Here is a 57,671-nt window from a genome sequence, read left to right on the forward strand (position 1 = left end):
ACAACCTTAAATCTGTTAAAATCCAGATCCTCGTCTTCAAGGTCAAGATCAAATTCCTTCTCCAATGCAATAATAGCTTTTATGAACTCAACAGAATTTATGCCCAGGTTAATCAGTTCATCTTCTATTTCGATTTCTTTGCCTGCCAGTTCACTCAACTGTTTATTCAATATTGCAATTATCCTGCTTTCTACTTCGTTAGACATAAATTGCTTCCTCCTAATATTTAACTTTTCATATACCCATCATAGCACATAATTTGTTATAGTACTCGTATTCAAGCTTAATTGCACGATCCAGCTTTTCAGTACATGTTAAGAATGTTTCCCTCTTATAACGCGATGTATATAAAAGTCTTGCGATCCTTGCCCTTATGAAACTCAGAAGATCTATGCACTCCAGAATAATTCCCTCGATTTCGGAGTAGTTTGTAACCAGTCTGGAATTTCTGTAGTTCATTGCCTGTTTTGCATTTATCAAGTTGTTAAGCAGTTCCAGCACCAGTGCAGCACTTTCTTTGATTGCTCCTTCATCCGCTGCAGCTGCTTCAAACTGCTTATAAAACTCTTCATAATACTTGAAACTGTTGAATACTTCATTTTTCACTTCAATAAAGTTGGCTTTGAAGCTGTGCAAATCATCCTCGTCTTCAATATCAGCCAAACCTTCAATTGAGCTGAATTCATAATAACTTGGGAACTCAGTTTTGTCATGAACCTTCATGGATGCAAACTCGATTTCAGAAATATCGATGTTTCTGAAATTCTCCAGGAAGCCATTATATGCATTAACCAAATCCGAATAGCCTATAGTACGTTTTTCATAAACAAGGCTTCCTGAATGGCGATGCTCCAGTATATCAAAGGTTTTTTCCCTCTCATTAAACCCATAAATCAAAAGGCAATGAGGCCAGTGTGTTTTTTGGTATGTGTCCTTCCTTATGGATTCATAAAAACAGTCTACACAAACGATAACAAGCTTGTCTGCAGAAATCGCCCTGACTATATCCTGGGTCAGAGTGCTGGTGTACGGCTTTGATTCTACATGTATCCCAAGCCTTTCCGATACTTCAAAAATTGGGGTTTTCATTAAGTACCCTACATTTACTCCTTCTACCCCCATATATTCCCTGTTTCCGTATATACCGATTTCATTTGCCATGTAGGAAAGCACAGATTTGTTAAAATGCCTCACTACCGGAAAAAGTGCACTATAAAAGCATCCCCTATAAATTATTTCATTAAATGGCTCGACACTATCCAATACCTTCAATTCATCTGAAGAACCGGTTTGTTTGACACTGCTTGCAGTCACCTTATCTTCTGACGCCTTCTCTTCAAAGGCTTTAATGTTGTCATCATCACTGCTTTCTGTTTTCTGTACAATATCACTTGCATTTTCCCCTTTATCCAGGTATTCAGCCAATTCATATATTGTAGGATGGCTGTTAATATCCGAATATTCTATTATCAGGTTGCTTTTCTCCATTTCAGTTTCCATTCGTACTGCAAGTAATGAATTTCCTCCCATAGCAAAGAAATCATCATTAATGTCTATTTCCTCCATCCCAAGGAGAGTACCCCAAATCTGCCCTATTATCCTTTCTGTACCGGTATAGTTGCCGTCTCCTCTTCCTTTAAGCTTTACGTCAGCAAGCTGTGTATTGGATTTTGCTATATTGTTATTCCCTGCTCTGTCTTTTAGTCTTTTTACCGCAGCTGATATTTCCGTTGAGATTTTAAAAGGCAGCTCGGTTTCATTTTGGAAAACTTCATGCCCATAATCCGGTTCAGCTATAACTATTCTTCCTACATTCCTGCCAAGTACTTCTTCAAAAGCACTTAATGCGTCAGCAGTTGAAATCGTCTTGAATATGTCATCCTTATCAGCCCCAAATTCAACAGCCATTCCGGTTTCCTTCCATGCAGGCCAATTGATTGTTATTGTCCTTTTTCCTTGCTTGTTCCTGTAGAAACTGAATGAATCCAGGTATGAATTTGCAGCTGTATAGTCCCCCTGCCCGGCCCCGCCCAATATGGATGCAATGGATGAGAATGATATAAAGAAATCCATCTCTTCACTCCGGGTCAGGTTGTCCAATATCCATGCTCCGTCCATCTTAGGATTAATAACGCTTTTGAACGTATCTTCACTCCTATTTATAATAAAACCATTACCTGCTACTCCGGCAGCGTGTATGATGCCGCTTACCCTGCCATATTTCCCTCTCAGCTCATCTATCAGGACTTTCATAGCATCAAAGTTTGTTACATCAGCACTGCAGCATACAATACTTGCTCCGGAAGCCTCCATCGCCTTTATAGCTTCAATCTGCTTACAAACCTTCCTGTTTTCATTCTTTGAAAGTATACCGTCCCAGTCCTCCCTCTCCGGGAATTGTGAACGGCTAACAAGGCATAAGTTAACTTTTCCTTTCGACGATAGATATTTACCGATTTCCAGACCTAATCCGCCCATACCTCCCGTTATCAGATAGATACCTTCAGCTTTTATTTCGCAGCTGACCGCTGCTTTCTCTTCAATATCCATCCTCCGGAACATTTCTATATATCTCTTTCCATTCCTATAGGCAGCCATATACTTTTTACTATCAGATTTAATTTCATTAAGAAGATCATCCGCACAAGTATTTTTATCTATGTCCAGACACCTTAAGCTCAATTTGTCATTTTCAGCACCGACAACCTTCCCAATGCCCATGAAAGCGGCATTATAAGGGTTTATAGCTTCTTCCTCCCCATTAACTTCACTTGCATAATCAGAAATCAATAGCATCTGCAAATTATTTTTAAGTTTTTTGCTTGATACCGTCTTAGCTATATAGTACATGCTGAATAATCCATTTTTCTTTTTGCTTTGCAGACTCTCAAAAGTTTCCTTCTCAACAGTTCCGTAAATATTAAGCATATGTACGATTTTTGAGTATTCATGGATGTTTATGTCTTCGATTAACTTATTGTAGTCTTCTTGTATTCCTTGGATAACAAACCTGTTTTCACCGGTTTTCTGATACTTGTCTCCAAGTTCTACTTCCGTTACACTGGCACCTGAATCTTTCAATGATTTTACCAGCTCATCTGCAGTCTGAACTTTACTTTTTAATACAAGTATTTTCAATCCAGAAATATCTTGCTCTCCGGCTTTCAGATCCTCCTGTACCCAACTCATTTCATAATAAGGACTGCCTTTTCCTGATAATTTTCTGAATGTACTGGCCGCTTCATTCACTCTTTTAACTGTATAATCTTCAACTTCTGCAAAAACCAAACCGTCTTCCGTCATCAGAGTGACATCGAAAGTCAAACTTTCCGGATTTTCCTGTTTAGGAGACCGTCTCCTCAGATGGCTGTAGAGTTTTCCCGGAGTTGATCCATATGTTTTTAGAACTTTGTAGGTCAGAGGAAGATAGAGTCCTTCACCAATACTTGTATTAGCCATGTTAATGGCATTATCCATCAGGGAAGGATGCAGCCTGTACTCGTCCAGATCTTTAATAAATTCTGCCGGAAGCTCAAAGTAACCAAGTGTTTCATTATCACCGATATATGCTTTTCTTCCGCTATTCCACCTTGGTCCGAATCCAAAAGGCCCATTATCATCATTACTGTCGCTGATAATTTCCGTGGAACATCTGGCTTTGATTTCGCTGATGTCTACTCTTTTTGCTCCTTCCTGTGTGCCTACCGAAACACTGCCTTCTGCGTGTTTAGCCCAGTTTCCATCCAAATCCTTGCTTGCGACAATAAAATCAAGATGTCCATCATAAGGCTTGACAATAGTCTGTACTTCCTTCTGCTCCCCTTCGTTTACTACCAGAGGTGTAATAAAAATAACATTTTTCAGCACTAAGTTTTTGTCCTGGTAGAATTCACTGCTCGCTTCTATAGCCATTTCCAGGTATGTAGTCCCCGGAACCACGTAATTACCTATTACTCTGTGGTCACTGAGAACCCAATGACGCTTGACCTCAAAATAAGTGGTGAAAATATGACTATCAAATGATTCCAAATGTTCATCGTACAGAGGATATTTACTTTTGGCATGATCTTTTTGTGTACCGAAAATCATATCACCAAATTCCCTGGGGTTAGCCCACAGCCTTACTCGCTCAAAAGGGTATGCAGGCAGCGATACACGTTTGAGTTTTTTGCCTTTGTAAAGGTTATCCCAATCAATTTCAGCTCCCTCTACATAAAGCCTGCTTAATTCATACAGATCATTTTCAGTGTATGATTCACTTCCGGAAATCCTCTGAATGAGGTTTGATGCCGAAAGGGTTATTCTCCCCATTTGTTCTTCTGTGATCCCGGCAGCATCAGATGATTTTTTACCACTTTGCGTAATTTTGTGCTGTCCGAAGAAAACACCGTTTTCATTTGATTTATTGAATCCGTGTTGAGCTATGTGAGAAATTTTCTCTTTCAGTTCATCAAAGCTGCCGGCTACTATAGCAATCCTATAAGAAAAGTGTCCTCTCCCGGTATTTGCAGTGAAGCATACATTTTTCAAGTTGTTATTAGCATTTTTACTGAAGAAATCTGTATATTTTTTTACGTAATCTTCAAGTACATTTTCACTTCTAGCTGATATAGTGAATATTTGAGGTTTGCCGTCTATGACCGCCTCTGCACTTTTTTCAACTTCGGGGGCCTCTTCAAGAATAATGTGGCAGTTTGTTCCGCTGAAACCGAAGGAGCTCACTCCTGCTCTCCTCGGAACATCACTTTTTTTCCATTCCCTGGTACTGTCGTTTACAAATATAGGGCTGTTACAAAAATCTATATACGGGTTCGGTTCATCAAAGTTAATTACAGCAGGAATTTTCTCTTTCTTCATTGCAAGTACTACTTTCATTAAAGATGCCGGACCTGAAGCTGCTACCAAGTGGCCTATATTCGGTTTTGCCGATCCTATACCGCAAAATTGCTTTTTATCCGTAAACCTTGCTAGCGCATTGGAAAGTCCTTTTATTTCAATCGGATCTCCGAGTACAGTACCCGTAGCATGGGCTTCCACGTATGAAATAGTTTCCGGGTTTACTTTAGCATTTTTCCAGGCCTGTATGATCACTTCTTCCTGTGCCTCAGCGTTTGGAGCCGTTATCCCGTTTGAAGTGCCGTCGTTGTTTATCGCACTTCCTTTTATTACAGCATGAATATTATCTCCATCTTCGACAGCTTTGGACAAAGGTTTAAGGAACAGTACTCCGACACCCTCACCCCATACGGTACCGTTTGCATTTTTATCGAATGTCCTGACTTTTGAATCCTTTGATTCCACCATGGACATATTGGTGTTCTCCCCATTAATATTGGGACGCGATGCTATCTGAATACCACCTGCAAGTGCATAATCACACTCCTTGTTTTTTAGCGCCTTGCATGCTTCATGTATCGCGGTAGCACCTGATGAACAAGCTGTATCTATAACCATTCCCGGCCCTTTAAAATCAAATGCATACGAAATTCTGGTAGCAAGTATGCCTGCCCATGAACCTGTCAGATGCATCTGATCCTGTTCAGTTATAATACTGTAGATTGAAGAGTTTGTATTATCTCTCCCTACATATACCCCGGTATTTGTACCTTGTACCTTTTTTCCGCCGTAGCCTGCATCTTCAATAGCTTCCCATGCAGCTTCCATAAAAACCCTCTGCATCGGATCAATAAACTTTGCTTCTCTCGGGGGGATGTGGAAAAATCCTGCATCAAATTTATCTACTTCATCAAGATATCCTGATTCTATAAATTTAATCCTTTTATTACTTATATCTTCATCCTTAATATCTGCATTGATCATGGTTTTTCTTATAACCGTATTGGACAGTACTGTATAAAAATCTTCTTTCCTTTTTTCCGGCAAATCTCTGATTGAAACAACCCCATTTATCAGGTTGTTCCAGAATTCTTCAGGGTTATCGGCTTGTGGAAATCTGCAGGCCATACCAATAATCGCAATATCATCGTCTGCTCTTGAAGGCTTTGTTTTTAACTCCAGCAACATACTTTTAGCTTCTTCCTGGGATAGTTTATTAGAAGCTACCTGCTTAATAATATAGTTTTTTGTTTTTTCCATTGTTATACATCCCCCTACTCCAAAAGTTTTTCAGCTTCTTCTACAGATATATCTCCGTCAGCAAGTCGTTTCAGCATAGCATCCAATTCCGCATCTATATCGCTGTCATCCTCCTCTATCCTTTCAAATTCCTTTTTCTTGTTCATTTTGCTGTCAAGATATGCAGCCATATCACCTATTGTCGAGTAAGTAAATACATCTGAAATATCAACCAATCCGCCATACTCCTTCTGCATCTCTCTTAGGAGACGTGTCGAAAGAATCGAATCCCCGCCCAAATCGCTGAAGTTATCATATACATCAACTTCATTTATACCCAGAACCAATGCCCATAGCTTTGCAAGGCTGTGCTCTGTGTCCGTATAATCCTGGTTTATTTTCCCTTTGAGCACAATACTTATACTGCCTAAATCCTTACTGCTATGATCAGCTTTGTTGATACCGCTACCTTTTGTTTTCCCAAAATTACGCCTGATCTCGTCCGACAAAGCTATAGGCATGGTATCTTTAACAAGTTCTATTACCTTATAATTGAGTTTAGCGGGGATGGCCCTGACTACAGCTGAATTTACCAGTTTTTCAAAAGCATTTATGCCTTCTCCGGTAGACACAGGTTTAAACAATGAATCCTCACTGACTGCATTATAGTCCACTGCCATACCTGTTTCACTCCATGCGGGCCAGTTTATTGCCAAAGCATTCTTCCCTTGTCTTGCCATGTACTGTGCATAAGAATCCATAAATGCATTTGCAGCAGTATAATCTCCTTGACCTGGAGCTCCCGTAAGACTGGTAATAGATGAAAACATGATAAAAAAGTCCAGCTTGAAGTCTTCGGTCATTTTATCAAGAATACACGTTCCTGTCGTTTTTGGTACTAATACATTCCTAAATACACCGGTTTCTTTTTTAATAATAAAACCGTCTCCGGCCACACCGGCAGCATGAATTACTCCATTTACCGTCCCATACCGGCTTTTTATCTCAGAAATGGCACTTAGTACTGAATCCGGATTGGAGACATCAGCCGGATAGTGCAAAACTATAGAGCCTGTTTTTTCCATATCTAGGATGTCTGTTATCTTTTTACACAACTTGTAGTCATTATTAGCCTCAAGTATTTCTTCCCACCGTTCCCGCTCAGGCAGCGCTGACCTTGTTATCATGCACAAGTTTACTTTTCCTTTTTCAGAAAGGTATCTCGCTACTTCAAGGCCTATACCTCCGGTGCCGCCTGTGATTATGTATACCCCCCCATTTTTAATTTCAATTTGTCTGGGAGCGAGATCTTTTTTATCTATAGCTCTGAATTCTTCCACATACCTTTTACCGTCCCTATAAGCCACAAGCTGCGGATTATCCTGCGCTGCAAGCTCGCTTATGATGTTTTCGGCTTTGGTACTCTCATCTATATCTATGCATACACAGCTTATGTCCGGGTACTCCTGTTGTATTACTCTACCGAGACCAATAAATGCTGCGTTATGTGGACTAATCTGCTTTTCTGTTTTAGAAACCTCATAAGCATAGTCGCTTATCAGCGCTAGCCGTATATTGCCTGCTTTTAGATTCACTAACGCTTTTGTCAGATAAAACAGGCTATATACCCCTTTTTCCATCTTCACTTCGTTTTCTTCTAGACCTCCGCTTTCATCCCTTGATTCAAGTGAAAACATGTGAATGACATGAGATACTTTCTCCGGCAGTTCTGATACCAGGCGAATATAGTCTTCTTCTGTAAAACCGATTGAATATCTGCATTCATCTATCTTCTCAAAGCAGCTTCCAATCTCAGCACAGTATACCTTTAGGCCTTGGTTTTTCAATTGTTCCGCCACTTCCGTGCCTCTTTTACCCTTTTCTGTAAACACAAGAACTGCATTGCCGCTTATTTTGCCGGCTATATCTTCAAGAAGCTTTTCATTCCACCCTATTTCAAAATAATCCAATACTTTTGACTTATTAGCATTACCGAACTCTGTACTATGTACCTTCTTCACCGTATAGTCTTCTGCTACAGCTATAACATTACCTTCAGTATCCAGTATTGATATATCGAAGCATCCGGTTTCACTGTTTTCCTTAAATTCGTTTTTCCTCGATATGTAACTGTATATACAAGCAGGCAGCCTGTCATATATTTTTAATTTTTTATATGAAAGCGGCAGGTAAAGTCCTTGTCCGATAGTACCGTTACACATGTTTACGGCACTATCCAGCAAAGCCGGATGCATGTAGTACTCTTCAAGATCTTTAATATACTCCCTGGGTAATTCCATGTAAGCCAGTATTTCGTCTTCCGCCAGGTGTGCATATTTGAAGTTTTTAAACCTTGGCCCTGTCTCTACACCATCGGGTTCTTCTTCTATATCACTTAACTCTTCTATTTTAGAAAACTTTTTCTTTAGCTCCTCAATATCAATTTTATCCGGCCGTTTTCCTTCAGTTACGAAAAACCGCCCCTCAGAATGTTTTCTCCAGCCTTCTTCTGCCTCTGATTTGCTTATTACCGAAAATTCATAGTATCCATTATCCTTTTTCACGACAGTCTGGGCCTCCACTTCCATGCCCTCCTGTGCGGCCAATGGAGCTAAAAACACTACTTCGTTCATTTCAATAACATCACTGCTGCCAGATCTGTATCCTCTTGCTATCTGGCTTGCTATCTCAATGTGAGTGGTACCCGGAACTACATATGTCCCCGCTACCTTGTGCTCACTCAATACCCAATGCTTTTCCACACTGAAATTTGTAGCATAAATATCTATTTCCATAGAATTCGCCAAGCATGTATCCAAAACCGGGTGTCCAATGTTCCCGTAACTGTGTTTGACTGCCTTCTCATGCGCTTTCCCAGGATCAACCCAATGCTTTTCTTTTAGGAACGGATAAACCGGCAGGCTTACCTTTTTATATTTTGAAGAGTGGTAAATCTTTTTCCAATCAATCTCCCCACCTTTAATATAGAGTCTGGCAAGCTCCTCCAGGTTAATTCTGTATTCTTCGGTATTTGCACACCTTCCAGCCTGTCCGGCTAAGTTATCCGCCTTCAAATTCAAATCTTTCAATTCATCAGAAGTGATTTCGCCATCTAATTTGTTTTGCTTGGAAGCAGATACTATTTTATGCTCTCCCAGCAGTATTCCTTTCTCATTTATATTTACAAGACCGGTATTTTTTATTAATCCGATTTTACTTTTCAGGTCCTCCATGTTTTCTGCAATCACTGCAAGCCGCAAGTTATAGTGCCCTCTGCCTGTATTTGCCGTATAGCAAATATTTCTGATTTCGCTTTCTTCCTTATCCAGGTATCCGCTGTACAAATCAACCAGCTTGCTTAAAGACTCTCTATTTCTTGCTGATAAAGACAGTATTTGAGGTTTTTCCCCTTCAACAGATTCTTTCAGTTCATTTTTATTTTTATATTCTTCAAGTATAAGATGACAGTTTGTACCGCTTAATCCAAAAGAACTTATTCCGCATCTTCTGGGAAAACCTTCTGTTTGCCACTTGCTCAACCTGTCATTTACATATACAGGAGAATCCTCGAAAGCTATTTTACGATTCGGCTTTTGAAAATGCAAACACGCTGGTATTTCTCCGTTTTTCAAAGCCATAACCGACTTTATTAATGCAGCTATGCCGGCGGCATGATCCAGATGTCCGATATTAGTCTTTACAGATGCTACTGCGCAGAATTGTTTTTTTTGCGTGTAATTCTCAAAAGCTCTCTTAATGCCTGTTATTTCTATAGGATCGCCAAGCTTTGTTCCCGTACCGTGTGCTTCGATGTATGTAATTGTTTCAGGATCAATGCCCGCGTCCTTCCATGCCCTGAGTATTACTTCTTCCTGTGCCGCCATATTTGGTGCAGTTATGCCCACAGAACTCCCATCCTGATTTGCAGCACTCCCCTTTATTACGGCATAAATGTGGTCACCATCTTCGACAGCTTTATTTAGCGGTTTTAGCAATACTGCTCCTACACCTTCCCCAACACCGGTGCCGTCTGAACTGTCATCAAATGTCTTTGCCCTTCCGGTAGAAGAACCAATTCCAATATTTCCTTGCCCGCTTTTTTCACGTACAGGGACAACTAAAACTTTTACAGATCCTGCAATAGCATAATCACATTCTCCGTTTCTTATTGCCTGACATGCCGTATGTACAGCTACAAGTGCTGATGAACAAGCAGTGTCTATCATAACACTTGGCCCTTTCAAATCCAGCAGGTAAGATATTCTGCTACCGATAATAGATCTTATGTTTCCGGTTACAGCAGCTTCGTCGTTGGTGTCAGTTACCATCCTGCTGTATCTTTTATATTCCTCTCCAAAGTCGGAGCTGTAGCCTACATACACTCCTGTCCTTGTTCCTGAAAGTGTTTTTCCGCCATAACCTGCATCTTCTATTGCTTCCCATACAACTTCAAGAAGCAAACGTTGGTTGGGATCCATTAAGTCAGCCTCTTTAGGGGAAATATTGAACATAGAACAATCAAAGTTGTCTATCCTTTTCATATATGCAGCATCAATAAATTCAAACTCTTCCTTTGGAACTCCGAGCCTCTCCAAAGATTTTATATATGCTTCCCCTACTTTTTTCCTTTCATTTGAAACCCCGGAGATAAAATCGCTTCCTTCTTTTATACCCTCCCAAAAATCCTGTGCATTTTCTGCCCAACCAAACCTGCCTGACAAACCTACTATAGCTATGTCACGCTTTGATATATTCTCTATCTGAAATCGCGGCTTGGCAGCATCGCCGCTACTTCTTATACCTTTTACACTTAACAGTTTTTCCACCTTTACCCCTCCAGTCAAACAATCCTGTTTCTATGCGGAAAAGTCCTTATCACTAAATAAGTGTTTCAGACCTGTTTCCTTAAATAACTGATCAAACCTACTGTTTTGTTCCTCCAACGGAGTTTTTTTAGTAGCAAAAACAGATTTCAGCATGTTTAGTGCTTCCTGCATCTGCTCAATCGTTGGTTCATTTCCAGCGATCTCCATATCCTCCTGCATTTGCTTCACCTTCTTATATGGCTTGATTACACCATTTTGATACTCATCGTTGTCCCAATTGTTGTTTTTGGTGCATACTGCAATTGCAAGACATCTTGTAATCAGCTTCATGCGCATTTCTATACAGTCTTGTACTTTAACCGGAATTATTGAAAGTGCTTCTCCCAAATTCTTTATATCCTCTTCCTGGTCATATGAAAATGTATTAATTGAAGAAGTGTTGTTCTTCATAAGATTCCTCAATACTGTCTGTGGACCAAGCTCAATTGCCAGATTAACCCCTTGCGCTTCGAGATACTTCATGGATTCAATCCAGCGTACGGGCTTTATTATTTGCTGGTACAGGCAGTCCACTATGTATTCGTAACCATCATAGGGCAAAGCAGTAACATTTGAAACCACGTCCCACTTCAAATGGCTGTATGCGTACTTCTGGAGTTCTTCTCTCAGTTTGTCTGCAGCAGGCTGCATCAGAGGACTGTGAAATGGTGCACTTACTTTTAAAGGTATTACTCTTGCACCTGACTTTTTCAGTTCATCACCTGCACCGTTAACAGCGGTTGTATGGCCTGAAATAACAATCTGTCCGGGTGAGTTGTAATTTGAGATTACAACCATACGGTCATTATCTGAAAACTTTTTGCATACAGCTTCTATTTCTTCTTTATTTATTCCGCTGACAGCCGCCATCGCGCCTATACCCTGAGGAACAGCTTCCTGCATAAACCTGCCCCTGCTGCGGACAATGCTTACAGCGTCCTGGAATTTTATTGCTCCTGCACATACCAGAGCAGAAAACTCTCCCAGACTGTGTCCTGCAAGATATGCTGGCTCTTCCCCAAATTCACTCATATATGCTTTAAAAGCAGCTACACTGACAGTTAGTATTGCAGGCTGTGTATTTTCAGTTTTTGTCAATTCCGCTATATCACCTTCAAAACAGAGTTTTTTCAAATCAAATCCCAACACTTCACTTGCTTCACCAAACAGTTCCCTGGCCTCAGGATAATTTTCATAAAGATTTTTACCCATACCTACATACTGAGAACCCTGACCCGGAAACAATAATGCAATCTTTTTCATTTATATCATCCTTTCTATAATTGAATCTATAACCTCTACATAGTAGTAAGCCAGCTCATCAATCTTTTCTTTTCTTATACGGTTTGCATCGTACTCAAATGTCAGGTTTAATATGTCATTTTCAATCCTTGCCTTCAGGATAATATCAAAGTAGTTTGTATGATCTGAATCTATAGTGCCGCTGTTGTGGGAAAAAAGCAAAAACACCGAATCTATCTGCTTGTCACTTCTGATATTCCTTAAGTATTTAAGTGGTAGCGAATCATTTTTACTAATTTTCTCCCTTTTTTCTGCTACAGTTTTGATTAATTCCCTTATGTCCTTTAAGCCTCCCAGTTCAAATTCCATAGGCATTACCCGTTCTGTACCCTCTAATACAAGGCTTATAGGTATTTCTTCTTTTCCGGACAATTCATAAAACAAATACACATATGCTCCAAGTAATACATCACTTAAAGCAGTACTATGTTTTTCCGCCGCTTTCACCAGAGCAATACTTGTTTCAGAGTCCAGCTTAAGATTAATGATTGTGTTTTCGTTCTCTTCTTCATTATCTGTAAAGTACTCCGGCACAATCTTAAGGGATTGGAATTTCACATCACTTATAGTAATTTCTTCTCCTCCCTCTATCATTTCTGCCAGTTTTGATATTGAAGGATGTGCAAAAATATCTGCAACGTTTACCTTTCCAGGATAATGCTTTTCCAGCTCGGCATGCATCATTACCAGAAGTAGTGAGTTTCCGCCAAGCTCAAAAAAGTTATCATCAACACCGATCAGATCCCGCTTCAAAACTTTTCCCCAAATATCAGCAAGTACTTTTTCCGCTTCTGTCTCTGCGCCTTTATATTCCGATGATAGCTTCGGCCTGTTGAAATCCGGTTCCGGCAGAGCCTTTCTGTCAATTTTTCCATTTGGAGTAGAAGGAAGCTTGTCCATATGTACATAAATATCCGGAACCATATATTCAGGTAAACTTTTTGACAGGTGATTCCTCAAATCCGACAGGGAAATTTCTGCAGGTGACGAATAATACGCCACAAGGAACTTGATTCCTGTTTGATCTTCCTTTGCAACTACTGCACATTCTCTGATTCCCTCAAATCTGCTCAGATGCTTTTCTATTTCCCCTGGCTCAATCCTGTATCCCCTGATCTTCACCTGCTGATCCACTCTTCCCAAGCACTCCAGCCTGCCATCATGTAAAAGCCTTGCCATATCTCCGGTGCAGTACATTTTTTCACTCTCATGGAAAGGGTCATCAATAAATTTTTCAGCTGTCAGCTCCGGCCTGTTCAAATAACCTCTTGCCAACCCGTCACCGGCAATGCATAGTTCCCCGGCAACCCCCACAGGTACAGCTTTTTTCGCTTTATTAAGAACATATACTCTTGTATTTGCAATCGGCTTGCCGACATCTATGTTTTCAGCACCTGAAAGCTCACTTATTGTAGACCATACTGTGGTTTCAGTCGGTCCGTACATATTATATATCCTTGAATCTGTCAATCCTTTTAGCTCCAATAAAAGATTTTGTGGGAAAGCTTCTCCACCTATCATAATTATCTTAAGCTTTTTTAGACAGGAAAGACTGCTGGCACCCTTCAACAGAAGCTGCATCCTTGAAGGTGTAATTTGAAGCATTTCAACATTATTTATGTCAATTACCTCATTTAAAAGTTTTGAATCCCGCTGCTGCATTTCATCAGCAATGACAATTCTCAAACCCTTTGTCAAAGGCAGAAGTATTTCAAGTACATGAATATCAAAAGATATTGTCGTCAATGCTAGGATACTTTTTCCCTTACTGAAATCTATTCTGTCCGTAACTCCTTTGATAAAATTTGAAACAGCTTTATGCTCAATCATTACACCTTTAGGTTTACCGGTTGAGCCTGAAGTATATATAACATAGGCAAGGTCCTCAGAAGTATTTACAATTTCAGGATCGCCGGTTTCTGAACAATAAGCCTTTTCATCTTCCAAGTTTACTAAATCAATACCCGATAGTCCGGCTCCAGCTTCCGAACTGCCCGAAAACCCCAATCTGTCTAATAACGAAGATTGAGTTAACAATATTTGAGCCCCGCTGTCCTCCAACATATAAGTCACTCTATCCATAGGATAATCGGGGTCTATAGGTAAATAAGCCCCACCGGCTTTTAATACAGCCATAATAGCTACTACCATATCAACGGACCGTCCTGTCATTATGCCTACTATGCTGTCAGGCTTGACACCTTTTTTCCTCAGAGTCCACGCTATCTGGTTTACTCTTTTGTTCAGATCTGCATATGTCAGCGCATTACCATGGAAAACTGCAGCCGGACTCTCAGGTGTATTTTTTACCTGCTCCTCAAATTGCTCATGTATTGTTTTGGATTTTGGATACTCAGTATCCGTATTGTTGATACGGTAGACAGCATTTTCCTTTTCTTCAGGAGTCAGCATATCAATTTCGCAGAGCTTGGCTTCAGGATTATTGATCGCATTTTCCAATATGTTTATAAAATGCCTTCCAAGCCTCTCTATTGTTTGCCTTTTGAATATCCCGGCATAATAATTTATTTCCAGCTCTATTTCGTTCTTGCTTTCAGTAGCAATGAAACTCAAATCATATTGAGCCATTTTGAATTTGTAATCATATCTGCTGATATCCAAGCCTTCTGCTTTTATTTCATCAATCCGCATGTTCTGCAAAATGAACATCGCATCAAATATAGGGTTTCTGCTCAAATCCCTTTTTACCTTAAGTTCATCTACCAGCTGCTCAAAGGGATAATCCTGGTTATCAAACACTTTTAGAACATTACTTCCTACTTCCTTCAAAAATTCTTCAAAGGATTTATCGGGCTCAGGAAAATTTCTGAATACCAGTGTATTCACAAACACTCCCAATACACTATATGTGTCCGCATGCCTTCTTCCTGCCGTAGGTGAACCTACGATAATATCATTTTGTCCGGAGTAGTTTGCCAAAAGAAGGTTGTATACCGCCAGCAGCAGGGTAAACAATGTAATTCTTTTCTCCCTGGCAAACTTATTCAGTTTTTCCTTAAGCTCATATTCAATCTTAATCTTTAATGTATCACCTTGAAAACTAAACACCTGCGGCCTCATATAATCGGCAGGAATATCCAAGGCAGGGATTTCACCTTTCAGCTGTTCATGCCAGAAAGTTTTTTGTGCCTGAATAAGATTACTCTTTAAAAGCCGCCTATGCCAGTACACATAGTCTTTATACTGTATCCTTAATTCAGGCAGGCCCTTTCCTGCATACAGGTCATTGATTTCTTTTACAAGGATTGATTCAGAGATACCATCAGAGATTAAATGATGCATATCCTGTATCAATATATGGATAGGAATACTACCTGAACTCTTTAGCTTCACCAGTTTGAATCTGAACAGAGGCAGCTTGGAAAGATCAAAAGGCCGTATAAAATCCTTTATAACCGCTTCTAAGTTTTCTTCACCATCTTCCAGCTCCTGGTATTCTATACTTAATTCTACCTTACTATGAACCCTCTGTATCGGTTCGCCATCCCTAAGTTCAAAACTGGTTCTTAAGGGTTCATGCCTTTGTGCCAGTTTTTCTATAACTTTAGAAAACTTTGTCCTGTCAAAATCTCCATGGATTTTTAAAACCTGTGTAAGGTTATACGCTGTACTGTCTTTGTCCGACAGGGTCATAATATACATTCTCTGCTGTGCGGCAGATAAAGAGTAATTCTCACTTTCTTCGATTTTTACAATTGGCTGGTAAAAAATATTATCTTCATCTTGTGTTTCAAAAAATGCGATAATCTCAGCTTTCTTTTCTATGATAAACTTTTGTATCCCGTCTGTAATAGACCCCTTCGGAGCCTTGTAACGTAATGCACCGTTATCAACCCATAGCTTTATTTTCTTTTTTCCGATTTCTGTAACGAAGTCACTAACCGACATTTCGAAATAATCTTCACGGTTATTTTCTTCAAACATGAAACAACCTCCATAAAAATAGTCACTAACCCTTTACTAAATAATCTTATGAGAATTCATATGTCTTAAAACCCATCAAGATTATTTATTGAATTTTTTAGTTGAATGAATATCTCCTCCTCGTAATCCGCGAGAGCCTTAACCCTGAGAGAAATTTTGGTGTTTACCGGGTCCGGCTCATCCAACAAAGCCCCCTTCATAACAAGTGTGTGCACTGTATGCCACTTTGAGGATGCTGTCTCCAGTCCGGCAATAATTGTAGATATATCAGGCACATCATGATATACGCTCAGGGCTTTTAAGAATTTTGCAAACTGCCGTCTTCCCCGGACAATCTCATCAATCTTTAAAGATATAAGCCAGTTATAGAAATTGTTATACTCTTGAGCTTCTTTAACATAATCAATGTTTTTTTCAAAGTAGCCTGCAAATTCCCTCATGGCATTAAACGCTCCGGGAGTTTGCTTTTTGCCTTCGATTTTCAGCATATTATCCTTTAGAAGGTCAAGCCAGGGCAGCTGACTGTTTACATTTTCATCAAACCTGATTTTAGTTATTATTGGGCCAATACCTTCTTTAAGTTCATCAACCGAAATATACAATTGTTTTTCCGGTGAAGTGTATGGGTCTATATATATAAGGCTATTATTGAGGGAATCTATTCCAACCGCCATAAACGAGTGATAATAAAAATGACTCTTCTTATAATTAGGTGCACAAGGATTCCAATAAGAGTCTATCCAAATGATTAAAGGCCTTCCTTCTTCCAGTTCACTCTTAGCAGTATCCAGAACTTGTTCTAACGACTTTACCTCGCAGTTGAAAAGCTTAATGCCAAGGAAATCTTCTGCCAGCCGCTGGGAATCATTGATACCTGAATCAATCATATTACCAATGATTCCTTGCCTGTCAGCGTCCGGTGTAAATTCGAATCCCCATGAATCGGCAAAAACCACTTCATATTCCAGACCTCTCCAGACTGCCAGACTGGCTATCAAGTCCTGAGTACAGTCACAAGTAACATCATGAACGGAATCAACATTCAGTAAAATATAGTTTTTACGTAGACTTCTTACTATTTCTTCTTTTTTTTCCCCTATTGTTTTTAGCATCTCCTGTGTAAGTACCCCTTTTGGAGCCTTATAACGCAATATGTTTCCATCTACCCACAATTTTACCTTCCTATTGTTAAGTTCTTCCAAAAGGTTGTTAATTGTCTGGCTGCCGTCCTCAATGTTACCTATGTTCACAAGCATTTTGCCCCTCCAGATAGTTCGTCGATTATGCTGTATAGTCTTTAAACAAATCCTTTGTCCCTGTTGTTTCCAGTATTTTATTTAGCCTTTCCATCTGCTCGCTGGCAGGAACCTTCTTGGTGTTCAGCACATTTTTCAGCATATCCAAAGCCTCCCTGACCTCTTCGATTGTAGGCTGTCTGCCTTCCTTTTCCAGCTCATCACGCAAATTTGTCATTTTTCTATATGGCTCAACAACACCTTTTTGGTATTCCTGTTCATCCCAGTTACTGTTTTTTGTAGAGACAGCAGTCGCAATGCATTTAGTAATAACGGACATTCCTTGCTTTATGTCTTCCACTCCACTGCCATCCGATGATAATAGCTTCTTTGCAGCTTGTACGTCAGAGTCTACATCATAAGAAAATGTCTTTATGCCCGGAGCATTTTTCTTCATAAGATTTCTCAACACTGTCTGTGGCCCCAGCTCTATAGCCAGCTCAACTCCCTGCTTTTGTACAAACTCCATGGAAGGCTGCCATCTTACAGGCTGTACGATCTGCTTGGATAAATATTCAATTATGCTTACACTTCCCGGATATGGCATGGCAGTCACATTTGAAACGACAGGAAACTTCAGTTCATTGTATGAGTATTTCCCCATTTCTTCCATTAATTTTTCTGCAGCCGGCTTCATCAGGGGACTGTGGAAAGGAGCGCTTACTTTTAGAGGAATTATCCTTGCTCCAAGGGATGTAAGCTTTTCACCCGCTTCTTTTACAGCTTCTGAATGCCCTGATATGACAATCTGATCAGGAGAATTGTAGTTTGATACAACTACAGTTTTTCCATTAATTGAAGCCCTGACACAAACGTCTTCTATAACACTCTTATCTACTCCACTGACAGCCGCCATACCACCTAACCCCACAGGTACGGCTTCCTGCATGAATTTCCCTCTCTGCCTCACTATCCTTACAGCATCAGAAAAGTTTATCCCTCCGGCACAACATAAAGCAGAAAATTCACCCAGACTGTGTCCTGCTGCAAATTCAGGCTCTATACCTATTTCCTTCATATATACCCTGAATGCCGCTACACTGGCAGTTAATAATGCCGGCTGTGTATTCTCGGTTTTCGTCAATTCTTCCATACTGCCTTCAAAACAGAGCTTTTTCAAGTCGAAACCCAAAGTCTCGTTTGCTTCCTGAAAGATTTCTCTTGCCTCCGTATACAAGTCGCAAAGATTCTTTGCCATTCCAACGTATTGTGAACCCTGTCCCGGAAATAATAAAGCAATTTTTTTCATGTGATTTCCTCCAATCATAACTCTTTGTTTTGTATATTTAATTAAGTTTAAAATTCCCCTTCTTCAAAACCCTCTTCGCTGTCCTCTTCTTCTGCTTTGGCAGACTCTTCCGAATCCCCGTCAAACAATTCTGCCAGCTGCGCTACTGTAGCCCTCTCAAAAAGGCTTTGCAGCGTTATGTTCTTTTTAAACTCTTTTGCAAGCTCTGAAATCAGTGATGTAGCTAATAATGAATGTCCACCCAGATCAAAAAAGTCATCATTGATCCCTACAGGATAAACCCCTAGAAGATTCTGCCACATCTCTGCTATAACCTCTTCAGTTCCATTTCTCGGAGCTTCATAAGGAGTTTGAAGTTCAGGCCTGTTACTGCCTTTCTCCTTGTCTTGATTGACTACAGCTTTTCCCGCAGCAGTAGCCTTCAAATAATTCCTGATGTTTTCTAGCATGCCTGTGAAGTCTCCGGATGAAACTATTACCTGAGCAGATGCCTTTGATGATACAATTCTGTCAAGAAGATTCAAACCTTCCTTCACTGTAATTTTATTCTTTACCCTATCTCTTGACTTGCTCTCCGCAGCCATTCCTACCTCATCCCATTCATCCCAGTTTATTGCTACTGTGGATGTATCTGAGCAACTGTTTTTATAGTGGGCAAAAGCATCCAGGAAATTATTTGCGGCACAGTAATCGATAAAACCTGCATTACCCAGAATAGCGCTGCTTGAAGAGAACAACACAAGAATATCAAGTCTTCTATCCTTGAATAATTCATCTAATACCAGTGTCCCTTCAACTTTTGGGGTTAAGACTTTAGCAGCTGTCTCATCACTTTTTTCCTGAATCAACCCATTATCCGCAATACCAGCAGCATGTAAAACACCGTCTATATTTCCGAACTTCTCATCTGCTTTAGCGATAACCTTCCTCATCTGTTCGAGATTCGAAGAATCAGCATTTACGACCATTATTTGGGATCCCAGAGCTTCAATAGCTTTCAACTGTTTTATTTTTATGCTTGTTTTATCATCAGCACCATGTGAAGACAGCCATTCCTCCCAATTTTCTTTTTCCGGGAAAAATGAACGCCTGGTCAGCACCAGATTTACTTTTGCCTTTTCTGCCATATACCCGGCAAGTGCAAGCCCGATACCCCCCATTCCGCCTGTTATCAGGTATGTTTTTCCTTCACGCACAAAGCTTCTATCGTTGTCGGCTTCCAAAGTTATGCTTTCATGTGTCTGAAGCCATCTGTGCGTGCCCCTCAAGGCAATAATGAACTCAGGGTCTTTTGATGTTAACTCTGCCAGGATCAAACCTATGAGCTTTTCTTCCGCATCTGCTGTTTTAGGCAACACTATATCAATGCTCTGACATGAAATTTTCGTATACTCTCTCGGTATAACCTTACATGGACCCAATACTACCGCTTTTTCAGGATGAACTGTTTGCTCGCTGGAAATCACATGCATATTATTTGTTACAGCAGCCAGCCTTACATTTTCATCAAGTTCCAGTTCACCCAAAGCTTGTGCTATATACATCAAACTGTAGAATCCATCAATCTGGCACCTTTTTGAAGCTTCAATCCTGGAATACACATTGCTGTCCCCTGTTACATTCCAAAGATGAACTATATTCCTCAAAGGTTTATCCGAATCTGACACCTCATGGAACAGTGCCCTATAGTCAGCTTTCTTTTCAGGATTCAAGACAAATGTTGTATCATTTATCTTTCTGAATCCTTCTGCCTTACCAACCGTAATCACATATATGTTTTCTTCTCTGAGGGTTTTTGCGATTCTTGCCCCCATACCTGTCTCATCCTCAAAAACAATCCAGCATCCTTTTTTGTTCACATTTTTACTGTCAAATGATAATGAGGCTGCCCTTTTCCAGGATGGTAAATAAAGCCAATTGTTAAAATCCGTGTTGATTGTGCTGACCTGATTCTTTTTATTGACAAACTCCGTCATATTATACTGCTCTACCCAATATTTCTTCCTCTCAAAAGGATAAGTCGGGAGTGGAATTCTAAGCCTCTGTTCTCCTTCATGGAACTCTTCCCAATCTATGGCTGAGCCTTCTACCCACAGCTTTGCTAAAGCTGTCAGCATAACTTCTTCGTTTGCATTTTTCTCGCCAATAATTTTACTGGTCTCGGAGTATTCACTATCTACATTCTCAGAAATCCCGGAAAAAATGTACTGCCCCTCTTTTAGTTCAAGAAGACGTACAGCATCCTCCTTATTTTTACAGACAATGGCTCGCCTGTGCTCAAATTCCTTTCTGCCTATATGCAGTGTGTAAACAGCATCAGCAAAATTGACATTTGGATTGTCTTTGAAAAAACTCGCCAGGTTATCACACATTTTATCCAGTGCCGCAGGGGTTCTTGCCGATAAGGTTATCAACTGCCACTGTCTGGATGGAGCTGAAGATTTCGAGTCAGGAGCTTCCTCCAAGACAGCGTGGACATTTGTCCCTCCGAAGCCAAAGGAACTGACACCAGCTATCCTTGGCTTTCCGGTACTTTTCCAGTCTGTAAGCTTAGTATTTACATAAAAGGCGCTGTTTTCAAAATCTATTTTAGGATTTGGCAGATCAAAATTTATACTTGGCGGAATCTCTTTATGTTCCAAAGCCAGCGCAGTCTTTATCATTCCAGCTACGCCCGCACCTGATATGGCATGTCCGATATTACTCTTAACCGAACCTATTGCACAAAAACCTTTCTTTTGTGTGCTCTGATTAAACACCTGTGTAAGAGCCGATATTTCAATAGGATCCCCGAGTGAAGTGCCTGTACCGTGAGCTTCTATGTAACTTATATCTTCAGGGTTTACACCTGCAAGATTCTGTGCTGCTGCTATTACTTCAGCCTGACCTTCCCTGCTGGGTGCTGTAAATCCAACCTTTGTTGAACCATCATTATTAACAGACATTCCTCTGATAACTGCATATATGTGGTCACCATCTCTTATGGCGTCTTCCACACGTTTCATCAGAATCACTCCGACAGCGCTGGTAAAAATAGTTCCGTATGCATTGCTGTCAAAAGGCCTGGTATGCCCGTCGGGTGACCCGATCATTCCTGTCTGGTATAAGTAACCTGATTTCTGTGGAAGCTTTATCCCTGACCCTCCGGCCAAAGCCATATCACAGTGATAATTCAACAAACCTTCATATGCCATTGCAATAGCAGTCATTGAAGTCGAGCAGGCAGACTGTACATTTATGCTTGGCCCCTTAAAGTTAAACTCATATGAGGTTCTTGTAGCCAGATAATCTTTGTCGTTTCCTATTGCAATAGCCAGATCATCCTTTACTCCCAGTTTATTAAGCAAATGATAAAGGAAATAGTAGCTCATGTTGCTACCAGCATAAACTCCTACAGGATAATCATAGTCATTTCTTGAATAGCCTGCATCTTCCAAGGCCTCATAGGAACATTCAAGAAAGAGTCTGTGCTGAGGATCCATGTTTTCTGCTTCCCTAGGATTAAAGCCGAAGAAACCCGCATCAAACATATCAATGTCATCAAGTATTCCTCCCGCAAAGACATAATCAGGGTTATTCAAGCTTTCCTCATCAATCCCGCAAGCCCTTGCATCGTCTTTTGAGAAATACGAAATGGATTCTACTCCATTTTTAAGGTTATTCCAAAACTCCCTTATATTCCTTGCTCCAGGAAACCGTCCTGACATTCCTATAATAGCTACTCCCTCAAGTGCATTTTGTGTAGGCAAATTATCCATATTCTATCCTCTCCTGTGCAGTTGTTTTCTCATAAGTTTTGCTTCTTTTTGTCTCTGAAGCCTGTCCTCATTTTTGAGGAACGCAGGTTCCGCATTCTCACCGGATATGTACTTGGCCAGTGCGCATATTGTCGAATGAGTGAACAGGTCTATTAAAGAAAACTCCCTTTGAAATTGCTTGTTTAAGCGGTTATGTACCCTGGTCAAAAGAAGTGAATGCCCCCCAATTTCAAAGAAATTGTCGTTTATCCCCACATTTTCTAGTCCGAGCTCTTCTTTCCATATATTTGCCAATATGCTTTCAAGCTCATTCTTTGGCGCAACATACTCAGTCTTCTTTTCCAACTCAGGCAGCGGAAGCGCTTTACGGTCAGCTTTACCGTTTTGTGATAAAGGCATGGCATCCAAGAATACGAATAATTTAGGAACCATGTATTCAGGAAGAGCCTTTCCTAAAAAGGCCTTGATTTCATCTATTTCCGTTTTTGTATCCTTCTCACATACAATATATCCTACCAGGTGCATGTTCCCCGGCTGCTTTTCCCATGCAGTTACTATACAGTCCTTTACTGAGGGATGCTCTATCAATACTCTTTCAATCTCACCCAGTTCTATTCTTAACCCTCTTATTTTTACCTGGAAATCTATCCTTCCAAGATATTCTATATTACCGTCTTCCCTCCATTTTGCCAGGTCGCCGGTACGATATAGTTTCTTCCCGGGTTCCAGCGGATTGTCGGCAAATTTTTCAGAAGTAAGCTCAGGCCGGTTCAAATATCCCCTTGCCAGGCCAACCCCTGCTATGCACAGTTCTCCCGGTACGCCGACAGGCTGCAGCTGCAGCTTGCTGTCCATTACATACAGTCTGATATTATCTATAGGCTTCCCAATGGGAATACTATCCAGTTCATTGTCAGTAATGCAGTCAAAATAGGATACGTCTATGGTAGCCTCAGTAGGTCCATACAGGTTTGCAAGCTTTGTACCGTTTTTTGCAAGAAGGTTTTTAAAAAGGCTTACCTGTGCAGCAGTTAGAGCCTCACCACTGGCAAATACCTGTTTTAAGGATGCTACCCTGCCTGTTTCCCCCGTATCCTTCAAGTATTCCAGGAATGAATTAAGCATAGAAGGTACAAAATGCATAACCGTTATCATGTTTTCTTCAATCGCTTTTACGATTTTCCCCGGGTCCTTTTCAGCTCCAGGCTCAAGGAAACACACCTTCGCTCCCTGCATAGCCCACCAGAACATCTCCCATACTGATACATCAAATGTATAAGGGGTTTTTTGAAGTATAGTATCGCTTTTTATTAACGGATACATTTTCTGCATCCAATTCAGCCTGTTTACTAAAGAGTGATGTTCTATCAATGTACCTTTCGGCTTTCCTGTAGAGCCGGACGTATAGATCACGTATGCAAGACCGTGAGGGTCGGCCTTTCCGGCAAGATTTGATTTGTCACCGGTGTATAAAGCTTCATCCTCCAAATAGATTTTTTCAATCTTCTCACCTACATGAATATCGCTAAATTTTTTGTGAGAAAGTAATAATGAAACATTGCTGTCTTCCAAGATATAGTTTATCCTGTCTTGCGGATTGTGCGGATCTATAGGCAAATAAGCTCCTCCCGCCTTAACAACGGCCATTATCCCTATTATCATTTCGAGCGAACGTTCAAGCAAAATACCTATTATGCTTTCCTGTCCCATGCCTTTTTCACACAGTATCCTGGCTATCTGATTGGCTTTTTCATTCAGTTCTTTGTAGGTTAACTGCTTATCTCCAAACGAAGCAGCAATATCATCAGGATTTTTCAAAGCATGTTCTTCAAAAAACTCATATATTACTTTTTCTTCAGGGTACTCAGCATCAGTGTTGTTAAATTCCTCAAGTATCTGCCTTTCTTCTTTCTCTGTCAACAGCTTGATTTTAGAAATTCTCACTTCTGGGTTGGCAGCGATGCTTTCAAGGATATTCAGCAGATGATATCCGATTCTTTCAACTGTTGAAGGGCTAAACAAAGAAGTATTGTAATCAAATCCACCCTTCAAGCCCTGATCCGTCTCTGTCAACTGCAGCCTCAGGTCAAAGGGAGACATGCCGCTCTCTACAGCTAACTGCTCCATTTTGAGTCCTGGAAGATCCAGTTCAACTTTTTGAGTAGTATGTAAAATGAACATCACCTGGAACAACGGCGTCCTGCTTACATCACGTTCAGGTTTCAATTCTTCAAGCAGCTTGTCAAAAGGCAGCTCCTGATATGTATACGCATCAATGGTCATTTGCTTCACCTTATTCAACACTTCTGTAAAACAAGGATCATTTTCAAAATTTGTACGCATTACAAGAGTATTCATGAAATACCCGACCAGGCTTTCTACTTCTTTCCTGTTGCGGTTTGCAACAACCGTCCCTGTGAAAATGTCCGTCTGTCCGGAATACCTGCATAGTAATGCCTGAAAAGCTGTCAGAATCAACATGAACATGGTTACGCCTTCTTTGTTGCATATGCTCTTCAACTTTTCACTCAGTTCTCTTGAAACCCTGAATGTTTCAAAACCTCCCTCATAAGATTGACTTTTCGGCCTTGGATAGTCAGTAGGAAGCTGTAGTGTCAAAGGGTTTGCCAGCTGCTTTCTCCAATAGCTTAACAGTTCTTCCAGAGTTTCTCCCTGAAGTCTGTTTCTTTCCCATGAAGAATAGTCTGCATACTCTATTTCAGGCAAGGGAAGTTCAAGGTTTTTCTCTTTCAGGAATGCCTCATAAAGCTTGAAAAACTCTCCAACCAGGATTGCGTTTGACCAGGCGTCCGATATTATGTGATGTATTGTCATGGAAAAAACGTATTCTTCCTCACCTGTTTTAAAAAGGCAAAATCTGAATAACGGACCTTTCTCCAAATCGAAAATACGCCTTGCTTCATCCTTTAACACCAATTTGATTTTATTTTCAATCTCTTTTTTATGTACATGGCTCAGATCTACTTCAGCCAGATCTACATCAGCCTTCTTATTAATTACCTGTACAGGACTGCCATTTACATTTTTAAAAGTAGTCCTTAGTGATTCATGGCGCTCTACCAATTTTTCCAATGACTTTCTTATGGCTTCCTTGTTTGGTATTCCACTCATTTTTACTGCATTGGAAATATTAAACACAGGATTCCCCTTAGTAAACTGGTCAAAAAACCACATAGACTGTTGGGAGAAAGATAGCGGTAGATCTTCCCCTTCATCTCTGGATATCCTTTTAATCGGCTCTTTGACCGCTTGAGCCTCCATTTTTACTTGCTTAAGAAATGAAATAACCTCATTCTTTCTATTTGAAAGTTCACCGAGCAACTCCTTTGAAACTACCCCTTTGGGAGCCTGATAACGGAGAGCACCTTCTTCCAGCCAAAGTTTTACGCCCAGTTCCCTCAGATGAGTTAGAAATTCCAGTATCGACATATCTTCCTCCTAAGCTCAATATCTTTGTCATATCCGGCAAAACCTATAATGTACCTCCCTCAAGCTCTTCATCATCAGCAGCCGCTGCACTTTCAGCAGCCCATCTGTAAGTCTCTATCAACTCGGCTATCCCTGCAATGGTAGTGGTTTCAAAAAGTTTTCTCATAGGTATCTGGACATCAAACCTCTTACCAAGTTCTGTAGCTACTGCCGCTGCAATCAAAGAGTGTCCACCCAGTTCAAAAAAGTCGTCATATACACCTATAGTGTCGTATCCCAAAACATCCTGCCACTTATCAGCTATTGCCTTTTCAACTTCATTCCTCGGTGCTGTATAAGAGGTTTCTAATTCAGGACGAGGTCTTTTCTTCAGTTTTTCATTACTGTTTAAACCATACACATCCGATTTGCTGTTATTTTTCAGACCTACCGAAGATACTTCGACCTTTGGCGAAATATTGCCGAATTCCTTGCTCAGTTCCTCCAGACGTTTCTTTAACTCTAATATCTCTTCAAGCTGTTTTTTACGCAGCTCATTATCTTTTAAGCCTTCATCATCATCATCAAGATTTACAGTCAAAGTGATTTTCCCTTCTGTATATCCCGAATCGATCAATTCATCTGTTATTTCTTCCTTCTTTGAAATGAATACATCAGGCTGTTGGGCATCGACACTACGCTTTCCGGGTTCTATCCAGTAGCGTTGTCTTTCAAAAGGATATGTCGGCAATATAATACGGTGCCTCTTTTCATTTGAATAGAATTTATTCCAATCAACCCTTCCACCTGCCAACCAGAACAAACCAACACATTTTAGTAGTGCTTCCGAATCCGACTTGCCTTCATTTTTAGCTTGCATGGATGAAAGTATGGCTTGGTCTGCATCCTTTTTTCTAAATTTCTCAACTTCATCACATATTCTCTTTCCGGGACCTATTTCGATAAGTATCTGATCCGAATCCTTCAGTACCTCCTGCAAGCCTTCACTAAAGCGTAGTGCCCTGCGCTGGCGTATCCAGTAGTCCTTGCTTGCAGCATCCGAATCCGAAATCCAACTACCTGTAACACATGAGATAAACGGAATTTTAACTGTATTAAAATTGATAGTTGACATACTTTCCGGCAAGATTTCATCCCTGGAAGCAGCCATCTTCAATGCATCTTCCAGCGTCATGACCTCAGCTATACATGCCGCCACATATTCTCCTACACCTTCGCCAATCATATATTGAGGCTCTATCCCCCACTTAATCATCAGCTTAGCCAGTGAATACTCAATAGTAAACATCGCAGCCCTGCCAACACTGTACTCATCCATCTTTCTTGCAGCTTCTTCAATTGAAGTATCGGGATAAAGTAACTTACGTATGTCTATGTTTAATAAGCTTTCCAGTATCTTTCCGCATGAATCCACTGTCTTTCTGAAGAAGCTTTCCGTATTATACAGTTCTAAGCCCATATTCACATACTGGCCTTCTCCGGGAAACATAAATACTACAGGCTGCTCCTTTGGTTTTTGGAAATGAGAAAAGACACGGTCAGCTGGCATTGATTCTAAACTTGCTGCCAAATCTGCATTGTCACGGCACAGCACTACCCTGCGGTGATTGAAATTCCTTCTGCCCACATGTAATGTGAATGCTGTGTCAGCCAGGTTTATATCAGGATTTTTTCTCATATATTCCGCAAGGTTACTTGTCATCTTTTCCAGTGCAGTACCAGTCTTTGCCGATAATGATATCAACTGCCATGGTCTGCTTGATTTCTTAGAAGGTTCCAGTTCCGGTGCTTCTTCCAATATTACATGCGTGTTTGTACCACCTATTCCAAAGGAGCTTACTCCTGCCCTTCTCGGGAATCCATTTGTCTCCCACTTTGAAAGTTTGGTATTTACATAAAAAGGACTGTTTACAAAATCAATCTTGTGGTTAGGTTCTTCAAAATTCAGGCTTGGCGGTATTACCTTGTGCTCCATTGCCAGAACGGCCTTAGCCAGACTTGCAAGCCCTCCCGCATTTACAAGATGCCCTATGTTCGTCTTAACAGAACCGATAGCACAGAACTGTTTCTTTTTTGTATGAGATCGGAAAGCTTTAGTTAATGCTGCTATTTCTATAGGATCGCCCAGATCCGTACCCGTCCCGTGACCGTCAATGTATGTAATTGTCTCAGGGTCAATTCCTGAAACAGCTATAGCTTCTGCAATACACTCAGCCTGCCCATCCACATTTGGGGCTGTATAACTGTTTTTATTCGAGCCGTCATTATTTATTCCCGTTCCTTTTATGACAGCGTGTATATAATCACCATCTGCTAAGGCATCCTCAAGTCTTTTCAATGCTACTATGACGAGACCGCTTCCGCTTACTGTCCCATTAGCTTTAGAGTCGTAAGCACGGCAGTGGCCATCTGAAGATCCGATTCCACCTTCCTGGTAGAAAAAGGCCTCGTTTCTTGAAACCTGAAAGCTGACACCACCTGCAAGGGCAAGGTCACAGCTGTAGTTTTGAAGGTTCTGGCATGCATAGTGCAATGCAACCAGTGAAGATGAACACAATGTATTAACATTTACGCTTGGCCCCATCAGATTCATCTTGTATGATACCTTTGTGGATAAGAAATCCTGTCCGTTTGCAAGCATGATTTTAAACGTTCCTACGCTTTCCACCAGGCCTGGGTTTGAATAAAGATTCCGTATCATATATCCGCTTAAGTTTGCACTTCCAAATACCGCTACTCTTCCATCATACAGTTCGGAGTTATATCCTGCGCGCTCAAGTACTTCCCATGCGCTTTCAAGAAATAGTCTGTGCTGGGGGTCCATGACTTCAGCTTCTCTTGCTGAGTAGTCAAAGAAAGATGCATCAAACTCATCCATCCCGTCGAGAATCGCATCTGCAGCTACAAACCTTGGGTTATCCAGCAAATGTTCATCTATACCCATCTTTAATAATTCATCACGATTGAAAAACTTTACAGATTCTACCCCGTTGTAAAGGTTATGCCAGAATTCATCGACATTCTGTGCACCCGGGAAACGCCCGGTCATGCCTATTATAGCTACGTCACCCATAGAATTGCTTTCTTCATAATTACTCATCGATTTCCACTCCTTTTCTTCGTTGCATTTGCTGCCTTCTTTGCTTCATGAACTCCAATTGTTTGTTTACCCTGCTGTTAACCTCAGTAAAAGCAGGCTGCTCCTCTGAAGTACTGCTGTTATTAATATATTTGGACAGTAATGATATGGTATTGTATTTATACAGATCGACAACAGCTATATCTGTTTCAAATGCTTCTTTTAGTTTTGAATGCAACTGTATCAACAACAACGAATCTCCGCCAAGTGCAAAGAATTCGTCATGTATACCTACTCTTTCCATACTCAGTGTATCTTCCCATATTCCGGCAAGTTTCTTTTCTATTTCATTTTTGGGCGGTACATATTCATTTTCCAATTCAGGTCTTGGATGTAACGTTCTGGAAGCTGCTGCCTCATCAAGAGACTCCTTCACATTTGGCTGATTCAAGTAATTGGCATCTTCAATAGCTGTCTTTATATCCTTAGTTGATACAATAACCTGAGGCCTGAAACAGCCATTAATAATTTTCTTAAAAGCTTCCTTACCCTCATAAGCTGCAATCCCCTCGTTCATCACTCCCGGTTTACCTTTAAATGAATCCTCGTACAGCTTTCCTATACTTACATATTCTGACTCATGAGAGCCACCTGACGTCTTGCTCCTGATATTCGCCGCAGCAGCTTCCCCTGTCAGCCTCATTGAAAAGTTTCTTATCTCTGCCAGTTGAGTACCATTACCACTGAGTATATCAATATCACACGTTATTACTTCCTGTAGGGAACCGTACCCGTTCTTAAACCTTATATGCCCGTAAATCTTTTGTTCCAACACGCCTTTTATAATAAGCCTTTCATATGAGAACGGCAGGAAATTTCCTCCTCCGGCCAGCCTCAGTGCTCCGGTTGCCACATCCAGCAAAGCTGGGTGAAGCTTGTAGTTGTCCAAATCAGCATTAAAATCTTGTGACATTTCAACTTCAACCAGACCTTCATCAGACCCAAGTGAAAATCTTTTCAAAGATCTCCATCTTCCTCCGAAGCTGATAAATTCTTCTGAAAGTTTTTGTCCCTCGCCGGATGCAAATACTGTCCGGCTGTTGCATCTATCCTTAAGTTCCTGAATATTATATACAGTATTGTTCCTTTCATTTGAAGCCTTGATGTTCCCCTTCACATGTAAAAGCCAGTTTGCTGTTTCAGCCTCTTCTCCGTGCGGTTTTGAGACTATACGAAAATCAAACGAACCGCCGTTTTTATTCATTACCGTAAACACATCACGGCTTTCACCTGTTTTTACCGCCAGCGGATTAAGGAAAATCACTTCACTTATCTGGGCATTTACTTCTCCGGTGATATCTTCAAAGGCAGCTCTTGCCATTTCAAGATATGTTGTACCTGCAATCGTAGGTACACCGAGGACAAGATGCTCAGACAACACCCAATCTTTATCAGGAGAAAGTTCTCCCGCATATATAATCTTTTCTGGACTATCAGATATGCACTTCCCTAATATGGGGTGCAGTTCTTCTTCCTGCAAGTCTGATACCTGTCCCAATCCTTTAGCCATACCTACACCAGGCCATCTATCCCAGTCAATTGATATGAAACGCGTACCTCTGCGCGAGTCGTGTGCATGAGCGAAGGCATCAAGGAAGGCGTTTGCAGCACTGTAATCTATTTGCCCGAATCCGCCTGTAATTGCATTGAGTGAAGAGCAGAGCATAAAGAAATCAAGTTTGCAATCTTCAAATGCTCTGTATATCTCTATAGTTCCCTGTACTTTTGGTGCAAGTACCTGTTCTGTATTTTCTTTCTTTTTAAACTGGATCATTCCGCCGCCCGGATTACCAGCAGCGTGTATAATACCGTCAACTCTTCCGAATCTGCTTTCAACCTGCCCGCGCAGGTTTTCCAGTTCATTTTTATTAGTAACATCCGCCTGACAGACAAGTATCTCTGCACCCGCTGACTGATATTGCTTTAACTTTTTTATCTTCCGGGATACTGCATTCTTCTTACCGTGACTCTCTATCCAATTATCCCAATCCGCCTGTTCAGGAAATTCTGACCTGCTGACAAGAATCAATTTTGCTTTCATCTCTTGAGCAAGGTACTCTGCAAGAACAAGCCCTATTCCACCCAAACCTCCTGTCATCAGATAAACCCCATTGTTTTTAAGTTTTACGGCAGAATTCTCTTTTTCATCCAGCTTTATTCTTTCATAGGTTTCTGTCCAGCGCTGCAGCCCACGGTATGCAACCATATCCTCATCCGAATTTGAATAAACCTCCAAAGTCAGACACTCAAGCATATCCTGTTCATCTATGCTGTCCGGTTCAGGTAACATCAGGTCTATGCTGCTGCATTTTATATTGGGATATTCCCTCGGTATAACCCTGCACGGTCCGAGATGCAATGATTTTTCCGTATAAATAGTCTTTTCATTGACTATTTTATGTAAATTGTTAACTACCACCTTTACCCGTATCATAGAAGACCATCCCTGGCTTCCGATTGCCTGCGCCAGATAGAGCATGCTATAAAACAGCTTTTCTCCACAGCCTGAAGCTTCCCCGCTTTCCACAGCCGCGTCTCCCTCTGTTATCCCGAACAGGTTTACGATTTTTGTAGGAGTTATACCCACTCCTGACATGTCTTTCAACATATTGTCATAGTGAGTATAGTTGCCGACATTAATAATGTAGTTTTTGTTATCCATCTTTCTGTATTCTTCTCCTGAAACAGCAACTATAACTTCACCCTTTTGATCCTTCAGACACTTTACAAACTTGTCGGTAAAGTAGTTTCTCTCCAACAGGACAAGTAAAACTTCGTTTCCATTTTCACTGCCGTAAGCCAAATCTTCGGTAGACTGCTTCCAAACAGGAGTATAAAACCACTCGGACAACTCTGACCGTTTCATCGCCTTTAAATTAGGTTTTTCAGTTTCTGCAGGTACAGTTTTCTTTACCCAATAAGACTGCCCTTCAAAGGGATAGGAAGGAAGAGACACACGTTTTCTCTTCTGTCCTTCATATAACCTTGCCCAATCTAGCTTCGCACCGTTTAGCCAGAGGTTTCCCAATTCATCCAATGAATACTTTCCAATATCATCATGTATTGTCTGAGAATTTGAAGAAGCTTGCTCTTCTATACTGCTGAAAATCCTACCTGAATCTTCGCCACGTTTTTCCAGAGCATCGATGGCATCTGCAATGGATGTACATATGAGAAATCTTCTACATTCAAATTCCTTTCTGCCTATTTGTAAAGTGTACGCAATGTCAGCCAAATCTGAATCCTTATTTCTCTTAAGGAAGTCTGTAAACTGTACTGTCAAGCGTTCCAGGGCTTTGTCGTTCTTTGCTGAAAGTACAAGCAGGTATTGAGCATTACAACATGTACTGCTCTCTACAGCCGGTGCTTCTTCAAGCACTGCATGAGCATTCGTCCCCCCTATGCCAAAGGAACTGATGCCTGCCCTTAAAGGACTGTTCTCACTCTTCCATTCATTAAGTGTGTTGTTAACAAAAAACGGAGTGTTTTTGAAGTCTATTTTAGGATTTGGACTTTTAAAGTTCAAACTTGGAGGTATCTTCTTATGGCGCAGTGCCAAAACGGTCTTTATCAATCCGGTGACACCTGAAGCGGCATCAAGATGCCCTACATTAGTCTTAACCGAACCAATAGCACAATACCCCTTCTTATCGGTCTTTCTGCTAAATACCTTAGTCAAAGCTTCAATTTCTATAGGGTCCCCAAGAGGAGTTCCCGTTCCGTGTGCCTCGATATAGGTAATTGTGTCCGGAGCTATACCTGACTTCGACTGAGCTTCTTCTATTGCCTTCGATTGCCCATCGATGCTAGGCGCAGTATAACCCATTTTCAATGCACCATCGTTATTTATAGCCGTACCTTTAATAACCGCACTGATGCTGTCTCCATCAGAAACTGCGTCTTCCAGTCTTTTCAGCACTACGACACCTGCACCGTTTCCACCGACAGTACCTTTTGCCTGTTCGTCAAAAGCCCTGCAGTGCCCGTCAGGTGAAAGAATCATGCCCTCCTGGTATAAATAGCCTGCCTTTTGAGGCATACGTATGCTTACACCTCCGGCAAGCGCCATATCGCATTCTCCGCTTATAAGGCTCTGGCAGGCAAGATGTACGGCAACAAGCGAGGAGGAACAAGCCGTCTGGACTGTCACACCAGGTCCCTCAAGGTTCATTTTGTATGCTACGCGTGTAGCTAAGAAATCCTTATCATTGCTTGTCATTATCTGGTAGTCGTTTGCTAAACCTTTAGAACGGTCATCCCACAGGTTTTTAGCATATGTATTCATACCCACACTAGCATATACACCTATCAAACCATTGTATTTTCCCGAATCATACCCTGCATCTTCAAGGGCTTTCCAGGACTCTTCCAGGAAAATTCTTTGCTGAGGATCGAGAACCTCAGCTTCTCTCGGATTGTATCCGAAGAAATGGGCATCAAATTTATCTATATCATCCAAAGCTCCCCATGCCTTTACATATCCCGGTTTCTTCAACACATCGGGAGCAACGCCTTCTTCCATCACCTGCTCATCTGTAAAGCGGGATATTGATTCAATTCCGTTACAAAGATTTGTCCAGAATTCTTCAATATTTTTTGCACCGGGGAATCTTCCGCTTAAGCCTATTACTGCAATATCCGTTTTACCAGTCTTTTCTTTTTTCTTTTTAGCTGAGCTGCCTTCTGTCTGAGCATCTTCCTCACCACTGATAAATCTGGCCAAAGTACTTACTGTGGGATATTTGAACAGTTCCATCATTGATATCTCTTTATTCAAAACCTTCCCGATTTTACTTCTCACCTGTGCCAACAGTAGAGAGTGGCCTCCCAAATCAAAGAAATTATCATTTACACCTATGCGCTCAAGTTTTAATACATCCTGCCATATGGCAATAAGACTCTTTTCAATTTCACTTGTCGGCGCTGCATAGTTTGTGCCTAGTTGAGGTCTAAAACCTTCAGGCATAGGCAGAGTTTTCCTGTCTATCTTCCCATTAGGCGTCAAAGGGAATGAATCCATAACCATAAACGCAGCAGGAATCATATAATCAGGCAATTTTTCCCTCAGATATTTACGGAGCTTCTCTGTGCCCAATTCCTCTAGCCCTTCCTGAGAAGAAGGAACTATATATGCGGCAAGAAATTTTTCTCCGGAATCCATTTCTTTTGCTACAACGACACTTTCCTTAACAGAAGGATTTTGGTTCAGTAATATCTCTATTTCACCAAGCTCGATCCTAAATCCGCGTATCTTAACCTGATGGTCTATACGTCCGACAAACTCAATATTTCCATCAGACCTGTATTTCACCAAGTCACCAGTCCTATATAAGCGCTCGCCTTCCTTTTCATTGAAAGGATTCGGTATGAATTTTTCCTCGGTCAATTCGGGTAAATGCAAATATCCGCGTGCCAATCCATCTCCGCCAATCAGCAATTCTCCGGGTATTCCCACAGGTACGGGATTCATTAGTTTGTCCAGAACATAAACCTGTGTATTTGCAATAGGCTTCCCAATATGAACTGCACCTTCACTGGCTTCTACCGCGGCTATTGTGGACCATATTGTTGTTTCCGTAGGACCATATACATTCAGAAGAATAGAACAACTGTCCAGCAACTGATTGGCAAGATCTCTCGGCAGCGCTTCTCCTCCGCAAAGAATCCTCAGGTCGTTTTTCCCGCTCCAGCCCGATTCGATTAGCAGCCTCCATGTGGCAGGCGTTGCCTGCATTAAGGTAATACCATGTTGGGATAACATTTTTATCAGCCTGTCACCGTCTGTAACCTCATCCCTTTGTGCTATAACCACACTAGCACCTGTAATTAAAGGCATATATAGTTCTAGTCCGGCTATATCGAAAGACAATGTCGTCACTGCCAGCAAAGCATCTTTCCGGGTGATCTCCGTTTTTTCTGCCATAGAAACCAGGAAGTTTACCAGAGCACCTTGTTCTATCTGTACTCCTTTAGGTTTTCCTGTAGAACCTGATGTATAGATTACGTAAGCAAGGTTTTTTGCATCGTATTTTCTGGCCGGATTTTCTGTACTGTACCCGGAAATTTTATCCCATTCGGTATCCAGGCCAATAATCTGAGCATTATTATCCGGTAGTGAAGCGGATAGTTTTTTTTCAGTGAGTATGATCCCCGTCTGAGAATTATCAATCATATACGCAAGCCGTTCTTTGGGAAAAATAGGGTCCATCGGCAGGTATGCGGCTCCTGCCTTGTGAATGCCCAGCAATGCAATAAGCATCTCTGTAGAACGGTCAATATAAATACCTACAATACTTTCCTGTCCTACACCATGATCTGACAAGTAATGCGCCAGTTGGTTGGAGTACTCATTTAACTCCTGGTACGTCAGGCTGCTGTTTCCACAAACCGCCGCTATTGATTCCGGTGTCTTTTCTGCCTGTATTTCAAAAAGTTCCGTCCAATTCCTTGTATCACCATTATCTTGGAAAGTATCATTCCATTTGCAAAGTAAAGTATCTTTTTCTTTCTTTGTGAGGATTTCAAGCCTGTCAAGTTCTTCCCCGGGATTTTTGATTATAGCTGACAACAATTGTTTATAGTGTCCTGCCATTCTGGTAATGGTTTCGCTACTAAACAGGTCAGTGTTATACTCAAAATCAATCGCAAGTTCTTCACCTGCTTCACGTAAATCCAGTGCAAGATCAAACCTGGAGTATCCTCCGTCTATGTCTATGGTTGAAACATTTATTTCCGATAGTTCCATTCTTGGCAGAGGTGTATTCTGCAGGCCGAACAGCACCTGGAACAACGGATTCCTGCTCATGTCACGCTTAATATGGAGTTCCTCAACAATTTTCTCAAAGGGTACGTCCTGGTTTGAATAAGCTTCCAGAGTTACCCTCTTCACTTCTTTAAGAAGTTCTCCGAAACTGCTTTTTTCAGAGAAACTAGTTCTCAACACCAAGTTGTTTGTAAAGAACCCTATTAATCCTTCTATATCTTTTCTGTTCCTGTTTGCAATAGGTGAGCCTACAATTATATCCGTCTGCCCTGAATAACGGTACAGCAGGACTTTAAACGCTGCCAGAAGTACCATAAACAGTGTAGCATTCTCTTTTCTCGCGTAACTCTGGAGCTCCCGCACCATTTCCGCGGGGATTATACCTGTGAATTTTGCACCGTTATATGTCTGTACCGCAGGCCGCTGTTTGTCAGTCGGGATATCCAATACGGGCAATATTCCTCCCAGTTTGCTTTTCCAATAATTCATCTGCCTATTTATTGAATTATTCTGCATTCTATCTATCTGCCATTGTGCAAAATCCATGTACTGAATACTTAATTCAGGTAATTCCTCTCCGGTGTTATGAAGCAGTGCTTCATAGCATGCAAAAAGCTCTTTTAGAAGTATTCCGAAAGACCAGCCGTCAAAAACTATATGGTGTACTACCAGTATAAGTATGTGTTCATTTTCATCAAGGCACAATAATGTACCTCTTAGAAGGGGAGCCCGCTCAAGGTCAAAAGGTTTCATCGCCTCACCAGTTGCTATAACCAAGGCTTTCTTATCCCTTTCCTTTTCTGGAAGGCTCTTTAAGTCTATGTATTCCAGAGTTATGTTTATGTCAGGATTCAGTACCTGAACGGGATTTCCATTTTCCTCAATGAATGATGCCTGCAATACCTTATGTCGTTTTATAACCGCATTCAGGCTTTTTGAAAGTATGCTCTTTTCCAGCTTCCCCTTAAAGGAAAGGGCCGTATAAAGATTGTACTGACGGCTGTTTGCATTCAGGCGGTCCAAAAACCATAGTCTCTGCTGACCGAAAGAAAGGGGCAATGTTCCCGTCTTTCCGGAAATGGGCACAATCTTGTCAAAGGTATTCTCTTCAGTACGATTTGAGTTGCTTATAGCATTAGCCAGTTTTTCTATTTCGGGATTGTCAAAAAGCTCAGACTGATCCAGTTCTACTCCAAAAACATCCCTTATCCTTGATATCAATTGGGTGATACGCAGAGAATCACCACCCAATTCAAAGAAATTATCTCTCGTTCCTATTTCTTTAATATTTAGTACTTCAGACCATATAGCCACGAGTTTTTCTTCGATAACATTCTTTGGTGCCTCGATTTTCCTCTTGCTGAATTCATCGGCCATAAGGGTATGTATTTCATGCTTTATTGAATCGTATTCTCCCTTGATATAGCTTTCTCTCAGCTTAAATCTTTGTACCTTTCCGCTGGTAGTTTTGGGAATGTTTTTAACCGGAATCACCTCAGAAACCTCAATTCCCATTTTCTGGTTTATTATCCTTTTAAGATTTATCACAAAAGGAATGAAGTTCTCTACTTTTGACTTGAATATAACGAATAAAATCAGTTCATCACACTTCAATTTTTCGTTAAATACTCCGGTGGCAGCTATTTTCCCAAGCTCTATTCCATCTATGCATTCACCAACCCGCTCAATATCATGGGAATAATAGTTTTGTCCTGCTATAAATATTACATCCTTTGCACGGCCTGTAATTACAAGACGCCTATCCCTCATAAATCCTAAATCGCCAGTATTTAGCCATCCGTCTGCTGTAATCAATTGTTCTGTTGCTGCTTTATTATTATAGTAACCAGAAGTTACATTTCCGCCTTTAATCTGAATATATCCTATCCTGTTTTCGCCTAAATCGTAGTTTTCTTCATCACATATACGGACATGGCAGTTGTATATGGGATATCCTACATCTATGAAAGTAACTGCCTTGTTGTCTTCTTTCGGAATATCAACAACTTTTTCACCGACTTTCAAAGAGTCACGGCTTAACGTATGATATTTGAATTTTTCCTCAAGATTTGGGAAGGTAACTGCAATAGTTCCTTCCGCGAGCCCGTAAACAGGAAACATTGCATTTCTGTTCAGCCCATAAACTGACATTTTATCAAGGAATTCATAACACAAATCCATGGAAATAGGCTCGGCTCCATTATAAATCAGCCTGACCCTTGATAAATCCCACTTTCTGTTTTCATCAGGTTGGTAAAACTTTAAAAAATGTTTGTACCCGAAATTCGGTGAATAGAGTAATGTAACTTTATGCTCGCTTGCTTTTTGCATCCAGAGCGAAGGATGTCTTATAAAAAGCGTAGTCTGAATGTTATATTGGTTTATACATGCAATTACGTCCTTGATATGAGTACCGATCAATCCCATATCATGAGTAAGTGGCATCCAGTTCAGACCCACGTCATTTGAATCTATGCCTACCCATTTAATAACTGAGTATAAATTTGCAAGTACATTACTGTGTGTGATTATTACACCTTTAGGATCACCTGTAGAGCCTGAGGAAAATTGAATAAATGCTATGTCTTCAGGACTGGAACAGTAAATTTCCCCGAGATTTTCCGTCTGTATCAGAGAATCTACAAAAGCAGCTCTCTCCTTGATTATACTCATCTTTCCTCTAAGGCCGTTCTTTTCGGCAAAAGCATCCAGCTTACCTAAAAAATCGGCAGTTGCGATAATTCTGGGGTTATTTAATACACCCCATATCTTAAATAGTTTCATCTTGTGCTCATCGTTAGTACCTGTAGTAACCGGCACAGGTATCATGCCCCCAAGAATACAGGCCCAGAACGTATAAACAAATCTTTGATTGTCATCAATTTGGAATATTACCTCATCGCCTCTTTTAAAGCCGGCCTTCTGAAAATCATATAAAAGCCCTAGGGCTGTGAAATACAGTTGTTTGTAGGAAACGAAAACTTCTTCCGTATCTCCCAGTATAAAAGTAATTCCTTTATTCTCCTCGCTTTTCCTTGCTATAATCAATTCTGTCAAAGTTCTGTAATCGGACATTTACTTTACCCCCACTTTAAGATCTTAATTGATTATCATTATGTTTGCGTTCATATAGATTACTGGAAAGCTTCAATCTTTTCAAAAACTGGTTTGTCCGGATTTTTTCTTATGCTTTTAGGGCGGAAAAACACCTCAAGCGAAAGTGTGTCCGGTTGAACGATTACCATTTGAAGGGTCATTTTGCTGTATACATCTCCACTTTCTGAAAACACTCCGGGAGAACCATTACTAAATGAAGCTATACCTTTTAGCTCCTCAGCTGATATTGTAGGCCCTTTAAGCTTGAATTGCTCTTTTATATTTTCCCATCTCTTAGTATTGTATTTATTTGCATTGTGATTATCATTATTGCCGTATAATACAAATGAATTAACTGCAGCAATTGCGTCACTGATTCCCCAAGCTATACCCTTATTCAGCCTTGAATCAGCATTCCTTATTTCACGTTTTACTCTGTTATTATCCGATCCATTACCGCTGAAGTTGTTTTCAAGAATGATGCTTCTATCCGGATCAGAAAAACCTATTACATGGTTAAAGGCATAAAGCTTCTTAGAATCCTTCAAATATTCGGCAACCTCATCCATTTTCTTATAATTTTCCAAAGCATAACGAAGATCCAAGGTATATGAACGCCTTCCTTCTGAAGAATAAGCTGCGTTAGTTCCGGCATCCAGAATTCCTGCAAACACCTTACTGTCGTTAAAACCTGTAAGCGTCCCGATATATCCCATATATCCTATAGAACATATTTTTCTGTCAGGATATTTGAGAGTAATAACCGCCTGAATCCGCGGAAGCTGATTGACACTCCCTCCATACCATTCAAGATTCCTGGAGGTTATGGTTTTGTGAGTCTCGGACCTTGATCCGAATACAGATATATAGCTGCATTGACTCCCTCGTACTACATCTGCGAAAAGATTGAAAATGAAAAATTCATCCTTGGAGACCTTGCCGTCATTCCACTTATTTTTATTACCGCCCGAAAAGACTGAAGCCATTCCTCCTATCTCTTCGGTGTATTCAGGATTGATCTGTGGTTTTATATCTTCCATCCTAAAAAAGACATAAGGATAGTCATACTTTGTAACATTTTCTGCTATATACGAATCAACAAGGCTCTCATACTCAGGTACCATTTGCAGGATACCCTTTGCAAATGCCTCTCCTATCTGCCACCGGGTCAATCCACAGTCATAGTCTATAACAACATCATAATAGTTTCCTTTATCGACAATACTTACACCTTTTGCATGATAATCATCTTTATGTGAAGAAACAGGTATTTCACCGCTACATCCCACCAGAAAAAGTAATATAAATACAAGGCATACAGATAATAACCTCTTAACCATTCTAGCAACCCCTTTATATCATTCTAAGAAAATAATCGTACTTTTTTCTCAATTCATTACGCAATTACTGTCACCAGATCATCCGCATCCGTCTTTTTCTTGTTTTCGATAATCTGTCCTGTTTCCATCTTTATAAGCTTATCTGCCTCCCCGAAATACCGGTCATCATGGGTAATGGCAATAATCATCTTACCTCGTGCTTTAAGTTCCGGAAGCAGTGTCTTATAAAAGAATCTTCTGAATTCAGGATCCTGATCCGCCGCCCATTCATCAAAAAGGCAAGCAGGCTTGTCTTCAAGATAGCTTATGAGCAGGGCCAGTCTCTTTCTTTGCCCTGTCGACAGCTTTATTGTGTTAAAGGTACCGTTATTTACCTGTACCTTATCACTAATGCACAGGATATCCAAATACTTTTGAATTTCCTCTTGCTTCTTTTCATAATCAATTCCATACATTTTATTGAACAGATAAAAGTCGCTGTAAATAATAGAAAAATTATTAGCTAAGGTTTCAGAATCCACCTCTTGCCCATTTACCGTAATTGATCCTTCATCCGGTATGTATAAACCGGTTATCAGTTTAGCCAAGGTTGACTTTCCACTGCCGTTTCCTCCGGAAATAAAAACAATTTCTCCTGATTTAAAGTCACACTCAACAGGTCCGATAGTAAAGTTCTCCCCATTATTGTTTTTATATTGGTATTTGACACCCTTAAGGTTTATTTCCAGTTTATCCGCATATCCATCTTTTACGGTCTTGTCTGCATTATTCTCTATTAACGAAATCTCCTTTATAAACTGGTTTATCCTTCTCCAGCTGACCATAACCCGCATGATACCAGGTACCAGGAAAATCTCCTGGTTTATTATCCCACCCATGTACAAGTAAACCAGTACATAGTTTCTTAAGGTATTACTTTGTAAATTAGGGAATATTAAAGGGAATGTAAAGACAACAATACCCACAACTCCTATATATAATATTTCTCCCAGTATTGAGACACCCACAAATTTAAATTCGCCCTCAATACGTGTATCTCTGTAATCCTGACAGCTTTGTTGAATATCGTTTCTGAATTCATGACGTTTTCTTCTATTTACATAAATTTCTTTAAAGCCGTTTACCATATCATTTATATACTTGAAAAATACATTCTGAATGTCCCTGTTCTGTTCAAACTTCTTTTCGGCAACCTGGCTTACCATAAGGAATAAGCCTACAGATAAAGCTATCATTAATACTGAACAAAGCATTCCATATATATTAAGTGTTCCTAAATATATAAAACAGGTAATCAGAGTTATTACGCCAGTCAATCCATTGACAAAAGCATTTACAAAACCGCTCACCGTCTCTGTATCGTTATTCAGCGCAGCGTGTATTTTACCTTCTTCTAAAGATTCAAATTTATCATAGGGAGCCTTAATAACCTTGTTAATTATTTCAATACGCTTTTCATATACAAGGGAGCTGGTGATAGTAATCAACTTTTTTCTTACAATCATAGCGCTTACAGTAAATAGCAATATCCCAAGCAGATAGTATAAATATAATCCGCTTTCTATTCCTGCTCTTCTGCTGTCATCTCCCATTATTCTGTTGAGTGCCGCGTTTATTATAAAGATTATTATTGAATTTCCCATAGCACTTAATATACTTAAGACTATAATCATAAAGTAAGGCCTGTCATTTTGCTTAACAAAAAAGTAGGATAATATAAAGTACAAATAGAACAACGGTATTACTACAGACAAGCATGTAACCGCCTTAATTAGCGAAGAAGGCCCAAACTCATCTATCATTTCCCAGGTTATACCGTTAAACAGAGTAGATGGGGCATTATATAGACAAAAAGCTATTCCTGCCATTAAAAAAATAGAAAATAGTAAGGTAGCTATACCTCTTAAGCCTTTTCCCTCAAACTTCCTCTTTTTGGTGAAGATTTCACCTATCAGAACTGCCATGTAATAAACTGTTACTAAAACAAATGCTATAGAAACAAAAATCATTGTAAATGACAATCCGCTATCCAACACAAAAACCACCCCTTTTACCAGTTGTTGTTAACTAAGTATTGATCTGAACAACATTTTCTCTTAATGTACATTCCGTTAAAGTACTATTAATAATTCCTGTTATCTCTTTAATATAGTCATGTATAAAAAAGTGGCCTCCATTGAATTCACTTATTACGATTTTATGTGCCGTATGCTTTTGCCACTCAAACATATCACAACCGGAAGTAATTTTATCTGCATTTCCATTTAGTACTGTTATTCCGCAATTGAACCTAACATTCTCTTCTACATACTCATACCTTTCGATCAGTCTGTAGTCGGCCCTTAATATCGGAATAAAGATTTGGGCAAACTCCCTGTTCTCAAATACCTCACCGGGTGTACCCCCTATTTTGAGGATTTCTTCCTTGAACCTATCGTCCGGAAGCATATGCAGCAATTCTTCATCCTTTTTTACATGTGGCGGATATCTGCCGGACACAAAAATGTGCAGAGGATCCTTACCAGATTCCATCTTGATCCGTTTACATATTTCATAGGCAATAACACTGCCCATACTATGACCATAAACAGCAAACCGGCGTCCTTCAATAAAACTGCTGACAGTTTTATACATGTCATCTATTGCTTCAGACATGTTATCATAAAAGTGCTCCCTTATCCTTTTGCCTCTACCCGAATATTCAACAGGTACGAGTTCAATGCAGTTGTCAACAAAGGCTTTCCACTTGTTGTATACAGTCGATGAACCCCCGACATAAGGAAAGCAAAACAATATCATTTTTTCCATCAGTTCCTCCCATCTGCTTTCAAAATCAACGCTGAAAGTATCAGTCCATAAAAATCATGTTTACTTCAGCAAAATCTATGGTACAATAATATATGGCAATGCAAAGTAGCATAAAGCTATTAGCCGCTGACCCATAAACCATCGATTCCCGCCAAGAAGCCGTATGTTTATGGGTCCCTTTATTTATAACGATTTAGCCAACTATATTCTTTTTCTCAAAGCTCCTGTACTCCATAACTTTTGATGTGAGATTCTTTAGGTTAAATGCATCTACATATCTTTGTATCCCGGTCTTTATATTGTTTTTTACATACTCCTCGGGATTTTTCATTATGTTTAGTTTTTTAACATTTGCGAACAGAGTTTTACGTGCTGCTTCCAGTTCATCCTTGCTATAAAAATAATGCCCACATACTTTTATCATCAACTCTTTAAATTCCGGGTTGTCAATCGAATCCATGCCAGCATCTTTGTTCAATGACCACTTAGCCCATTTATTAGAACGTGTAATGTGAGAAAATATTATTGGTAGGAAATTTGATCTGTCAACCTTCTCTATATTATTCTCAGAAAAGTATGAGTCCTCCATCATGGCCAGTTTTATCAATGCATCGGTTTCCAGTTTTCCAAACTCCGGAGCAACATTTGCCATCCCTATTCCTAGTTCGGGATGCATTTTTAGGCATTGTGAATCTAAATAGTCCGCATTATGTTCTTTTAGTATCATTCCATATTTTTCAGAAATCTTTTTCAATTTTTCAACAATCTCAGGGTTAAAGCTCCCTACATTTTTATCCATACGTGTAAGAGTGCCGGTATTTCCTACTATAAAGACAGGCTTTGGCAATTTATATGTGCTAATCTGATTCATAATCAAATCCACAAAATATTTAAATTCATTTATTACAGAGCAAATACTGCTTGTTTCTTCAAGACTGATTTCATAGTATAGGCCTTCTTTCCGCCTTTTGAGCCTGTATTCCTCAATTGCTTTCATGAGGTATATTGCCCTGTCTATGGCAACATCATAGGGAACCATCCCGGAGTAATTCGGATCCCTTGATGTATCTATGTGCAAAAAGTTAAATCCTGCATCTATATCTGCCTTATATGAGTCAAGGGCATTATTCATACTTGTTTCTACAGGGATTTTATTCATTAATTCTTCATCTCTTTGCCATGGTCCCCCATGATCCCTGCACTTAAACAGCAGACCATTAAACTCTAGTTTCTTTGTCACTTTTTCTATATAAGAGCTGAATTTGCGCTGATCCCACGTTTCCACATAACCATACCCAAATTCGCTCCTGTCAATTTGATTTCTGCTGGCTATAAAAAAAAGCGGAAAATCATTTTCTATTGCAGATTCAATTGATGCATCTACTACTGTCTTACTCATTGGACCAATTCCCAATAACGTTGTCTTTTCCTTTAAGAATCTGGAGATTTCGATTAGCTGAATTAATCCTATTTCATTCATATTATCTGCCCCCTTAGTTTATACAGTATAAATAATCTTCAAAACTATCCTGTTTTGGCCCTATTAAGTTTATAGTTTTCATTAGGATGTTTTAAGATTTTTAAACCAACTGTATATGTAGTCGTAGTCGTTATTAAACAGTAAAGAACCTGCAGTAACTGCATCTGCTCCACTTTCATACAGTACCGGAACCGTTTCTTTTCTAATGCCTCCATCAATCTGAATTTCTATATTGTAATTTCCCTTGTTTAGAATATCTCTTAATATCCTTATTTTTTCATAAGTGTCAGGTTCAATGGATACACCCTTTATTCCTATTTTTGTACCCATAATAATTACATACTCGATTGATGGCAGGTATTCCAGTATTTCTTCACATTTTTCTTCGACTTTCAATGCAATCCCGGCTTTTTTGCCTTTACTTTTTACATAACTTATTGTATCCGTCAGGGACTTACATGTCTGAGGGTGAAATATAAAAATATCTCCACCTGCATCGATAAACTGGTCAAGCATTTCCTCAGGATTCTTGACCATAAGATGGATTTCAAAAGCTTTTTCTGTAAAATGCCTTAACGATTTTACGATATCAGCTCCGAACAGAAGATTTTGGACAAAATGGCCATCCATAATATCGAAATGAAACGAATCGCAGTATCTTTCAACTTTTTTGATACTGCCTCCCAGATCTGCTAAATCAGCAGACCACAAAGAACCTGATATACCCAGTTTTTTTCTAGTCATAAACTTAATCTACCGTACCTTTCTAGTTTTTAGATATTCCAGCAAACCTTCATGGCAGCTGTGCACACCATTCCAAACAACTATGTTGTAATCTTTTAGCAAATCTTCGGGACTTATTTTTCTGAATGAAATAGAACGTGATTCTTTTGGAAGAGCAGTACTCATGTATTGATCAGAACCATCACTTGAGACGGAAAAACTATCTCCCCAAACTTCAATTTCATTATGATTTGAAACGATGACTTCCTTTAATACTTTTTTTCTATACTGTTCATCCCCTGCAAATATCCGGGATAATAATAAACCTTTTGTCACGCCCTTAATGTTGAAATCAATTGCAAATGCACCTGATGAGTGCGGTTCGATTTGGAGACATTCCTTTTGGAATAATAATTTTGCTTTTCTTATGATTGGTATTCTGATATCGTCAATATTTTCATTTAGTGCATATATATCAGAACCGGTTGGAAAATCCTTGAGACTTAAGCCATTAACAAAATCAATAGAAATTTGTACTTTTCTATCATCGTACATAACAAATCTCGGATCACCACCTGTTTTCCTTTTAAACTCATCAATATCCATAAAAGGCAGGGGTTTTATCCCATACTCTTCCATTATGCAGTTGACAACACATCTCCACTTTTTGTGATTAAATTCACCCTTATAGTCGTCCAGTATACTGAAGTACGGTTCTTGTATCAGCTCTCCAGAGCTATCGAAACCATATAATTCAGAACCATTGCAATGCCCTACCAATACCCCTTTCAGCAACTTCTTATCTATGAATTGAATTACCCTTTGTAGTATATTTGCTATACTTTGTCCTGATATCAATATAAGAATTTTGCCTTCGGCCAACAATTCTTCCAATTCATAAATCATTTCCGGTAAAACATCTCTAAATACTTCTGCTATAGTATCATCTACGTCTGAGACTATGACTTTTACTGATTTATTCCAGCATATAGTTCTATTGTCCGTAAATTAACCCTCCTTAATGGATGCCGATATTTGTTCCGTCTACGGCAGTTTTTCCATGAAAATAAAAAAGCAACGCAAAATAAAATAAAGCTATTAGCCGCTAACACACAAACCACCGATTCCCGCCAAGAAGCCATATGGTTTTAGTGCCTATTTACTACGCTTAACTTCCAATGAATACTTTAAACTGTTTTGCAGGTAACTTATTATTGCAATAATTTCTTCTCTTGCTGGTAACTCCCGAAAAAGCTTTATGAAATTCTACTTTTTGTAACATATTGAATTAAAATATATCATTTTTCCCCATATCTTTTCAATTTGAACTGATATTAACATTTTGCAATAGTTTAATTCTAACACTATTTTTTGTTAATTTCTGTTCAAAATTTTCAGATATTGTTTAAAATTTTTACATGTTTAACCTTTTCTAAGAATTTTTATACCATTTTTCCAAACCAACATTGCATATTATAATTCTTTAGTATAAAATATTCGATATATATTAGCACTTTCTGGTACGTATGTTAATTATCTACTAATCTTTTTATCTAAATTTACTAAATAATAACGCTTTATGTAAAAAAAACAATCATTTTATATATTTTAACAACGAATGCCATATTATGCAATATATTTCATGTTAATTTTTTGGAGGTTTAGAAATGGATAGCAATAATTCGATAAAAAAAAGCCTGCTAATGAAAGATCCGCCTGTTACTTTGTATCCTCACATTGCAAATAAACTTTCAATATTACTAAATTATGAGGAGACTCTGCCGTGGTTTTACAGTAACTTTATACAGATGTGGGCCAGTAAAAGTGGTCCCAAAGGTTATTGGGCTGACTTTTCCATGTTTTCAAGAAACAGGTTCTGCCCGTTTTTCAAGGTTTCCCTCATAAATAGAAAATTTATGGAAAGCAAATGGGATTCAATTATTGACTTTGTAATTGAATCTATTGATTTCGGTTTCTACGTTTACCTGAATATCGATACCTATTACATTCCTGTGTATGAAAACTACTTAAAGCAGCATAGCAGACATGATATTTTCATTTATGGTTATGACAAAGAAAAGAAAATACTAAATACAGCTGATTTTTTCATACTTCAGAAGTATTCCCATGCTGATGTGGGTTTTGATGACTTTGAACAGTCCTATGTTAATTATCACCTTACAGGAGAAGCCGACTTTGTGCATGGAATAGAACTTTATACCTTTGAAAAAGAGGAATATAAATTTGATATATATAATACTGCAAAATCAATTAATGAATTTCTTCTTTCTAAAAACACCATGATAGCATCTGATTGGGAAGTATTCGACGATAAGGATGACATTGTTTATGGGCTTCAGGTATATGATGTGTTGCACGACTACCTTTTAAAGGTATACAAAGGTGAAACATACCTCGACATTAGACCTTTTCATATGCTGTATGATCATAAAACTATTATGCTGCAAAGAATAAAGTATCTGGAAAAATCCAATTACTTAAGTAGCACCGAACAACTCACAAATGCTTACAGCGAATTGCAAACACAATGTCTGTCAATACGTAATAAAATTATAAAGGCACTGTTGCTGGAAGATGTGAGCATACTGGAGAAAAGCCTTAATAAATTAAAAATGATTTCAGAAAAGGAAAAATGGGCTATGGAAACTATGCTTAATTCATTGAAATAGCATGTATTACAGCATAAAGCTGATAAGAAATATTTATAACGGTATTACCTTTTTTAAGTTATGCAACGTTGACTGCACCAAAATGGATGCTCTGCAACCATTTGGTGCAGATTTATTTTATAAACGCTTTCCTGGAAATAATATCTGATTTCTGTCACGCCTCTCATATACCCGATAAACCTGCCTTTTTCGCAATATATGTGGTGAATTTCCGTTTTGTTTAGAGTATCGTATACACATTAATTATAAATATTTACATCATTGTAAATATAATGTATCATTGTAAATATAAGGGTGGGAACTATCTATAGGTAAGTAACTATATCTTTATAATTCTTATCGCTACCGTACGGTAAAACTTCTTTAGTGGCACATCTTAGTATTTCCAGCCATATACTTAAGCACCACATTTGAAATTCCACTTTATTATTAAAACACAGGGGGTAGCCAAAAGTTGTAAATGCCTGCTTTTCGGCAGGCGCACGGCTGACGCAGCTATCATATAAAAAAATTATGTGTAAGAAAGGATTATTATGAAAAAGAAAATTTTTAGTATCATGATTGCACTAACTTTTCTCATAGTGCAAATGCCTCTTGCAGTTGGGCCATGGGGTGTCCAAAGGGCTTATGCAGCAGGAATCACAACACTGGTATCCAAACACACCTACAAAATTATAAACAAACGCAGTGGAAAAGCATTGGATGTATTAAATGCCTCTTGTGACGCTGGGGCTAACATAATCCAATGGGGTTACGGGGGAGGAGACAGCCAGAAATGGATACTTGAGGATGTTGGCGGCGGGTATTTTAAAATTATAAACAAAGGCAGCGGAAAAGCATTGGATGTAAGTGGAGGCTCTTATGACAATGGAGGTGACGTAATCCAATGGGGTTATTGGGGAGGAGACAACCAGCAATGGTCGGTTCAAGCAGATAATGGATACTATAAAATTATAAACAGGCGCAGTGGAAAAGCATTGGATGTAAGTGGAGGCTCTTATGATAATGGAGGTGACGTAATCCAATGGGATTATTGGGGAGGAGACAACCAGCAATGGATACTGGAAGATATCACACTGGATGAAGCGGCTACACAGTTATACCCGGTTAAACTGCGTACTGACAGCTATAATGGCAAGTATATTTTCTGTTCCTCGGATAAAGAAGGCGATGACTATGTCATAGAAGCACATACAGATTCAACCGATGAGAGAAACGACTTTTTTATAGAAAAGAAGGGCAGCAAATATCGGCTTGTGACTCGTCAAGGATATATCTTCCGCTCTTCGGATGAAGAGGGTGGGGATTATATTATGGAGGCACACTGGAATAAATATTCCGACACCAGGACGGAGTTCACCATCGAGCAGCTCAGCAACGGCAAGTATAGAATCTGTTATGACGAAGGATATCTTTTTGTATCATCTACTCTGTCGGGTAATGATAATTATGTAGAGGCTGATTGGAATAAAACCACCGACCCCAGGGCTGAATTTTCATTGGAAGTAATAGACCCTTACTTCAACTATGCCTCATGGATGGAAAAAACAAAAAATGATATAGGAAACAAAAAACTTTGGGAGATTACAATGCCCGGTGCGCATGATTCCGGTACCTGGGACTTAAAACCTGCAAAATATGTAGGTAATACTGGGGATTCAGCAACAGCAAACCTAGATCCCGATGCTGCTATAAGAATGGCCAAAACACAAGATTGGAATATCAAATATCAATTAGCTAGTGGGGCAAGATATTTTGACATGCGGGTTTCTTATGGATATTATCATGTTCTTGGCTCGCCTACCGGATCCTTTCATAGAATAGATGATGGTAAATATTATACACAGCATACAGTTATAGGCTCTGATTATGAAGAAGTACTCAGCCTGGTTAAGGAATATCTTGACAGTTCACCAAAAAAAGAATTAATTATACTGAATTTTTCTCATTTTGAGAATTTTGGCGCTGCTCAGCATTCTAGGTTCCAGCAGTTGATTAGCACCAAGTTAGGGAACTATATTTATAAAGGAAATAACATTTTAGGTACTACATATAATGATTATGTTTCAAGCGGTTCCAAGGTTATTATAAGATATGACGATGAAGATCATGAAGACACCAGCAATGGCTTCTACAGCCCTGATGAAATACCTCTTTTTGACGATTACGCAAACAAAAACAACCATACAGATGTGATGAACGACCAGCTCTCCAAGCTTCAAACAAACTACGGAGATCCCTATCACATGTTCCTTTTGTCATGGACCCTTACACCAACAATTACGCAATACATTGAGGCAGGTACAATTTACCCAAACAGAACAATAAAAAAGCTTTATCATGAGGATGATTGGTATCCGACAACAAACAATCTGGAAAGCTTTGTATCAAATTATGGAAATTTTAAAATGAACATCCTTTACACTGACTTTTGCAATACCGGCCTTACCGATATATCGATGAAAGCCAATCGCTTGGAGGGAACTAACTACGCACTAACTGCAACTGTAACTGCAGATAGTGAATTCAGTTCAAATACTGGCGCTTCAAATGCTGTTGATGGGCACTGGGCGCAAGAAGCCGGAGATTGCTGGATATCTACCGGTTCCACCTCGTCCCACTGGTTAAAATTGGATTTTGGTCAAGCCGTAACAATCGACCTGTTTAAAATCAGGCACGCCGGTGCAGCTACCAGAGACTTCAAAATACTGGGGAGCGACGATGGTACCACCTTTACGAGCATCAAAATTATAGCCGGCAATATACGGAGTGAAACACATCATCCCATAGCATTTCCAAAACCTTATAGGTATGTGATGCTCTATATAACCAACCCGAACGGAGGGTACGACAACTATGCCAGAATTTTTGAGTTTGAAGCGTGGAATACATTATCGACTAACACGACTCCAGACCCTGGTCCTCAAACAGTAAATCCAATCTACGATGAAGCAGCGGTTACTGCGGCTGCGGATAGTGAATACAGCTCCAATTTTGTTGCTTCAAATGCTGTGGATGGGCAGTGGGCACAAGAAACCGGAGATTGCTGGATATCCGGTGCTTCCAGCTCAACCCATTGGCTCCAACTGGAGTTCGATGGCTGCATGTATTTCAATCGGTATAGAGTCAGGCACAGCGGTAATGCAAATTTAGTCACAAGAGATTTTAAAATACAAGGGAGCAACGATGCATTCAATTGGACGGACCTTAAAACTATAACGGGCAATACGAGCAGCGTGACGGAGCATGAGGTATATTACCCGAACTCATACAGGTATGTGAGGCTCTACATAACCAAGCCGAACGCGGACATAGACAATCATGCAAGAATTTATGAGTTTGAAGCATATTATGTTGACGATGGCGAGGGATTTTAGCAAAAGAACCAATTTGATTCAAAAAAGCTCCGGGCAAATTTGTCCGGAGCTTTTTTTTAACAATTATCCAGATTTTACGGGTTTAGAAAAATCCTCTTATCATCATTGTAAAACCAAATCCTCCTATTGGAATCCCAATAACGGCACCGATTATAGTAAGGCTTAATACTGCACCTACTATCATCAATGCTACTCCGAGCACAGCTGCCACTATTCTTCCGGCCAGCTTCAGAATCATTTCAACTATACTATATAATGCAACAAATGGCCAAAAAATCAGTGGCGTACTTCTATAATACATCATCAGCACCCTTTCGTTTCGTGATTTCAATATAATATACTGAAATTTAGTATAAAAGTCTGAATGTATTATATAGAATTTTATCCAATTTTATAACATATAAATTATTAATATTACTTGTTCTATAATTGAATATTATCGCAAAATAAAAACCACCCAATTAAGAGTGGTTTATTAATATTTTAGTCTGCTTACGTATATGCTTATTTTTGCTTTGCTTTCAAAGCTTTTAATACTTCTATCTGATTCTTAATCTTTGCTTTTAAATCATTGAGCTTACTTACCAGACTGCTATATTTCCCACTGGAATCCTTATCCACCTTTTTCCCAAGATCCTTCAGACTCTTCTCTATTGCTGACAGTTTGTTTGATAATGCATTAAGCTTACCTGTAGTTCCATTTACAAAACCGTTTATATTTGTTTCTTTAACCTTTATAGCAGAATCGGTAACTGTTCCAATAGCAGCTCCTGATGTCGTACCGATTGCACTGGTCGTAGTGTTTACTGCACTGTTTGTAGTATTGATTGCACTATCGGTTGTGCTTATTGCAGTACTTGTAGGTACACTTACAGCAGTACCCGTGGTAGCTATAGCTGAATCTGTGGTAGTACTTACAGCTGTACCAGTCGTATTAACTACTGTGCCTGATGTGTTAACCGCAGATCCTGATGTGTTAACTGCTGAACCTGATGTGCTAACCTTTATGACAGAATTGATTTCATTTATTATCTTGTTAGTATCTGCTTCAACTTTTGTCAGATTTTTTTCTATAGCTGCAAGCTGGTTAAGTATATCATTTTTAGCCTGGGGCTTCTTTCCTTTACTATCTTTGGATGATTTATCATTCTTCGATGATGATTTGTTATCCTTCGATGATGATTTATTTTCCTTTATTTCCTTTTTTGTTTCGGCTTTTGGAGTTTCTACAGGTTCTACCTTTTTCTCCGGTGTTTTTGCTTTTTCCTCTACCTTTACCTCGCTACTCTTAGGACTATTACCATTGCCGGGTTTTGCCGCGACTCCAAATGGTATGGAAGCAAGGACAGCGACAGCTGTAGCAATTGAAAGTAATTTGTATGATTTTATTTTCATTTTTGACCCTCCCTTAGTAAGTTTTGTACTATATGTATTCGTAAGGAGAAGTCGAAAAAAGGGGTAAAATAAAAAAATAGGTAAAAAGGCCTAATTTTTTATTTTTGCATAAATATATAAGCCGCAAACTTTTTAGTTTGCGGCTTATATGGCCTGCCCGAGACGACTCGAACGTCCGGCCAACGGATTAGAAGTCTGTCTAGTTTAGTTTTTGATAATCTTTACACAACACGGTTATATCAACGTCTGTGTAGTCTGATTATTTAAACAATTTGTCGCGTATTACTCAACATTTAGACAAGGAGATAAAATTTAAAACACTTTATTAACGCTAAGATTGGTAAAACGATTGGTACCTATTATACTTCAAATGTATGTTTTATTGATTCTAGTATCATTTGTTTCATAGAAATCTTATCGTATTTCTCGCGTTTCTTAACTAAATCTTTCAAAATATTAGTATCAATTCCAGCTTCAGCTATTTTATCAGACAACATATTATAAATTTCTGAATATTCATCCCATGCTTTAATATACCTATTGTTGAGATTATCCATTCTAAGATCCTCCAAAATTATTATAGTTGCATTTCTTGCTAAGTTAATGACTTAAGTTAAGATTTGTTCTAAATGAACCAAAAGGATAATCATGCAATTTTACTCTTCATTATTAAAATAATATTGTTTACATGATAAATTTATTGTATTACAATTAAATTGCATGATGCATCCTTTATGGTTGCGATTGTATAAAGAGACTCGTTAGTCCACCAAGATTTGCCGGGTCTCTTTTATTTTAATGAAATACGTATACCCAAATAACGTCACCCCCTACTTAGTTATTATCGAAAACGCTAAATCGTTTATCGAATGTTAATGTTTTTTAATTTCGATATGCGTTTTTGTGTTTTTACTAACTACTAAAGAATATAACATAATAAGGAAAATAATGCAAAAAGAAAGAATAGAATAATTTCGACATAAATTGACAAAGAAGTATTTTATTCGATGTAATATGACAAAACAAACATAAAATTCGACAAGATGTTTTGGAAGCGTTAATCATGTTTTATAGACTGTTAAGCATTGTTTACAATTTTTTTATCAAATCTATGATTTCATTTTTCTTACTTTCCAAACTAGTACTATTTATATCCTTCTCTATTAAGCTTGTTAAGTACTTACCCATCTTTGATCTTGGGAAACTCAATAGCTTATTTATTGCTTTTTCTCCGTAAATTGTTGCATTAAAATTCCTTTTTACAATCTCTTTTTTAACATTCAAATTAATCTACCTCCATTTCCAGTATATATTAACATAGATTTATTAGTTTTTCAATATGTGCGCATAGAAAATATTTTTGCGCTTACATATTGATTGTATATATTTATTATGGTATATTATAGAAAAGTTTGTCAAAGGAGATTTTCCTTATGCTTTCAATAGCAATATTAGATGATGATGAAAATATTCTTAATGATTACAACAAAAAGATTTCGAAATGGCTAAAGAAAAACAGTATTAAGGGTGAAATAGTAATATCAACAAATGATCCTCAAGTGTTTTTGAGGGAATTGAGAGAAAAACAGGTGAATGTATGTATTATTGATATCAACTTAAAAAGTGAAGTTAATGGAATGTACATTGCAGAATGCATAAGAAAAGAAGGCCTGCCAGTAGAAATAATATTTAGTACTGGTCTTTTAGAGTATATGCCTAAAGCATTTGATGTTCGAGCTTATAACTTTATAGCCAAGCCGTTAAATGAAAATTTAGAAAAATGCCTAATAAAACTAAATCAAGACCTTATGGAAAGAAAAACATTATATAAAAAAATTGATGTTAGATTTGGATCAACAGTTTACTACATTAATATAGATGATATAGTGTTTATTGAACATATTGGAAACAAAACTGTACTACATATAAAAAATCGCAACATTGAAACGTATGAAGGTTTAGAAGAAATTATCTCAAGGCTCGATGATAAAAGATTTCTACAGTGTCATCGCTCTGTATACATAAATATTGACTTCATAGAAAGCTTAAATATCAAGAATAAAAGACTCTTGATGATAACTGGGGATACATGTGAAGTAGGTCCAAAGTATTATAATATTATTAAAGATAAACTGGAATGGAGTGAAAACAGTGCAAATTGACTTCTTAGCGATAAATCTATTATCTGCAGTTTTGTCAGCTCTTCTCATTTCTTACTTTGTAAAAAGCTTCTATAAAATAAATTTAGAATTCAAAAATCAAGTTGCATTTACAATACTTTTTGGTCTACTAAATGGTATAGTTTCTGTAGCTATCCGTGATATGGGAGATCTTGTAAATAACTTAAAGCCCATACTTTTGATGTCACTTAGTATAATAATTATAAAGCTAATTTTGGATATAAGTATATTGAAATCGCTAATTTCGTTTTTTATAGTAGCTTTGGGAATCGGAATTGGTAATGCAATTGTTCCATTATTGTTTAATTTGCTCGGGTTTAGCGTTACAAATATAACTTTAGAAAATAAAATTATAATTGCTGCTTTACTTAATCTATTTATAAATGTTGTAGCCGCAATATTTATTTTTACAATAAAGCCAATAAAGGGTGTTTTCTCAAGCATTAAGAATTCCAAAACTGTAATAATTACATTGTTATTGTCATTTCTTCTGATAACAACAAGTGCATCATTGCAATATTTCAGTAATAATTTTAATCCAATAATATTTACAATAATTACTTTATTGACAACTATTTACTGCGTTTTTACAATATGGACATCCATGGTGTCATACAAAACAGAGAACCAAAAAATCGAACTTGAACAGCAAAAATTTTATAACGAGTCTTTAGATAATGCCCTTCATAATCTTAGGAGATTTAAACATGACTGGGTTAATAATTTAGGTGTAATACATGACATGTTGCAAGAACATGAATATATTGCCGCTCAAAGCTACATAAATGAGTTGTTAGAAACTGATAACAAAATAGGGTCTACTGCAATACTAAATATTAAGAATGCAGGGTTACATGGAATAATCTCCTCAAAAATCAAACTTGCATCTGACAGGGGAATAAGTCTGAACTTAAAATCAATTGGCACAATTAAGGATATTACTAATATAAAAATATCAGAGCTATGTGAAATAATTGGAATTTTTTTAGATAATGCAATTGAATCTACAGAAAATGAGAATGATAAAAATATTGAAGTTTGCATATTGTCAGACGATTCTAATATTCAAATCACTATAAAGAATCCTTGCTTTTTGCAACCGGAAATAAACAAAATTTTTACTCCAGGCTATTCTACAAAAGGTATGGGCAGAGGAAATGGTCTTTTTATAGTCAAAAAGTTATTAGAAAAAAATCAGTATGTATTAAATAATACATACTACAATGAAAATGAAAAACAGTTTATTCAAGAATTAGCTATTTCTTTAAGCAAAACTACTCCTTAATCTTGCTTAATTAATGTTTTTGGGCACTTACGCTGATGAAATACAAACAGCCAACATGCGGATGCTGAAGCAGCAGCAACTAAAAGCCCAATTACCGAAAGCAGAAAATACATCTTTTCCTTCATTGACTTTTTCATAATAATTCCTCCTCTTTAAACCCATATTTATTACCAGTTATTTTATAGACAATAGGTGTTAAAGTAATACTTTCAGCTATACATGTAAATAGCAAAATCTTTGCCCAAAAAGTAGGAACGATAATGCTTGAAAGTAATATTGAAGTTAAAGTAATAAAGCCAAATTTCCGCAATCTCTTGCGTTGTTTTCTTGACAAAATCGGTTTATTAATATCATCTGCAGGAGCATATTTATAGGCCAAAATAAAACTTAAAGGCGCTGTAAATACCAACACAAAAACAGGCTCCAACTTACAAATACTTGAAATCCCTATAATGCCAAAAATCACCGCAGAGTATGAAATAAGACAACCTATATGTGTTTTTGCATGAACTCCACCGAGAAAATTTCTCATTAATCCAAGTACAAAAATTACAACTATTGTGTAGGCAAGAACACCAAGAATATACGAAAGCATCAAAATTAATAAAATTTTATAGAGTTCAGAAATAAGCATATACAGTCCATACTCTATATGTTCTGCTTTTTCTTTTGAAATATCAGGCAAATTTTCTGATATTCTTCTTGTTATTCCCTCGCTAATTTTACTTATCATTATTACCACCATAAATATTATATAGCATTTTTATAAACATTGGTATACGTAACATCATAGTTATACACTATGTTAACAAAAAACTACAGAACTACTTAGTTTACGTAAAAGCGGTAAAGAGATACAGTAAAAATTTGTTCCAAATAAAAAGCCCTTAATTCCCATGAAAGCCCTCTTTTATACTTTAGTCTGAAGTACTTAGTATACAAACTAATATTATACTTTAGGCAACAGAAAGGAATTACATTTTGGACATTTAATATTGGGATCTCCTGAAATATATGTGGCTTTACAAAATATACATTCATATTCTCTTTCTTTTGATATTTCTTCAGAGCTATATTTCTCGTCATATGCTTTCTGATATGCTTCTCGAAATCCTACCCTTGATATATCAACTATCTGTACAATATCTTTTCTATGTGGATTATCAGTGCCAGAAAATCCAATTCCATACTTTGCTGACCTATGCCTGGTTATTATATCATATGAATAATCCTCGAATCTACTTTTAAAAAAATCTGCAACTTCTTTTATAGGCTTACCCATCAATTGTACACCATCTAAGAATACCTTGACAGGCTTGTAAAATTCAATTTCTGCACATATAGATATGTCGTTTTTGTTTGGCTCATATAAAACTCTACATATTCCTGAATAATATTCTTCATCATAACCAATAAGCGACTTTGAACACTCCGGTTTTACTTTCAATATGGATTG

28 protein-coding genes (2 of these 28 cut by a window edge) are annotated in these 57,671 nt (G+C 38.8%); 4 read left to right on the forward strand and 24 right to left on the reverse strand.

Going from position 1 to position 57,671, the window contains the following annotated elements; translation table 11 throughout:
• The 17 genes from N3I35_18520 to N3I35_18600 all read right to left on the reverse strand — a co-directional run.
• A protein-coding gene (locus N3I35_18520) for a phosphopantetheine-binding protein (protein MCX8132079.1) crosses the window boundary here: on the reverse strand, positions 1-206 show its 5' portion. Its footprint begins 37 nt before the window's first position; only the first 206 of its 243 coding nucleotides appear in the window; the start codon lies at positions 204-206; its stop codon lies off the left edge, out of view.
• 28 nt (positions 207-234) lie between these two features.
• Positions 235-6,096 carry an SDR family NAD(P)-dependent oxidoreductase gene (locus N3I35_18525; protein MCX8132080.1) on the reverse strand — a complete coding sequence of 1,954 codons (5,862 nt, stop codon included), beginning with the start codon at positions 6,094-6,096 and terminating at the stop codon, positions 235-237.
• 14 nt (positions 6,097-6,110) lie between these two features.
• Entirely contained in the window at positions 6,111-10,901 is a 4,791-nt protein-coding gene (locus tag N3I35_18530) for a type I polyketide synthase (protein ID MCX8132081.1), read from the reverse strand.
• 30 nt (positions 10,902-10,931) lie between these two features.
• Positions 10,932-12,203, reverse strand: a complete 1,272-nt coding sequence (gene fabD / locus N3I35_18535) for an ACP S-malonyltransferase (protein ID MCX8132082.1) — start codon at positions 12,201-12,203, stop codon at positions 10,932-10,934.
• Complete coding sequence (locus tag N3I35_18540; protein ID MCX8132083.1) at positions 12,204-16,187, reverse strand: amino acid adenylation domain-containing protein; 3,984 nt, start codon at positions 16,185-16,187, stop codon at positions 12,204-12,206.
• 65 nt (positions 16,188-16,252) lie between these two features.
• Entirely contained in the window at positions 16,253-17,443 is a 1,191-nt protein-coding gene (locus N3I35_18545) for a C39 family peptidase (protein MCX8132084.1), read from the reverse strand.
• A 25-nt stretch (positions 17,444-17,468) separates the two neighbouring features.
• Positions 17,469-18,731: an ACP S-malonyltransferase gene (gene fabD, locus N3I35_18550; protein MCX8132085.1), complete on the reverse strand. Its 1,263-nt coding sequence runs from the start codon at positions 18,729-18,731 to the stop codon at positions 17,469-17,471.
• A 47-nt stretch (positions 18,732-18,778) separates the two neighbouring features.
• On the reverse strand, positions 18,779-22,489 hold the full coding sequence (locus tag N3I35_18555) for an SDR family NAD(P)-dependent oxidoreductase (GenBank protein MCX8132086.1): 3,711 nt from the start codon (positions 22,487-22,489) through the stop codon (positions 18,779-18,781).
• A 3-nt stretch (positions 22,490-22,492) separates the two neighbouring features.
• Positions 22,493-25,939, reverse strand: a complete 3,447-nt coding sequence (locus N3I35_18560; protein MCX8132087.1) for an amino acid adenylation domain-containing protein — start codon at positions 25,937-25,939, stop codon at positions 22,493-22,495.
• 43 nt (positions 25,940-25,982) lie between these two features.
• The gene (locus N3I35_18565; GenBank protein ID MCX8132088.1) at positions 25,983-29,039 is read right to left on the reverse strand and encodes a phosphopantetheine-binding protein; all 3,057 of its coding nucleotides are present in this window, start codon (positions 29,037-29,039) and stop codon (positions 25,983-25,985) included.
• On the reverse strand, positions 29,032-38,916 hold the full coding sequence (locus tag N3I35_18570) for an amino acid adenylation domain-containing protein (GenBank protein MCX8132089.1): 9,885 nt from the start codon (positions 38,914-38,916) through the stop codon (positions 29,032-29,034). Before N3I35_18570 ends, N3I35_18565 begins: the two co-directional genes overlap by 8 nt.
• 59 nt (positions 38,917-38,975) lie before the next feature.
• Positions 38,976-40,277, reverse strand: a complete 1,302-nt coding sequence (locus N3I35_18575) for a C45 family autoproteolytic acyltransferase/hydrolase (protein MCX8132090.1) — start codon at positions 40,275-40,277, stop codon at positions 38,976-38,978.
• A 56-nt stretch (positions 40,278-40,333) separates the two neighbouring features.
• Positions 40,334-42,313, reverse strand: coding sequence for a cyclic peptide export ABC transporter (locus tag N3I35_18580; GenBank protein ID MCX8132091.1), 1,980 nt, complete (start codon positions 42,311-42,313; stop codon positions 40,334-40,336).
• Positions 42,314-42,344: 31 nt separating this feature from the next.
• Positions 42,345-43,085 carry a thioesterase domain-containing protein gene (locus N3I35_18585; GenBank protein MCX8132092.1) on the reverse strand — a complete coding sequence of 247 codons (741 nt, stop codon included), beginning with the start codon at positions 43,083-43,085 and terminating at the stop codon, positions 42,345-42,347.
• A 193-nt stretch (positions 43,086-43,278) separates the two neighbouring features.
• Positions 43,279-44,565, reverse strand: a complete 1,287-nt coding sequence (locus N3I35_18590; protein MCX8132093.1) for a class II D-tagatose-bisphosphate aldolase, non-catalytic subunit — start codon at positions 44,563-44,565, stop codon at positions 43,279-43,281.
• A gap of 81 nt (positions 44,566-44,646) precedes the next feature.
• Positions 44,647-45,309: a ribulose-phosphate 3-epimerase gene (locus N3I35_18595; GenBank protein MCX8132094.1), complete on the reverse strand. Its 663-nt coding sequence runs from the start codon at positions 45,307-45,309 to the stop codon at positions 44,647-44,649.
• Between the two features lie 9 nt (positions 45,310-45,318).
• The gene (locus tag N3I35_18600) at positions 45,319-46,194 is read right to left on the reverse strand and encodes a hypothetical protein (protein ID MCX8132095.1); all 876 of its coding nucleotides are present in this window, start codon (positions 46,192-46,194) and stop codon (positions 45,319-45,321) included.
• A 761-nt stretch (positions 46,195-46,955) separates the two neighbouring features.
• On the opposite strand from N3I35_18600, the gene N3I35_18605 reads away from it, so the two are divergent.
• A complete protein-coding gene (locus N3I35_18605; protein MCX8132096.1) occupies positions 46,956-47,978 on the forward strand; it encodes a BtrH N-terminal domain-containing protein in 1,023 nt (340 codons plus the stop codon).
• A gap of 533 nt (positions 47,979-48,511) precedes the next feature.
• Positions 48,512-51,355 carry an RICIN domain-containing protein gene (locus tag N3I35_18610; GenBank protein ID MCX8132097.1) on the forward strand — a complete coding sequence of 948 codons (2,844 nt, stop codon included), beginning with the start codon at positions 48,512-48,514 and terminating at the stop codon, positions 51,353-51,355.
• A gap of 82 nt (positions 51,356-51,437) precedes the next feature.
• Here N3I35_18610 and N3I35_18615 read toward each other — a convergent pair whose 3' ends face one another.
• The 4 genes from N3I35_18615 to N3I35_18630 form a co-directional block, all read right to left on the reverse strand.
• Entirely contained in the window at positions 51,438-51,659 is a 222-nt protein-coding gene (locus N3I35_18615; protein ID MCX8132098.1) for a hypothetical protein, read from the reverse strand.
• A 200-nt stretch (positions 51,660-51,859) separates the two neighbouring features.
• Positions 51,860-52,750 (reverse strand): hypothetical protein, encoded by an 891-nt coding sequence (locus N3I35_18620; GenBank protein ID MCX8132099.1) that lies wholly within the window; start codon positions 52,748-52,750, stop codon positions 51,860-51,862.
• Positions 52,751-53,109: 359 nt separating this feature from the next.
• On the reverse strand, positions 53,110-53,307 hold the full coding sequence (locus N3I35_18625) for a hypothetical protein (protein MCX8132100.1): 198 nt from the start codon (positions 53,305-53,307) through the stop codon (positions 53,110-53,112).
• Between the two features lie 532 nt (positions 53,308-53,839).
• Positions 53,840-54,034 (reverse strand): hypothetical protein, encoded by a 195-nt coding sequence (locus N3I35_18630; GenBank protein ID MCX8132101.1) that lies wholly within the window; start codon positions 54,032-54,034, stop codon positions 53,840-53,842.
• Positions 54,035-54,183: 149 nt separating this feature from the next.
• Between N3I35_18630 and N3I35_18635 the strand changes: the two genes are divergently transcribed.
• Together N3I35_18635 and N3I35_18640 are read left to right on the forward strand one after the other, a co-directional pair.
• Positions 54,184-54,912 (forward strand): LytTR family DNA-binding domain-containing protein, encoded by a 729-nt coding sequence (locus tag N3I35_18635; GenBank protein MCX8132102.1) that lies wholly within the window; start codon positions 54,184-54,186, stop codon positions 54,910-54,912.
• Positions 54,902-56,215 (forward strand): GHKL domain-containing protein, encoded by a 1,314-nt coding sequence (locus tag N3I35_18640; GenBank protein MCX8132103.1) that lies wholly within the window; start codon positions 54,902-54,904, stop codon positions 56,213-56,215. Before N3I35_18635 ends, N3I35_18640 begins: the two co-directional genes overlap by 11 nt.
• On the opposite strand, the gene N3I35_18645 is transcribed toward N3I35_18640, so the two are convergent.
• The 3 genes from N3I35_18645 to N3I35_18655 form a co-directional block, all read right to left on the reverse strand.
• Positions 56,212-56,352, reverse strand: coding sequence for a cyclic lactone autoinducer peptide (locus tag N3I35_18645; GenBank protein MCX8132104.1), 141 nt, complete (start codon positions 56,350-56,352; stop codon positions 56,212-56,214). The genes N3I35_18640 and N3I35_18645 overlap by 4 nt on opposite strands.
• The gene (locus N3I35_18650; protein MCX8132105.1) at positions 56,349-56,948 is read right to left on the reverse strand and encodes an accessory gene regulator B family protein; all 600 of its coding nucleotides are present in this window, start codon (positions 56,946-56,948) and stop codon (positions 56,349-56,351) included. The genes N3I35_18645 and N3I35_18650 overlap by 4 nt, the downstream gene beginning before the upstream one ends.
• A gap of 216 nt (positions 56,949-57,164) precedes the next feature.
• On the reverse strand, positions 57,165-57,671 hold the 3' portion of the coding sequence (locus N3I35_18655) for a hypothetical protein (GenBank protein ID MCX8132106.1). Its footprint extends 171 nt past the window's final position; 507 of the gene's 678 nt are visible here — the last part of the coding sequence; its start codon lies off the right edge, out of view; it ends in the stop codon at positions 57,165-57,167.

It is taken from the genome of Clostridia bacterium (genome assembly GCA_026414765.1).
Taxonomy (GTDB): domain Bacteria; phylum Bacillota; class Clostridia; order Acetivibrionales; family DSM-27016; genus SKW86.

Coding starts and splice junctions, on each gene's coding strand:
- N3I35_18635 (MCX8132102.1), top strand. CDS start 54,184: ATGCTTTCAATAGCAATATTAGATGATGATGAAAATATTCTTAATGAT.
- N3I35_18615 (MCX8132098.1), bottom strand. CDS start 51,659: ATGATGTATTATAGAAGTACGCCACTGATTTTTTGGCCATTTGTTGCA.
- N3I35_18540 (MCX8132083.1), bottom strand. CDS start 16,187: ATGTTTGAAGAAAATAACCGTGAAGATTATTTCGAAATGTCGGTTAGT.
- N3I35_18555 (MCX8132086.1), bottom strand. CDS start 22,489: ATGGATAATTTGCCTACACAAAATGCACTTGAGGGAGTAGCTATTATA.
- fabD (MCX8132085.1), bottom strand. CDS start 18,731: ATGAAAAAAATTGCTTTATTATTTCCGGGACAGGGTTCACAATACGTT.
- N3I35_18620 (MCX8132099.1), bottom strand. CDS start 52,750: ATGAAAATAAAATCATACAAATTACTTTCAATTGCTACAGCTGTCGCT.
- N3I35_18585 (MCX8132092.1), bottom strand. CDS start 43,085: ATGGAAAAAATGATATTGTTTTGCTTTCCTTATGTCGGGGGTTCATCG.
- fabD (MCX8132082.1), bottom strand. CDS start 12,203: ATGAAAAAGATTGCATTATTGTTTCCGGGTCAGGGTTCTCAGTATGTA.
- N3I35_18570 (MCX8132089.1), bottom strand. CDS start 38,916: ATGTCCGATTACAGAACTTTGACAGAATTGATTATAGCAAGGAAAAGC.
- N3I35_18650 (MCX8132105.1), bottom strand. CDS start 56,948: ATGATAAGTAAAATTAGCGAGGGAATAACAAGAAGAATATCAGAAAAT.
- N3I35_18610 (MCX8132097.1), top strand. CDS start 48,512: ATGAAAAAGAAAATTTTTAGTATCATGATTGCACTAACTTTTCTCATA.
- N3I35_18545 (MCX8132084.1), bottom strand. CDS start 17,443: ATGCTTGTGAACATAGGTAACATTGAGGACGGCAGCCAGACAATTAAC.
- N3I35_18600 (MCX8132095.1), bottom strand. CDS start 46,194: ATGATTTATGAATTGGAAGAATTGTTGGCCGAAGGCAAAATTCTTATA.
- N3I35_18590 (MCX8132093.1), bottom strand. CDS start 44,565: ATGAATGAAATAGGATTAATTCAGCTAATCGAAATCTCCAGATTCTTA.
- N3I35_18560 (MCX8132087.1), bottom strand. CDS start 25,939: ATGTCGATACTGGAATTTCTAACTCATCTGAGGGAACTGGGCGTAAAA.
- N3I35_18595 (MCX8132094.1), bottom strand. CDS start 45,309: ATGACTAGAAAAAAACTGGGTATATCAGGTTCTTTGTGGTCTGCTGAT.
- N3I35_18645 (MCX8132104.1), bottom strand. CDS start 56,352: ATGAAAAAGTCAATGAAGGAAAAGATGTATTTTCTGCTTTCGGTAATT.
- N3I35_18565 (MCX8132088.1), bottom strand. CDS start 29,039: ATGAGTAATTATGAAGAAAGCAATTCTATGGGTGACGTAGCTATAATA.
- N3I35_18605 (MCX8132096.1), top strand. CDS start 46,956: ATGGATAGCAATAATTCGATAAAAAAAAGCCTGCTAATGAAAGATCCG.
- N3I35_18625 (MCX8132100.1), bottom strand. CDS start 53,307: ATGGATAATCTCAACAATAGGTATATTAAAGCATGGGATGAATATTCA.
- N3I35_18525 (MCX8132080.1), bottom strand. CDS start 6,096: ATGGAAAAAACAAAAAACTATATTATTAAGCAGGTAGCTTCTAATAAA.
- N3I35_18575 (MCX8132090.1), bottom strand. CDS start 40,277: ATGGTTAAGAGGTTATTATCTGTATGCCTTGTATTTATATTACTTTTT.